The following is a 53860-nucleotide window of genomic DNA, read 5'->3' as shown; positions in this document are numbered from 1 at the left end:
AGTACGTGGGGCCGCCGCTGACTTCATAACAAGCGCTGCACATCTGAGACTGGTCGTCCCAGTCAGTCGCGTTCTCGACGGGATCGTCACACCCTGCACAGACAAGCACTGTCACCGCGCGTCACCCCAGCAATCGGAGGAGGTAAACGGAGAGCAGTAATCGCTGTCGTGTCGCTCGGAGTAGTCGCTCATGTTGGCTGTCGGCTTACCACAGTTCGGACACGTGGGGTGTTCACCCGGACATGTGCGATTGTTATGCCCACCGAGTCCACATACCCTGCATGCCATGACGACAGAGTAGATGAACCTCAGGCGTCGGACCCAAGGCTTCGGCAAAGACTGGATGACGTCCGGTTTGTGATCATGCGAGGCCGAGGAACGCGAGGAGTCGGCAGGTGTTGCGTGCGTTGCGGCGGAGGCCGGCGGCCATGTTCTTGACGCCGCCCAGGCGCATGGCGCCGATGGCGAGATTGCGCCAGGTCGCCATCGCCCGGGGTGCATTGCCTGTCCGCAATTGGGAGGCGTCCTCGGCGAAGGTGGTGTCGCGGACGTGGCGCAGGGCCTCGATCTTCCAGTGGTCCCGGACCAGCTGTGCGAGCCGGGCGGGGGGCGGCCTGCTCGGCGGTCGGGCTGGTCACCGCGTAGACGGTGGTGATGGTGGTCTTGCCGGTCTTGCGGTCGGTGTGGCGGCGCTTGATCTGGACGGCCTGGCAGGCTCCGGGAAAGAGCAGGTTGTTCACGGTGGCGACCTTGATTCGGTGGATCTCCGCGCGGCCATGGTCGCTGCCGCACGTGCGGCTCTGGAGCGGGATGCCCTTCCAGGGAGGGGACTTCAGCTGCTTGCGCAGTTTCTTCTGATTGCCCTTGACGATCGCAATGTAGTGGGCTCGGCGGCCCAGCAGGTAGCCGGCGTGCTCGCGCTGGGGATGCAGTGCGTCGCTGGAGACGACCGTCCCAACTGGGTCGGCGACGGTGTCCAGCAGCGGCTGGGAGCAGGTGGTCTCGCCGGTTTTCTCGCCGACGTCGAGCTGGGCCAGGACCAGGCCGGTGTTGTGCTCCACCGCCGCAAGAAGGTGGATCTTCCGTCCCCTCGCCCTGGCCGCGCCGCGCAGGGACTTGCCGTCCACGGACAGTCAGCGCAGCCCGGAGCCGGCGGCGCACCGTCGTCTCAGCCGGCACCAGCCGCCTGGGCAGCACCGGATCAGGGCGCACACCGAGCCGTTCCAGCACCTGGGGCGGCGCGTCCGCGATCCACTCGCCGACCGCCAGCAGCGAAGTCGCCCCCGCCAGCACCGCGCACGCGGCCAGGGCCAGGACAACGGCGAACGCGTGCCGCACACCGCGAGGGTCCCGTGGGTCCGGCCCCTCGGCCAGCCGTTCCAGCAGGCCCGCCACCTCCCCGGGCCCGACGCCGGGATGTTCGCGGAGCTGGTCAAGGGCAGGCGGAATCGGCAATGATGCGTCGACAGGCACAACCTTCCAGGCAGGTCACGGGGCGTAGAGAACTCCATGATCTTGGAAATCCGTGCCTGCCCTGTCTCCGGGACGCCCACCAGTCAACGAACCGTCACAAACCGGACCAGGGTTGACTACGCCGAAGCCCTGACGCCATGGACGAGTGGCGAGCGTCGGTCGTGAGCTCTGTGGTTGGCCTGGCTGGGCTGATCGTGTGACGCACTGGAGTAAGTGCGGAGCGCCGCTCTACTCGTAGATGGTGGCTGCGTGAAGAGCTCGGGCCATGAAGGTCCAGTCTCCATCGGGTGGAATCTGCTCTCCGGCGTAGTGGTACACACCTGGGGAGTCGTGGACCCATGCGGCAAGCGCTTCGAGGAAGTCGTCCAGGGTGTTGTTCTCCCACTCATGCCCGTGGGAACGGAACTCTTTATGCAGGTCACGTAGGAAAGTGACAAGCTCTTCACAGCTGCGCGGTTCGAGAGGCATGGTGACAACGTATCTAGTGTGATCGAACGGGATCCAGGTCGTCACAAGATCAGTAACAGAGTCGAACTACGAGGTCATCTTCAGGGCGAGTGCACCACGTGAGAGGTGACGTTGCTGCTGCGCATGCCATCGACCGAAGCGGACAGCGCCAGAGCCATTGGCCATTCACTGGCCTTGGCTGCGAACGGTGTGCACCGATGGTGCGCAGCAAGTACAGGTCAGACCGAGGGTGAGCCATAGGATCTGCGTCGGCAGGCTCACGAGAGGTTGGCTACGCACAGACAGTTGCTGAAGCCGTTCGCGATCACAGCTCAGCAGTGGTTTCACCGCAGAACTCTTCCTACCCTTCGCCGAGCGAGTCGGGCAGAGCACGCCACCGTTCGAGCGGGATACCTTCTCGCGTCGGGGTCTTCTCGACGACGGCGATATCAACTCCCGCCCATGCGAGGACGATGGCCTTTCCTTCGCAGCGCCGCCTTGTTCCTATGTCGCTGATGGACACGCCCTGGGCGCAAAGCTGCTGGCGGTACCCTTCCTCCATGGCGGCCCACACATTCGCGATGATCGTCTTCACCTTGAACCGGGCCATGGTCGATCATTCATCCATGCCACCGTAGTTGGCCTCGTCCATGATCTCTCTCCTTCCGTTGAGGGATTCGCCCTGATTCTCAGTAGCCTTTACACCCCTCCCCCTGGGGCACTACGTGCACCCCCAGAGGGAGGGTGCGTCTGGGGTTAACCTGAGGTGCACTGAGGGTGCGTCAGGGGTGCATTGCAGGTCAGATGGGGTGCGTCTCGGGGTGCGCCGTGTGCGGGAACGAAGATGCAGACGAGGGTACGCCGCACCCTCCGGCGCACCCTCGTCTCGATCTTCATTCCGAGGCCTCCTGGTCGGTCCCGGAGGTCTGCTCGGCCTCGGCAAGGGCCCTAGCGCCCAGCTCAGTGATCGCGAAACGACTGGTCGTCCCGATCTTCGCGACGCACCCAAGCCTGCCCAGCCGTACCATCGCTTTCTCGGCAACCGACCTGGCCTTGTCCGTGTCCCTGCCGATGGTCGTCCCCGAGGCGCCGAGCGCTGCGTACTCGGCCAGGGCCCGCAGGTACGTGAGCTGGGCTTCGCTCAGCTTCGGCACCGGCTTTGGACAGCCCTCATCCCTGGGCGATGCCGGGAAGAGGGCCACATGGGGCTGCACCTCGGAGAAGTCGATGACCAGGTCACCGCGCCACTGCGGCCGGTCACCGGGAGCGGCTTCGCGCCGGACGCTCGCGTGCCGGTCCTTCTCCACTCGCAGCCGCAGCACGCCACGCCGGCCCGTGCCGACCGGCTGCACGGGCTCGGCCAGATACGAGACGCCGGTGAGGCCCGCTTTCTTGTGCTGGCTGCCGATGGCGCGGTTCCCGCCGTGCGGCACGTGATCGACGACGACGACGCACTTGCCCGCGTGGGCGAGGTCCTTGGTGACCTTGCCATGCCATGCAGCCACGTCCTTTTCCAGGCGGCCGTCCAGCCCCTCTAGCGTCATCCCCTCGGTCACGCCATCAAAGATCACGGTGTCGGCGCCCTCAGCCGACTTCATGAATATGATCTTTTCCGCTTCGGTCATCGGCCCGTTCGGCCGGTGGTAGCGGAACTGGTTCTGCAGCAGCAAGGTCTCGGACACGCCCAGCAGCCTGAGGCGCCGGTACACCGACCCCTCGTCATCTTCGTAGTCCACGTACGCAACGACATGCCCGGCCACGAGCTCCTGGGCGGTCACATACAGCGTCAGCCAGCTCTTGCCGGACTCGGACTCGCCGTGCACGCCGTTGACGCATCCGGCGTAGAACACGCCGTGGGAGGGCTCCCCCTGGAACCGCCCGGCTTCAGGCTCACGGGGTGTCCTGGCGGCCTCCAGGGCCTCGGCGGGGTCGATCTGGCCCCACGACGGGACGCAGCCCTGGGTATGCCAGCGGCGCCTCGCCTCGTCCAGGATGTCAAGCCGCTCGATCTCGTGCCGAATGGCGCTCTCACGGGAAGCTGCCTGGTCCTCCCTCTCACTCTCGCGCCGCTGGATGACCAGCTTCATGAACGTCTGGTACTGGCTGCCGTCGCGAAACTGGGCCTGGGCCCACTCCTGACGCTTCTCGGTATCAGCCATCCGGGCGCAGTGATCGACACAGGCGAAGTAGACGCCGGGGGTGAGGCCGCCGTAGTCGCCGACACCGGAGCCGGCGCTGTCACCGTGGAAGACGGAAGCTGGCTGGCTGAAGATAGGCGCACGCACCTCACTTCCTGCGGTGGCCATCAGTCCTCCCCGCCCTTCGGGCCGGAGAAAAGAACATTGGCTTCCGCCCTTTCCGCCATCACCGGCCGCAGGGAGTCCGCAGCGCCCGAGACAACCCCAATGAGCACGGAGCAACTCTCCTCATGATTCACATGGAGGTGCGTGACCCTGCCCTCTTCTCGGATGCTATTGACCTGGCCAGCACAGTGTCCGCACTCGTACGCGGTAGCCGTTTCCAGTGCCGCCGTCCACGAGTTCTCTTCGACCATTTCCGTATACTCCTCAGATGTCGTCGCGGATCATGTGCGCCTCTTCCCAGGCGAGCACGTCGTCGAGGCGGTAGAAAACACGCTTACCAAGGCGCATACGCCGAGGTCCGCTCCGCTGGTAGTTCCACGCGTGGATGGTGGCGATACTGACCCCATACCGTTCGGCGAGATCAGCAATACTGAGTCGCTGCCTTTCGTCGTTGTGCATTCCGAGGCGTTCCTCTCGCGTTGCTGCTGTTCGTGGACTAAGGACAGCACAGCGGGTGGTTACTGAAACCCAAACACCACATGCCGTAAGCGGCATACGAGGGGGTAGCAGATTACACGCAAGGGGCACGCACAGGGGTGACGAATTACCGAGAAGCGACTTTGCGCGCCTGATGAAGGGGCAGCAAGAGGTGGGCCGCCACCCTGAGAGGGCAACCATGCAACTCGTTGACAACGTGGAACTTGTCGATGATGAGCACCTGATTCTCGTCGTCGATGTTGATGATGACGACATCGACGACGCAATCGGTGTTGTTCTTGTAGAGGTAGACGTCGCCCGCGATTCCATCCTCGTGCAGGCGGCATTGCGCGACGAGCAGACCTTCAAGAGTGCGCTCGCCAGCCTTGTCGTGGGTGACCAGTCGGTCACGTTGTCGCACTCGGGCATTGTGCGCCGTCGAAGGTGCACGAGACGACGTCGCGCCAGCGCCCGTCGCGGGTGAAGGTGATCTTCGATGTTCACGTTGTGCTCGTCGAGGGTCTTCTTGTTGTCGACCTTGCCCCTGCTCCCGAGCCTGAACTCGTCGACGTTGAAGTTAAGCCACAACACCCGAAATCCGCCCATACATGGGCGCATGTCACACTTGACAGAGCCACACTGTGCCCGCATCGAGGGAGCAGCAGAGTGAGCAGAGCAGTACAGATAGCCGACCGGTGGCACCGCCGGACCCCAGCCGCCGACGGCGACAAGCCATGCAAGTGCGGTACCCGGGACTACCCGTACACGGCGGCCGATCATGGGACCGAGCTCCGCTGGGCGGTCCGCTGGAGGGACCCCCAGGGGAAACAACGGAAGAAGCTGTTCAAGCGGAAACCGGACGCCCAGCGCTACGCAGCAGAGCTCAAGACTTCTATGGATGACGGGAGTTACATCAACCCGGTCACTCGGCAGACGACGTTCCGGGAGGTCGCCGAGAAGTGGCAGGCCGCCAACGGGGTGCAGCACCGGCCGTCGACCGTGGCCAACGTCGACCGGGCCCTGAAGCGTCACATCCTGCCGACGTTCGGAGACCGGGAGATCGGGGCCGTCCGCAAGACAGACGTTCAGGAGTGGGTGACCGAGCGGGCCGGCATTCTCGCCCCCTCCACTCTGGAGGTGGTGTACGGGACGCTCAGGGCCGTGTTCGCGTGGGTTGTCGGCGAATACATCCCGGTGAGCCCGTGCGACTCCAGGGGGCGGGCGGACCGTGTCCGGCTCCCGTCCAAGACGGCGAAGGAAGTCGTCCCGCTGTCGACCGCCCAGGTGTCCGCTCTGCTTGTTGCCGCACCCTCCAGGCACCGGGCCGCGATCCTGCTGACGGCCGCTTCAGGACTCCGGCAGGGCGAGCTGTTCGGCCTGGAGCCCCGGCACATCCGGGACGGGGAGATCGAAGTACGGCAGCAGGTGTCCGTGATCGACGGCAAGGGGGTCCACATTGCCCCCGTGAAGTCCTCCAGTAGCCGCCGGGTGGTGCCGGTGCCGACGGCCGTCACCGACGCTCTGAGCGCCCACCTGGAGGAGTTCCCAGCACGTTCCCAGATCATGACCGACACGACCGACGGCAACCGGCGGGAGCGCAATGTGCGGCTGGTCTTCACGACGGCATCAGGTGAGCCGGTGCAGCGCTCGCCGTGGTCTCGCACGTGGCGGAAGATGGTGATCGACGCAAACAAGATCCTTGCCGACCAGGGTGAGGAACAGATCCCGGCGGGGACCACGCTGCACACGCTCCGCCACACGTACGCCTCCCTGTTGATCAAGCACGGGGAGTCGGTCAAGGTCGTACAGAAGCGGCTCGGCCACTCGTCGGCGGCGATCACTCTCGACACGTACAGCCACCTATGGCCCGACTCGGCCAGTACCACGCGACTGGCCGTCGAGCAGGGGCTGAGCGGACTCCTGAGGGAGAGCACTCAAGATCAAGGCACCATCCAGGGCACAAGCCAAGGAGAATCCACCGGAACGGACAGGAACTGACGAGAGCGAAATTCCCGGTCACTCACAGTAGTAAGGGCAGGTGCATAGCCATGGATCTACCGGTCATGCCCCCTGTCCTGCCCATGCTCGCCAAGCCCGTGAAGCGGATCCCGCCCGGCATGCAGTATGAGGTGAAGTGGGACGGCTTCCGCGCGATCGTGCACCGGGACGGGCCGGAGCTCGTCATCGGCAGCCGTACGGGCAGGCCGCTCACCCGCTACTTCCCCGAGCTGGTCGAGGCGCTCGCGGCCCGGCTGCCGGAGCGCTGCGTCGTCGACGGGGAGATCGTCGTCGAGCACGACGGGCGGCTCGACTTCGACCGGCTCGCCGAGCGGATCCATCCGGCCGACTCCCGGGTGCGGCTGCTCGCCGAGACCACCCCGGCCCGGTTCGTCGCCTTCGACCTGCTCGCCCTCGGGGACGACTCGCTGCTCGACACCCCGCTGAGCGAGCGCCGGGCGGCCCTGGAGCGGGTCCTCGACGGGGTCGACGCGCCCGTCCACCTGGCGTCGGCGACCCGGGACCCCGAGCTCGCGGCGCGCTGGTTCGAGCAGTACGAGGGCGCCGGGCTCGACGGGGTGATAGCCAAGCCGCTCGACCTGCCGTACCGGCCGGACGCCCGCCTCATGTACAAGATCAAGCACGAGCGGACGGCCGATGTCGTCGTGGCCGGATACCGCTTCCACAAGAGCGGCCCCGTGGTCGGCTCGCTGCTGCTCGGCCTGTACGACGACGAGGGCGTCCTCCAGCACGTCGGCGTGTGCGCGGCCTTCACCGCGGCCCGCCGCGCCGAGCTCGTCGAGGAGCTGGAACCGCTCCGGACGGACCCGTCGGACGGGCACCCCTGGGCGGCGTGGGCGGACGAGGCCGCGCACGAGGAGGCCAGGCTGCCGGGCGCGCCGAGCCGCTGGGCGGGCAGGAGGGACCTGTCGTGGGTGGCGCTGCGGCCGGAGCGGGTCTGCGAGGTCGGCTACGACCACATGGAGGGGGACCGCTTCCGCCACACCGCGCAGTTCAAGCGGTGGCGCCCGGACCGGACGCCGGAGTCCTGCGGCTACGGGCAGCTGGACGAGCCCGTCTCGTACGACCTGGCCGAGATCCTCGCGTAAGCACGGGATCCGCCCGGCCGGAAGCCGCCGGACGGCAACGTGATATGCCACACATTCGACGGCCGGGCGGCCCGCCGCCGACCCCGCTTTCCCGGTAGTGCGTTCGACGAACTTTCGAGCGATGCGCATGATCCACGCGCGGGGCGGTGGCGGGCACCCGCCCCGTACCTGCGGGAACGCATCCGGCCACGGTCGGCACCGGCGCGCGGTCCGCTCCCCCGGGGCCCGTGCGCGCCTCCGCCGGTGATCTCCGCCGTTGCCCGTCCGCGACATCACCGTGCCGGAACCCGTACCGCGATCCGGTACGTATGGAGAGGAGACCCTTCCGTACCCTCCCCGGACCGACTAGGACTGACCCGTGATCACCTCGCCCGAGCGCCTCGTTCCCGTCCCGATCCCCGACAGCGTGGCCGCGATGATCGGCGCCTGCCTGCCGCTCCACGTCCTCCAGGCCGAGGTCGACGCGGACTGCGCGGCGCGCGAGGTGTACCGCTTCCGGGGGCCGCTCTGTGCGGAGGACCGGGCGGACCGCGAGCACGCCCTCGCCGCCCTCGCGCGGGCGAACAAGATCCTCGCCAAGCACCACCCCAAGCTGCCCGTCACCCCCTGACGGGGTACGCCCGTCCGGCCGTCCCCCACATGCGCGGGGGCGGCGGCGGTGTGACGCTGCGATCGTGACCACGACCAGCGACGCAGCGCCCGCGCCCTCGGCCGCCGCCACCGAGCCACCCGTGCTCGACAGCCGCCGCCGCAACATCGTCTTCGGCACGATCATGCTGGGCGTCCTCCTCGCCGCCCTCGACCAGACGATCGTCGGCACCGCCCTGCCCACGATCGTCTCGGACCTGGGCGGCGCCGCCCACATGTCGTGGGTGGTCACCTCGTACCTGCTCGCCGAGACGGTCGCGACCGTCCTCGTCGGCAAGTTCGGCGACCTCTTCGGCCGCAAGGTGATCTTCCAGATCTCCGCGATCGTCTTCATCACCGGCTCGTTCCTCTGCGGACTCGCCACCAACATGACGCTGCTCATCGTCTGGCGCGGTCTCCAGGGCATCGGCGCCGGCGGCCTCATGGTCACCTCGATGGCGCTCATCGCCGATGTGATCCCGCTGCGCGAACGCGGCAAGTACCAGGGCGCGATCGGCGCCGTGTTCGGCGTCTCGACCGTCATCGGACCGCTCCTCGGCGGTCTGTTCACCGACCACGCGAGCTGGCGCTGGGCGTTCTACGTGAACGTGCCGATCGCGATCCTGGTCGTGATCGCCGCCGCCCGCTCGATCCCCTCGGTGCGCTCGGCGAGCCGGCCGGTCATCGACTACCTCGGCATCGCGCTGGTCGCGATCGGCTCCAGCGCCCTGATCCTGGCGACCAGTTGGGGCGGCAACGAGTACGCCTGGAGCTCCGGCGTCATCATCGGCCTCTTCGCGGGCGGCCTCGTCGCCCTGGCCCTGTTCTGCTGGGTCGAGACCCGGGCGGCCGAACCCATGCTGCCCATGCGGCTGTTCCGCAACCCGGTCTTCACCGTCTGCTCGGTGCTCAGTTTCGTCGTCGGCTTCGCCATGCTCGGCGCGATGACCTTCCTGCCGACGTATCTGCAGTACGTCGACGGGGAGTCGGCGACCATGTCGGGCATCCGCACGCTGCCCATGGTCATCGGCCTGCTCATCGCGTCCATCTTCAGCGGCAACTACGTCAGCAAGACCGGCCGCTACCGGATCTTCCCGATCGTCGGCTGTTTCGTGATGGGCGTCGGCCTCTTCCTGCTCTCCCTCATGGGGCCGGACACCGGCACCGGTCTCGAGTCGCTCTACATGTTCGTCCTCGGCGTCGGCATCGGCCTGTGCATGCAGGTCCTGACGATCGCCGTGCAGAACACCGTCGACTACGCCGACCTCGGCACCGCCACCTCCGGCGTCACCTTCTTCCGCACCCTCGGCAGCTCCTTCGGCACGGCCGTCTTCGGCACGATCTACACCAACTCCCTCAAGCCCAACCTCACCTCGGGCATCGTCGAGGCCGGGACCATCGCCAGGAGCCTCGGCGTGAACCCGGCCGTGATCCCGCAGGCCGCGCAGAGCCCCGCAGGACTGCACAGGCTCCCGGACCGGATCGCGGAGCCGATCGTCCAGGCGTACGCGGACACCCTGCAGACCGTCTTCCTCTGGACGGTGCCGGTCGCGGCCGTCGGCTTCGTCGTCGCCCTCTTCCTCAAGCAGGTGAAGCTGCGCGACTCGGCCCGCTCCGCCGCCCCCGACATGGGCGAGGGCTTCGGCTCCCCCACCATGTCCGGCGACTCGGAGAAGCTCCTCGAACTGGCCGTCGGCCGGATCCTGAGCCGTACCGACTACGACACGGCCAAGGCGATCGTCGCCGCGTCCGACACCCGGCTCGACACGGCGGGGGCCTGGGCGGTGATGCAGGTCGAACTCTTCACGCGGACCGTCGGGCACGCGAGCCTCGGCCTGATCTCCGCCGGCCGGCGGGTGCCGCCCGAGGTGCTGCTGCCGGTCTTCGACCGGATGGTCGACGAGGGCTATCTCACCCGTGACGGCAACCTGCTCTCGCACACGGCGGCGGGCAAGCGCGAGGCGGAGGTCATCACCCGCGCCTGGGGCGACTGGCTGGCCGACCGGGTCGAGCAGGAGCGCGGCCGGCCCAGCGGGCCCGAGCTGCGGGTGGCGACGGACGCCATCGCCAAGAAGATCGTCGCCGAGGACCTCGCGGCCGGACTCCCGAGGGGACGGGTGCCGGCGGGCGTGGGCACGCGCTGAAACCCTCAGTCGAGGAAGTCGCCGTCCACGTACACCCACGCGCCCTCGTGGCGGGCGAAGCGGCTCCGCTCGTGCAGGGCGCCGGCCTCGCCGCCGTGGACGTAGCGGGCCGTGAAGGTGACGGTGCCGTGCTGGTGGAAGGCGGTGCCCTCGCCGGTCTCCTCGATCTCCAGGCCGGCCCAGCGCATCCCGGGGTCGAAGTCGACCTCGCCCGGTCGCGTCTCCGGCGCCCAGGTCCGCAGCAGGTACGCCTCGTCGCGGACGACGAAGGCGCTGTAGCGGGAGCGCATGAGGAGCTCGGCGGTGGGCGCCGTGCCGCCGGCGCCCGAGTGGAACCGGCCGCAGCACGCGCCGTACGTGGCGTCGAGCCCGCAGGGGCAGGGCGAGGTCGCGGTCACGGCGGGCGCGGGGGCCGCGGCGGCCCGGGAGGTGCGGGGGCGGGTCTTGCGTCGGGACATGACGCCATTGTCCCCCACCCCTCGCGGGAGGCGGACGCCCGGCATGCGGACGCCGGCGTGGACGGCGGCCCGGAATCCCCCTGCTCAGAGGGCGCGTCCGAGTAGCGTACGAGCATGAAACTGACGATTCTCGGAGGCGGCGGGTTCCGGGTGCCGCTGGTGTACGGAGCCCTCCTCGGCGACCGCGCCGGGGGGCGGGTCACCCGCGTCACCCTGTACGACCTCGACGAGGGGCGGCTCTCGGCCATCGCGCGGGTCCTCGCGGACCAGGCGGAGGGGGTGCCGGACGCGCCGGTCGTGACGGCGACGACGGACCTGGACGAGGCGCTGCGCGGGGCGGACTTCGTGTTCTCCGCGATCCGGGTCGGCGGTCTGGAAGGCCGCGCGGCCGACGAGCGGATCGCGCTCGCCGAGGGCGTGCTCGGCCAGGAGACGGTGGGCGCGGGCGGCATCGCGTACGGGCTGCGGACCGTGCCCGTCGCCGTACGCATCGCCCGGAGGATCGCCGAACTCGCCCCCGACGCCTGGGTCATCAACTTCACCAACCCGGCCGGACTGGTCACGGAGGCCATGTCGCGGGTGCTCGGCGACCGGGTCGTCGGCATCTGCGACTCGCCCGTGGGCCTCGGCCGCCGGGTCGCCCGCATCCTCGGCGCGAACCCGGACGAGGCCTGGATCGACTACGTGGGCCTCAACCACCTGGGCTGGCTGCGGGGGCTGCGGGTCGGCGGACAGGACGTGCTGCCGCGGCTGCTCGCCGACGAGGAGAAGCTCGGCTCCTTCGAGGAGGGCCGGCTCTTCGGCCCGGAGTGGCTGCGCTCGCTCGGCGCGATCCCCAACGAGTACCTGCACTACTACTACTTCAACCGGGAGGCGGTCCACGCCTACCGGACGGCCGAGCGGACGCGCGGGGCGTATCTGCGCGACCAGCAGGGCGCCTTCTACGAGGAGATGAGCAAGCCCGACACCCCCGCTCTCGCCGCCTGGCACCGTACGCTCGCCGACCGCGAGGCCACCTACATGGCCGCCAACCGGGAGGCCGCCGGGATCGGGGACCGCGACGAGGAGGACCTGGAGTCGGGCGGCTACGAGAAGGTGGCGCTCGCCCTCATGCGGGCGATCGCCCGGGACGAGCGGACGACCCTGATCCTCAACGTGCGCAACGGTTCGACGCTCTCCGTGCTCGACGCGGACGCGGTGATCGAGGTGCCGTGCCTCGTGGACGCGAACGGCGCGCACCCGGTGTCCGTGGCCCCGCTGCCGTACCACGCCGTCGGTCTGGTGACCGCCGTGAAGGCGGTGGAGCGGGAGGTCCTCGCGGCGGTGGAGAGCGGCTCGCGGGCGACGGCCGTCAAGGCCTTCGCGCTGCATCCGCTGGTGGACTCGGTGGCCGTGGCCCGCCGTCTCGTGGAGGGCTACACGGCCGAGCACCCGGGCCTGGCCTGGCTGCGAAGCTGAGATGTCCGAACGACGAACGGACGGCTGACGAACATCTTTACGGGGCCGGGGGCGCGGCCTAGGCTCGCGCCCCATGACCTCACAGCGCAAGGGAGTTCGGCGTGCCGTGGCCCGGCTCGCCGCGGCCTGTCTGCTGGCCGCCGGCCTGGTGGGAACCACGCAGGCGGCGGCCGGGACACCCACGTCCGGCGAGGGGCCGGCCGTCGTCCCCGTGCAGACCACCGGGCCCGCCGACCGGCGGTTCAACCTGGTGTTCATGGGCGACGGCTACACCGCAGCGGAGATGCCGGCCTTCCGGGCGGACCTCGAACGGCACCTGAACACCCTGTGGAGCATCGAGCCCTTCGCCTCGTACCGCTCGTACATCAACGTGTGGGCGGTGGAGGTCCCCTCGGCCGAGTCCGGCGTGGACTGCGACCCGGGCCTCACCGCGCCCGCCCGTGACACGGCGCTCGACATGGGCTTCTGGGGCGGCTGCAATCCGGCGGGTGTGCAGCGGCTGCTCACCGTCGACAGCCGGAAGGCCGCCGCGCTCGCCGACCTCGTCCCCGGCACGAGCCGCCCCAACCGCCAGATCGTCGCCCTCGCCCACAGCTCCACCTACGGCGGCGCGGGCGGAAGTTACGCCACGGCCTCCGGCGGCAACGCGCTCTCCTCGCTCATCACCCCGCACGAGATAGGGCATTCGCTCGGCGGCCTCCAGGACGAGTACGACTACTACGCGCGCGGGGTGCCGGGCGAGGCCTACGAGGGACCCGAGCCCTCCTCCGTCCACCACACGCTCCTGACGGAACGCCAGATGCGGGAGCAGCAGGCCAAGTGGTGGCGCTGGCTCGGCGAGACCAGCGAGTCCGGCGGGGTCATCGGCCGCCACGAGGGCGGCATGTACAGCACGAAGGGCGTCTGGCGCCCGAGCCGCCACTCCCTGATGAAGACCCTCGGTTACGCCTTCGACCAGGTGGAGCGCGAGGTGATGGTCCGGGCGATCTCGGCCAAGGTGAACCTGGTCCAGGACCACACCCCGGACACCGCGCCGATCGGGGCGGACCGCAGCGTGTGGGTGGACACCCTGCACCCGGTGGGCGGCGCGCTCTCCGTGACCTGGAAGCTGGACGGGCGGACCCTCGACACCGAGGGCGCCCGCACGGTCGACCTGCGGAGACTGCGGGTCTCCCCCGGCACGCACACCCTGACGGCGACGGTCACCGACCCGACGCCCTTCGTCCGCGACCCGGCGGTCCGCGCCTCGGCGGCGCTCACCCGGACCGTCAGCTGGACGGTGGACCCCTCGCTGACCACGGTACGGAGCCCGGAGGCCCCCGGCTTCACCGGGCACACCCCGACCGGGTCCCCCGTCGGCGCCCGCAGCGTCGTCCACGCGGACACCACCCACGCGGTGGACGGCACCCCGGCCGTGCGCTGGCGCCTGGACGGACGGCCCGTCACGACGTACGGCCGCAACGACCGTGACCTGGACCTCCGTACGCTGGAGATCCCGCCGGGAAGCCACACCCTCACGGCCCGACTCGCGGGCACGGACGAGGAGTTGAGCTGGACGGTGGACGCCCGCCCGGCCACGGTCGCGTACGAGCTGTCCGAGCCGCTGCGCACGGTCCGGCGCCCCGGGCGTCCGGTGGAGTACGTCTACGACGGCGCGTTCACGATGAGGCTGACCGCGCGGGACGACCAGGAGGGCGCCGTGGTGAGCCAGTTCCGGGTCGACGGCGACGGCTGGTACACGTACTACGGCTGGCCGACGGACGCCGGCGCGCCGTTCCGCTTCTCGCCGAGCGGCACGGTGATCGACGACCTCGTGTACGGGAAGCTGGGCCGGAGCCGGGCGGTGCCGTGGGACGACGCGACCCCGGACTACGGCACGCACACCGTCGAGTACCGCGCGATCGACGCGGCCGGCAACGTCGGCCGGGCACGGAGCTTCCTGGTGACGCTGGTGGAGCCGTAAAACGGAAGCAGCCTGCCGGCGGGCCGGCAGGCTGCTTCCGTACGGATCGGGTCAGGGCTTGCGGGCCACCGCGGCCCACCCCGGGATGGGGTCGTCGCCCTGGACCGGGACGGGCTCGCCCAGCTCCGGGTGCCATTCGGCGGTGAGCGAGACCCCGGGCTCGACGAACTCGAGGCCGTCGAAGAACGCGGCCAGCTCGTCGCGCGAGCGGGGCCGCAGGGTCAGCCCGCGCGCCTTGTACATGGCAGCCGCCTTCGCCGCGCCCTCGGGGTCGAAGTCCCCGGTGACGTGGGAGAGGACGAGGTAGCTGCCCGGCGCGAGCTTGTCGACGATCTTGGAGACCAGTTCGTACGCGCCGTCCTCGTCCCCCACGAAGTGCAGCAGGGCGAGCATCGACAGCGCGATGGGCTGGTCGAAATCAAGGACCTTTCCGGCCCTTTCGAGGATGATCTCGGGCTCGCGGGCGTCCGCCTGGATGTACTCGGTGGCCCCTTCCGGGGTCGAGCGCAGCAGGGCGGCCGCGTGCGCGAGCACGATCGGGTCGTTGTCGCAGTAGACGATGCGGGACTCCGGCGCGGCCTCCTGCGCGATCTGGTGCAGGTTGGGCTCGGTCGGGATGCCCGTGCCGACGTCCAGGTACTGCCGGACGCCGTGGGCGCTGAGCCAGCGGATGGCGCGGTGCATGAAGGCCCGGTTGACGCGGGCCATGTCCCGGCCACGGGCGTCGACGGTGAGCAGCTGACGTGCCATCGCCTCGTCGACCGGGTAGTTGTCCTTGCCGCCCAGGAACCAGTCGTACATGCGCGCCGGATGAGGCTTGCTGGTGTCGATCCGTACGGATGCGGGGTCCTGGGTCATCGGCTCTCCTGGTCGGGTTGAACGGGTGGCGCTACAACAAGAGTTACGCGATGGTAGGGGTGGGACGGAAGGTTCAGGTGAGCAGGAAATCAGCCTGACCGGATTTGGCGCCCTGGATGAAAGCGGCGATCTCCCCGTGGGTGTAGATGAGCGCTGGTCCTTCAGGGTCTGCGGACTGTCGCACGGCGACTCTGCCGTCGGCCAGCTTCATGGCCTCCACGCAGTTGCCCCCGTTCCCGCCGCTCCAGGGCTTGTGCCAACCCTCGGCACCGAGCTCTGCGGCGGGCATGCCGTTGTATATGCGATCCATTCACAGCTCCTTGCGGAGATTCCGGAGAATCTCCTTCGTGCGTTGTGCAGTCGCGGCCTGCGCCGCCATGCGGTCCATGACCTCCAGGTGGGATGCCACCTCGGGACGCGCGTCGAGATAGACGGCGCCGGTCAGGTACTCGCTGTAGACCATGTCCGGGAGTTCGGGCATGGCGAAGCGGAAGAGGACGAACGGCCCGTAGGTGCCGGGATGGTGGCCGGACGCGAACTCCGCGATCTGCAGGGTGACGTTCGGCAGCTCGGACGCTTCGAGCAGCCGGTCGAGCTGGTCGCGCATCACTTCGGGCCCGTCACCGACCGGTCGGCGGAACACCGTCTCGTCCATGATCACCCAGAACTTCGGGGCGTCTTCCCTGGTCAGCAGGGACTGACGCTCCATCCGCAGGGCTACATGGCGCTCGGCGTCCTCGTCTCTGCCGGCATCGCTGCCGCCACCGACCGCCCCGCTGCGCAGAATGGCGCGGGCGTACTCCTCGGTCTGGAGCAGACCGGGGACGAACTGGGGTTCATAGGCCCGGATGAGGCTGGCCGCCCCCTCCAGGCTGACGTACATGGAGAACCAGCCGGGCAGAACGTCGTGGAACCGCTGCCACCAGCCGGGGAGGTTGGCCTCCTCCGCGAGGGCGACGAAGCCCGCCGCCTCGGAGTCCGTGATCCCGTACTCCTTCAACAGGAGCTGCACGTACGGGATCTTCAGCGCGACCTCGGCGGTCTCCATCCGCCGGACGGTGGCCGGGGCCACCCGCAGGATCTTCGCCGCCTCTTCCCGCTTCATGCCGGCCCGCTCGCGCAGGTCCTGCAGACGCTTTCCGAGGACGACCTGTCCCACCGTGGGGGCGGACCGCGGCTCGCTCACTCTCAGACCTCCCCGACGCGCTGTTTCGACGAGTGTGCCACGAAGCCCGGCCAGAGAGAACACAGCACTCTGCAATTTTCAGAGTGCCACTTGCCAAGTGTCCGACGCAGGAGGACAGTGTTCCGGTGAACCAGTACACGCTGCCGCCGTGCGCCACCGCGCCACGGCGACAGCGCCGTACGGCAGTCCTGCCCACTGTTGTGAGGAACCGGTCGTGGCTTCTGGTAACGCGCAGCCCTCAGGTCTCATGAGCCCTGCAGCCCCTCGGGTCATGGCCCAGCGCCCACCGCACCACACCGATCCGGTCCGCCGCTTCGCCTTCGAGCTCCCGGCCCTCACCGCGTCCGTCGCCCGGGCCCGCAGGCTCGCCGAGGAACGGCTCATCCTCTGGGGCTGCGGCCCCGAGATACGCGAGACCGTCGCCCTCGTCGTCTCCGAACTCGTCACCAACGCCGTCGTGCACACCGCCAGCAGCCGCTTCGTCTGCGAACTCCGCGAAGGCGAGGAGACCCTGCGCATAGCCGTACGGGACGAGGGCGGCCCCGCCGGACCGCGGATACGCGACTGCGGCGCGGAGGAACGCGGCCGCGGACTCCTCATCGTCGACGCGCTCTGCACCGCCTGGGGCGCCGACCGCACCGGCCACGGCACCGCGCAGATCGTCTGGGCGGAACTCGCCCACGGCATGGGGGAACCGTGCTGAGGTCGATCCGCATCATCCCGCGGGCCCTCAGGTCCCCCGAGGCCGCCTCCGTACCGGCCCCGCGCCGCTCCCTGGAATCCCACCGCGTCCAGGCCCACCCGCGCGAGCTCGGCGCCACCCGCCTCGCCGTCCCCGTCGGACTCCACACCGGCCTCGGCTGCGACGCCGTCGGCGTCCCCGCCCGCTTCGGCTTCAAGATCCTCTCCCGCCTCCCCGCCAAGGGCTGCGTCTACGCCGACTCCGACTGGTGGTGGTGGCTCGTCCCCGCCGGCTCCGACCACGACCTCACCTGGCCGCTGCCCGCCTGCTACGCCCCCGGCGCCGAGATCCCGGACCGCCGCCCGCGCCTCATCCACCACCCCGACGGCACCTCCCCCTACACCCCGCCGATCCCCCTCTACCTCCTCGTCTGCCAGCTCACGGGCATCGCGCCGTCCTGGCCGGCGCCCCCGGTGGGCAGCGCGCTCTGACACGCCCGGTCCGTGACCACTCAGGGGTGTCTTCACTCCGAGTGCCTCCCGACCGGGCAGGACACCCCCTAGGCTCGGTGCCATGTTCACCCCGCAGGGTCCCAGCCTCCGCGAGCTGACCGTCCAGGCCCTCTCCTCCGTCGAGCACGGCTACGACCTGCTCGCGAGCAAGTTCGACGCCACCCCCTTCCGCACCTCCGACCGGCTCCTGACCGCGGTCGCCCACACCCTGGAGACCCTCGGCCCCTTCGACTCCGGCCTCGACGTCTGCTGCGGCACCGGCGCCGGACTCGGCGTCCTCCGCTCGGTCTGCGCGGGCCGGATCACGGGCGTCGACTTCAGTACGGGCATGCTGACCCGGGCCCGGAACGCCCACCCGACCGCCGACCTGGTCCGCGCCGACGCCCTGGCCCTCCCCTTCGCCCCGGTCTTCGACCTGGCGGTCAGCTTCGGCGCCTTCGGCCACTTCCTCCCGGCCGACCAGCGCACCCTCTTCGCCCAGGTCCACGCCGCCCTGCGCCCGGGCGGCACCTTCGCCTTCCCGCTCCCCGCCCCACCACCGGTCGGCTCCCGCCTCTACTGGACCCTGTGGGGCTTCGACGCGGCGATGCGCGTCAGGAACGCCGTCTGGCACCCGCCGTTCGTCATGTACTACCGCACCTTCCGCCTCGCGGACGTCCGCGCCCGCCTGGAGGACAGCGGCTTCGAGGTCTCCCTCGCCCCGATCGAACCCCTGGGCCGCCGGGAGGACGGCAGCCCGCGCTGCAGGCTGGTGGTGGCGCGCAAGAGGTGACGCCCCGGCGCAACGAAAAGTGCCGGTCGATACGAGATCGACCGGCACTTCCGTGTGGTGTCCGAGGGGGGACTTGAACCCCCACGCCCGATAAAGGGCACTAGCACCTCAAGCTAGCGCGTCTGCCATTCCGCCACCCGGACCAGGTGATTGTCGTTTCGGGGTTTCCCCCGCGGCGACAGAGATAACTCTACCAGGGGTTCGAGGTGGCTTTCACCAGCGTTTTCCATGGTCAGTGGGGTGGGACGGTCTCCTTGCCCCAGGGAACCCGACGCCCCCCGACGCCGGTTCCGTGAAAGCCACCCTGACGACCCCGACGCGGTCCGGGCCAATCCTTCGGCCGGAGTCCGTCAGGTCGCGGTCAGCGCACCTCGACCAGGCGGGCCGAGACCACCACGTTGCCCGCGTAGCCGCCCTCCTCCGTGAAGGTGCCGCCGCAGGTGATCAGGCGCAGTTCGGGGACGCCGGCGTCGCCGTAGACCCGCTCGGCGGGGAAGCCCTCCTTGGGGACGACCTCGACCCCGTACACGGCGAAGACGGCCGTCCTGCCGTCGCGGCGGGCGATCTCGACGCGGTGTCCCTTGCCGACGGCGCCGAGGTCGTAGAAGACGGCCCGGCCGCCCGGGGTGTCGACGTGGCCGACGACGACGGCGGTGCCGCGTTCGCCGGGGGTGACCGCGCCGGTGAACCAGCCCGCGAGCCGGTCGTCCTCGGGCGGCGGGGCCTCGATCCAGCCGTCGGGGTCCAGTCCGACCGCGGTGACGGGTGCGTCGATGCGGACGGCGGGGACGCGGACCCGGACCGGGGGCGAGGCGGGCAGCGGAGGGGGTACGGGCACGGGGGCGAGGGCGGCGACACCGGCCCGCGTCCCGTCGGGTGCGGCGGCGGCGAGGGGCTGCGGCGGGCCGGCGCCCTGGAGGTCCCCCGTACCGCCGCGTACGAGGTGCACGCCGATGAGCAGGACGACGGCGATGACGCCCCAGGCGCCACGCCGTCCGGTGCGGTCCGGCTGCGTCGTACCGTCCGGGCCGCCCGTGCCGTCCGGGCCGCCCGTGCCGTCGGAAAGCCCCACGTCCGCCCTCCTCCTCGTGCCCTGCGGTACGCGAGGCCCGTCGCGCACGCGGCCGTCCCCGCGTGCGGTGCGTACTGGCGCCCCTCCGCCCCGGACCTCGTCACACCGGGGCGGAGGGGCCGTTCTCAGGCGCGGCCGTCGGCGCGGCGGCGGGTGAGCACGACGGCGGCGCCGAGCGCTCCGGCGATCAGCAGGACGCCCGTGACCACTTCGGTGGTGCCGAGCCCCTCTGTGTCCGCGCCGGAGGCGGCGGCGGTTCCGTAGCCGGCCTTCACGCCCTTGTGGGCGCCGGTGTGCGTGCCCGTGCCGGTGTCGTGTCCGGTGGTCCCGCCGGTGTCGCCGCCGGCGATGGTGAGTTGGGTGGTGCCCCGCTCGCCCTTGCAGTCGAAGGTGATCTCGACCTGGCTGCCGGCCTTGGCGTCGACGTCCACGGTCGCCGTGGCCGGGCGGCCCTCGTTGAGGGTCACGGTCTCGAACACGGTGGAGGTGACGGTCACGGAGGGCACTTCGCAGCCGTCCGAGGTGAGGGTGACGGTGCCGCCGGGGGCGATCGTCGCGGGGGTGACGGAGAAGCCGAACGACGTGATGTTGCCGTCGCCGTCGCCGGCCGCGGCCAGGGGCGCGATCGCGACGACGGCGACGGCGCCGAGCAGGGCGGCGGAAGCGGCACGTATCACGCGCATGGCGGTCCTCCAGATCACGGGAGGGCTCGGACGCGGAGCGATTCCGCGTCCGGAAGGGAACGACCCTCACCGCGATCGAAGCTAGGTCCGCCCCCGGCCCCCCGCCACCGGCACTCCGCCGAACGGGTCACGAGGACCCCGGGCCCTACGGGACGCGGACGACCTGTCCCGCGTACGAGAGGTTGCCGCCGAAGCCGAAGAGCAGGACCGGGGCGCCGGAGGGCAGCTCGCCGCGTTCGACCAGCTTGGACAGGGCCAGCGGGATGGAGGCGGCCGAGGTGTTGCCGGAGTCGACGACGTCCCGGGCGACGACGGCGTTGACGGCGCCGATCTTCGCGGCGAGCGGCTCGATGATCCGCAGGTTGGCCTGGTGCAGGACGACGCCCGCGAGGTCCTCGGGGGCGATGCCGGAGCGCTCGCAGGTCTGCCGGGCGAGGGCCGGCAGCTGCTGGGTGGCCCAGCGGTAGACGGACTGCCCCTCCTGGGCGAAGCGCGGCGGGGTGCCCTCGATGCGGACGGCGTGGCCCATCTCCGGGACGGAGCCCCACAGGACCGGGCCGATGGCGCCGGTGTCGGTCTCGGTGGCCTCGACGATCGCGGCGCCGGCCCCGTCACCGGTGAGGACGCAGGTGGTGCGGTCGGTCCAGTCGGTGATCTCGGTCATCTTGTCGGCGCCGATGACGAGGGCGCGGCGGGCGGCCCCGGCGCGGACGGCGTGGTCGGCGGTGGCCAGGGCGTGGGTGAAGCCGGCGCAGACCACGTTGAGGTCCATGGTGGCGGGCGAGCCCATGCCGAGGCGGGCGGCGACGCGGGCGGCCGTGTTCGGCGAGCGGTCGATCGCGGTGGAGGTGGCGACGAGGACGAGGTCGATGTCGCCCGCGGTGAGGCCGGCGGCGGCGAGCGCCTTGCCGGCCGCGTGGGCGGCGAGCTCGTCGACCGGCTCGTCGGGCCCGGCGACGTGCCGGGTGCGGATGCCGACCCGGCTGAGGATCCACTCGTCGCTCGTGTCGACCAGCTCGGCGAGGTCGTGGTTGGTCAGCACCTTGGCGGGCTGGTAGTGCCCGAGCGCGGCAATGCGAGTGCCCGTCATTCTCGGGACCCCCTAGGTGGTTCGTTCGTCCGGCAGGATTCCCCAGTCTTGCCAGCGACTGATCAGTAACAGGTGACGTAAACCACCAACATTCCCCCGAATCGCTTGGCCGACCGTGACAACGGGCCCGGGACGGACGGGTGCGCGGATGCGCGTGCGGGGGTGGGGCGTGGCGGAGAATGGGGCGGACAGGGCCTTCCGGCCTTCCCTGCGGAGAGAATCGAGTGCGGTCACGATGGGACGGGTCACCGAGCGACGGCGTGTCCTGCGGATCCGGGGCGAGGCGGTCAACACGCGGCCCGACACCCTGGTGGCGGAGGAGCCGCTGGAGATCCGGCTGAACGGCCGGCCGATCGCGATCACCATGCGCACGCCGGGCGACGACTTCGCGCTCGCGGCCGGTTTCCTGGTGAGCGAGGGGGTCCTCGGGGCGGCGTCGGACGTGCGGAACATCGTGTACTGCGCGGGCGCCACGGACGACGGCCGCAACACGTACAACGTGGTGGACGTGCAGCTGGCCCCCGGTGTGACGGTCCCCGACATCACCCTTGAGCGGAACGTCTACACGACGTCCTCGTGCGGGCTGTGCGGCAAGGCCAGCCTGGACGCGGTCCGCACCACGGCCCGCTTCCCGATCGCCGACACTCCCCCGGTACGGGTCAGCCCCGAGCTGCTTTCGATGCTCCCTGAGCGGCTGCGGGCCGCGCAGCGGGTCTTCGACTCGACCGGCGGGCTGCACGCCGCGGCGCTGTTCGCGGAGGACGGCGAACTGCTCGACGTACGGGAGGACGTGGGCCGGCACAACGCCGTGGACAAGCTCGTGGGGCGGGCGTTGCGGGAGGGCCTGCTGCCGCTGGAGCGTGCGGTGCTGCTCGTGTCGGGGCGGGCCTCGTTCGAGCTGGCGCAGAAGGCCGTGATGGCGGGGATCCCGGTGCTCGCCGCGGTGTCCGCGCCGTCCTCGCTCGCCGTCGACCTGGCCGCCGAGACGGGCCTGACGCTGGTCGGCTTCCTGCGCGGGCCGGACATGAACGTGTACGCGGGCGAGCACCGGATCGACGTGAAGGCGCCCTAGTGTCTGTCCGGCCCTGATCCGCCGGACAGGCCCTAGTAGTGCTTCGTTACGTCGAGTGATCTCGCCTGGTGGTGGGCATCTCCCGGTCATGAGGCTTGGGGAGGTGGAACGGCTCCGGGATGAGTTGTCGGAGTTCGTTGCCGATGTGTTCGCCTCGTTGCCGCGGCGGGATCAGCGCCGGTGGGGCGGGTGTTATCTGCGGGGTCTGATGCTGGACGGCCGGCGGAAGTCGATCCAGCCGATGGCCGAGCGGCTGCCGGACGGGAACATGCAGGCCCTGCAGCAGTTCGTGAACCAGTCGCCGTGGGATCCGCTACCGGTGCGGCGGCGGATCGCCGAGCGGTTGAGCGAGGCGATCCGGCCTGAGGTGTGGGTGATCGACGATGTGTCGTTCCCCAAGTGCGGCACCGCTTCGGTGGGGGTGGCCCGGCAGTACTGCGGAGCGTTGGGCAAGCGGGCGAACTGCCAGGTCGCCGTCAGCGTGCACGCGGCCACCGACACCGCATCGTGCCCGCTCGACTGGGAACTGTTTCTGCCCGAGGACTGGGCGGCCGATCACGTACGACGTCAGCGTGCCGGGATTCCCGACGAGGTCGGGCACGTCTCGAAGCCCTACTTGGCTCTGGGACTGTTGGACCGGATGGCCGAGCAGGGTCTCGCGGTGCCGGTGATCGTGGCCGATGCCGGTTACGGCCGAAGCGTGGGTTTCCGCCTCGCTTTGGAGGAACGCGGCTGGTCCTATGTCATAGCGGTGGATCCGAAGGAAGTCGCCCGCCCGGCCGCGGCCGACCCGTTCCAGCCCGCCTACGGCGGTCTGGGGCCGCCCACGCTGCCCCGCTACCGAGAGCCGGCCCGGCCCCTGACCTCGTTCGTCACCCCGGACACCTCGTTCCAACAAGTCGCCTGGCGGCAGGGCAGCAAGGGCCTGATGACCTCCCGCTTCGCCGTGATCGAAGTCCGGCCGTCGGGCAAGGAAGCCTGCCGCACCGCCCAGGAACAGGCCGGTGGACGCAACCGCTGGGACGGTGTTCTCCCGCTGAAGACCCTGCTGGTCGAACAGCCGGCGGATGCCGCCGGGCCGACCGGTTTCTGGATGACCGACCTGCCCGCCACCACACCCGTCACCGACCTGGTCCGCTGGGCGAAGATGCGCTGGCGCATCGAACACGACTACCGCGAGCTCAAGCACGGCCTGGGCCTGGACCACTTCGAGGGCCGGACCTGGCGCGGCTGGCACCATCACGTCACCCTCGTCACCGCCGCCCAGGCCTTCCTCACCCTGCGGCGCCTCGACCCAAAAGCACGCACGCCGGCCTGACCCTCTACCAGGTCCTCGACGCCCTTCAGGACCTGCTGCAGTGCTGGACCGGCACCTGCACCACCTGCGGCCGACGCCTGCCCCGCAACACAACCAGACTCAGAACCTAACGAAGCACTACTAGTTCTTCGGCGGGTCGATCATCTGGAGTTCGAGGGTCGCCGGGGGCGGCACGACGCCGGGGCCGCCTGCCGCCGTCCAGGCGAGGACCTCGTCGAGGCAGTCCTCGTCGGCGCTCCAGCCGATCCAGGCGGCCCTGCCTCCCCTGCGCCGCCCCTCGGTGGACGGCTGGACCACGAGGACGTTCGCCTGGGCGCAGGGGCCGAGGCAGTCGCTGGTACGGACGAGCAGTCGGCCGCCGGAGGCCGCGGCGGCCTCGCGGAGGCGGGCGAGCTGACCGGCGTGGTCCATGCCGGGGTTCTTGCGGGGGTCTCCGCAGCAGCAGCCCCGGCAGACGACGAGGGAGCAGGGGCGGGCCCCGTACCGTATCGGCACGCGGGTCACTCGGGGCCGTCCAGGGTGATCGCGGAGACGGGGGCGACGGTGCCGAGGCGCGGGAAGTCGAGGTCGACGGAGGCGCGGTGCTCGTCGGCGGTGAGCGCGGACATGGCGTCCTCGGCGAAGACGAGGTCGTAGCCCAGGTCGCAGGCGGCGCGGGCGGTGGACTCGACGCCGAGGTTGGTGGCGATGCCGCCGAGGACGAGGGTGGTGGCGCCGAGTCCGGAGAGCAGCTCGTGGAGTCCGGTGTCCTGGAAGCCGCCGATGGTGCGCTTGACGACGACGGGGTCGCCGTCGCGGACGAGGTCGGGGACGAGCTCGCTGCCGGGCGGCTGGGCGTCGACGTTCGGCCGCTCGACGCGGATGTGGACGACGGGCGCGCCGACGGCCCGGAAGGTGTCGGCGAGCCGGGCGGAGGCGGCGAGGACCTCGGTGCCGGGGCGGGGGGCGAGGGGCAGCGCGACGATGCGTTCCATCAGGTCGACGAGGACGAGCGCGGTGCGGCCGGGATCGAGTGCGGGCATGGGAGCACCGTAGCGGCCCGGATGATCATCAGGTGCCGGCCGTCGGCACCTCGGGGGCCCGTACGGGTTCGGGAGCGGCCGCCGCGGGCCCGGCCACGGCTCCGGTTCCGGTTTCCTCGGCCGCTTCCGGGTCCCTCGAACGGCGCTTCGCGATGACCGCGCAGACCATCAGCTGCATCTGGTGGAAGAGCATCAGCGGGAGCACGGCGAGGGAGGCCTGCGGGCCGAAGAGGACGCTCGCCATCGGCAGCCCGGCCGCCAGGCTCTTCTTGGAGCCGGCGAACTGGATCGCGATCCGGTCGGCCCGGTCGAAGCCGAGGCGCCCGGCCCCGTACCAGGTCAGGGCCAGCATCACCGCGAGGAGCACGGCCTCGACGGCGAGCAGCGCGCCGAGCCGGGCGGGGGTCACCAGGTGCCAGATGCCGGCGACCATGCCCTGGCTGAAGGCGGTGTAGACGACGAGGAGGATCGAGCCGCGGTCGACGTATCCGAGGACCTTCTTGTGCCGGACGAGGAAGCCGCCGACCCAGCGGCGCAGGAACTGCCCGGCCAGGAACGGCACGAGGAGCTGGAGCACGATCTTCAGGAGCGCGTCGGCGGAGAGGCCGCCCCCGCTGTTGCCGAGGAGCAGGGCCGCGAGCAGCGGGGTGAGGACGATGCCGGCGAGCGAGGAGAACGAGCCGGCGCAGATCGCGGCGGGCACGTTGCCCCGGGCGATCGAGGTGAACGCGATGGAGGACTGGATGGTGGACGGCACCAGGCAGAGGAAGAGGAAGCCGCTGTAGAGCTGGGGGGTGAGGACGCCGGGCACGAGGCCTCGGGCGGCGAGGCCGAGGAGCGGGAAGAGCAGGAAGGTGCAGCCGAGGACGGTGAGGTGGAGCCGCCAGTGCTTGAGGCCGTCAAGGGCCTCGCGGGTGGAGAGCCGGGCCCCGTAGAGGAAGAAGAGCAGGGCGACGGCCCCGGTCGACGCGCCTTCCGTGACCGTCGCGGCGGCCCCGGAGGCGGGGAGGAGCGCGGCGAGGGCGACCGTGCCGAGCAGCGCGAGCACGTACCCGTCGACGGGCAGCCAGGACGGCAGGCGGAGGGGGCGGCGGGCGGTACGGCCGGGCGTACGGGGGGTCATGGGCTCCAGTGCTCCTACGGGGATCGCGCGTGTCCATCCTGCGCCACGGCCCGGTGATCGGGAATCCCGTACAGCACTCTGACTGTCATCATGATTCGCGATAACGTCGTGGGGTGTACGAGCCCACCCAGCTGCGCACCTTCCTCGCCGTGGCCCAGACGCTGAGCTTCACGCGCGCGGCGGACCGGCTCGGCCTTCGCCAGTCGACCGTCAGCCAGCACGTGCGGCGCCTGGAGGAGGCGACGGGCCGGCCGCTGTTCGCCCGCGACACGCATCGCGTGGAGCTCACGGAGGACGGCGAGGCGATGCTCGGTTTCGCGCGCACGATCCTCCAGGCGCACGAGCGGGCGGCGGCCTTCTTCGGCGGGACGCGGCTGCGCGGGCGGCTGCGGTTCGGCGCGTCGGAGGACTTCGTGACGACCCGGCTGCCGGAGATCCTGGAGTCCTTCCGGCGCGAGCACCCCGAGGTCGACCTGGAGCTGACGGTCGAACTGTCCGGGACGCTCCAGGCGCGGCTCGCGGCCGGCCGTCTCGATCTGATCCTGGCCAAGCGGCGCGGGGCGGAGAGCGAGGGCCGGCTCGTGTGGGAGGACACGCTCATCTGGATCGGGGCGCCGGGGCTGCGGCTCGACCCGGACCGTCCGGTGCCGCTGATCCTGTACCCGCCGCCGGGGATCACCCGGGCGCGGGCCCTGGAGGCGCTGGAGGCGCAGGGCAGGGCGTGGCGGATCGCGTGCACGAGTTCCAGCCTGAGCGCGAACGTGGCGGCGGCCCGCGCGGGGCTCGGGGTGATGGCGCACACGCGGGGCCTGGTGCCGCCGGGGCTCGTCCCGGTGCCGGCCCGCGCGGGGCTTCCGGAGCTCGGGGACGTGGGCTTCGTCCTGCGCAAGGGGCGCCGGGGCGGGGAGAGCCAGGAGGCGGCGGACGCCCTCGCGGAGGCGATCCTGGCGGGCGGCGACCGGCTGCACAGGCCTCGCTGAACCGGCGGCGACCGGGCTTGTACCGGCTTCCGCCGAACCGGTCGGCGACCGGGCTGTACGGGCTTCGCCGAACCGGTCGGCGACCGACTGCGCAGGCTTCGCCGAACCGGCGGCGCCGACCTCGCCGAACCGTAGGTAACCGCTTGCGGCGCCCCGGGGGAGCATGGGGCGAGAAGGCGCCACTGCGGTGCTTCCGGGTCGGGGGCGTGAGCGGCCCGTACAGATTCCGTGGAGATTCGGCCCCGGAGTACTTACCGTCGGGTCAGTATTGCGGGCGAGACGCCCCCGACTCGGCTGCCTCACCGGCCCTGACCTGTGCGAACGCGGAATGTCCCGGCTTGGTGAAGGCCCTCCCACCGGCCGGTCGCGTGGGGTACCGTCACCGGCGCCGTACGGAGTGCGACAACGGGCTTTTCCAGCCACGAGCCGTCGAGGAGCAGGTCAGTGCGCGAGTTCACCGTGCCGCCCGTCGAGGCGGCGCCTCAGGTCGGCGGTCTGGCGGACGCCGTGTTCGACCACGCCCTCGCCGAGCCGGGCCGGATCGCCTTCGGCCGCAAGGGCCCGGACGGGGAGTGGCACGACGTGACCGCCGCCCGGTTCCGGGACGAGGTCGTGGGTCTCGCGAAGGGGCTGATCGCGCAGGGCGTGCGGTTCGGCGACCGGGTCGCGATCATGGCCAGGACCCGGTACGAGTGGACGCTCTTCGACTTCGCGCTGTGGACGCTGGGCGCGCAGCCCGTGCCGGTCTATCCGACGTCCTCCGCCGAGCAGGTCTTCTGGATGCTGCACGACGCCGAGGTCACGGCCTGCGTGGTGGAGCACGAGGACCACGCGATGACGATCGGCTCGGTGATCGACCGGCTGCCCCGGCTCCAGCGGCTGTGGCAGCTGGACGCGGACGCGGTGGGCGAGCTGACGGCGGCGGGCCGGGAGATCGACGAGGAGGTCGTGCACCGGCACCGGCGGGCGGTGACCCCGGAGACGGTGGCGACGGTCATCTACACCTCGGGGACGACGGGCCGCCCCAAGGGCTGTGTGATCACCCACGCGAACCTGATGTTCGAGACGGACATGGTGATGGGCCGCTGGGAGCCGGTGTTCCGCTCCCGGCCCGACGAGCAGGCCTCGACGCTGCTGTTCCTGCCCCTCGCGCACGTCTTCGGGCGGATGGTGGAGGTCGCGGCGGTCCGGGGCGGGGTGAAGCTGGGGCACCAGCCGGTGATGGCGGCGGCCGAGCTGCTGCCCGACCTGGTGGCGTTCCGGCCGACGTTCGTGCTCGCCGTGCCGTACGTCTTCGAGAAGGTCTTCCACGCGGCCCGCCGCAAGGCGGAGGGCGAGGGGAAGGCGGGCCCCTTCGACAAGGCCGTGGAGGTGGCGGTCGCGTACGCGGAGGCGCTCGAGCAGAAGGCCTTCGGGACCGGTCCCGGCCCTTCGGCGGCGCTGCGCGTGCAGCACCAGTTCTTCGAGAAGACGGTGTACGTGAAGGTGCGGGCGGCCCTGGGCGGGCGGGTGCGGCACGCGATGTCGGGCGGTTCGGCGATGGACCGCAGGCAGGGTCTTTTCTTCGCGGGCGCGGGGATCACCGTCTTCGAGGGGTACGGGCTGACCGAGTCCTCGGCCGCCGCCACGGCGAACCCGCCCGGGCGCACCAAGTACGGCACGGTGGGCCAGCCGGTCCCGGGGACGACGGTGCACATCGCGGAGGACGGCGAGGTGTGGCTGCACGGCGGCCAGGTCTTCTCCGGCTATCTGAACGCTCCGGAGGCGACGGCCGCCGTCCTCAACGACGGCTGGCTGGCCACCGGGGACATCGGTGCCCTCGACGCGGACGGCTATCTGACGATCACCGGGCGGAAGAAGGAGATCCTGGTGACCTCCGGCGGCAAGAGCGTCTCCCCCACCGCCCTGGAGGAGCGGGTGCGGGCGCATCCGCTGATCGCCCAGTGCATCGTGGTCGGCAACGACCGGCCGTACATCGCCGCGCTCGTGACGATCGACCAGGAGGCGGTGGAGCACTGGCTCGCGATGCAGGGGCGGGCGCCGCTCTCCCCGGCCCAGCTGGTGCGCGACCCGGCCCTGGAGACGGAGATCCGGCGGGGGGTGGTGGCGGCGAACACGCTGGTCTCGCAGGCGGAGTCGATCCGCACGTTCCGGATCCTGGCGCATCCCTTCAGCGAGGAGCACGGGCTGCTCACCCCCTCGCTGAAGTTGAAGCGGAAGGCGATCGAGCGGGCGTACGCGGCGGAGGTCGCGGCGCTGTACGGCTGACCGGCCGGCTGGAATGCGGAGCGGCCCGTGATCGTTGACGCTGGGAGTACCTCCGTAGAGCCAGTGACGACGTAAGGATCCATCCCACGTGAGCACGGACAGCAACGTTCCCTCGATCACCCTGAACAACGGCGTGGAGATGCCGCAGCTGGGCTTCGGCGTCTGGCAGGTGCCGGACGCCGAGGCGGCGGCGGCCGTGACGACGGCCCTGGAGGCCGGGTACCGCTCGATCGACACGGCGGCGATCTACGAGAACGAGCGGGGCACCGGCGAGGCCGTGGCCGCCTCCGGGATCCCCCGCGAGGAGCTGTTCGTCACCACGAAGCTGTGGAACAGCGAGCAGGGCTACGACTCGACGCTGCGCGCCTTCGACGCCTCCCTCGACAAGCTGGGGCTCGACCACGTCGACCTGTACCTGATCCACTGGCCGGTGCCGGCGAAGGACGCGTACGTCGACACGTACCGGGCGTTCGAGAAGATCCTCGCGGACGGGCGCGCCCGGGCGATCGGCGTCTCGAACTTCCTCCCGGAGCACCTGGAGCGGCTGATCGGCGAGACCTCGGTCGTGCCCGCCGTCAACCAGATCGAGCTGCACCCGCAGCTCGCCCAGGCGGAGTCGCGCGAGGCGCACGCCAAGCACGGCATCGCGACCGAGGCGTGGTCGCCGCTCGGCCAGGGCAGGGGGCTCCTGGACGTCCCCGCGATCGTCGCGATCGGCCGCAAGCACGGACGGACGCCGGCCCAGGTGGTGCTGCGCTGGCACCTCCAGCTGGGGAACGTGGTGATCCCGAAGTCGGTCACCCCCTCGCGCATCCGCGAGAACATCGACGTCTTCGGCTTCGAGCTGGACGCCGAGGACCTGGCGGCGATCGCCGCCCTCGACGAGGGCCGCCGTCTGGGCCCGAACCCGGCGGAGTTCAACGTCGGCGCCTGAGCGCGCGAAGGCGCGGCGGCCGCACCCGCGGGTGCGGCCGCGGCCTTCTCAGTAGCCGTCCACGCCGAGTTCGGTGATCGAGGCGAAGAGGTGCTCCCAGACCTCGGCGCCGGGTGCGCCCTCGGCGAGGGCCTCGGCGTCGACGGCCTCCATCGCGCGGAGGAAGTCCTTCACGCCCTCCTCCCCCGAGTACGGGTCCCAGCAGGCGCCCATGTGACGGCGGACGCCCTCCAGGAACCGGACGAAGGCCTCCAGGTCGCGGACGAGCGGGAAGACGGCGTCTCCGCCCGGGCCGTGGCTGCCGTCCGGCTGGCGCATTCCGACGGCGCCGGTCGCCGGGTGGACGAAGACCTCCCCGGCGTCGCAGTACCCGAGGTCGAACGCGCCGACGCGCAGCAGGCCTTCGGGACCTGGGCTCAGCAGCTCGTCGGCGACCGCGAAGGACGTGACTCCCGCCGCCCAGTGGCGGGGCAGTCCGGCCTCGGCGAGCAGCGCCCGGGTCGGTGCGTGCGTCAGGGCCGCGGGCAGGTCGGCCGCCGGGACGCGGAGGACCCCGGAGGGGCCGAAGACCGCGTCGAGCCGGGCCGCGGTGAGCGGTCCTTCCGCGTGTCTCGTGCCGGGCCGGAACCACGGCCCGCCGTCCGCCGGGGCCGGGCGGGAGGAATCGGCCCCGCCCCTCGGCCAGTCGGCGAGTGCCTCGTCGTTCTGCTCCACCACGGCCACGCCGCGCGCGTCGAGGAAGACGTAGCGGCCGCCGTCCAGCGGGATCGGCTCCTCCCAGGAGTCGGGGTGGCGCAGCGCCCAGGACTCGTCGTCGCCGTCGAACAGCCAGGGCCCGTCCGGCTCGGTCTCCTCGTACGGTTCGGCCGTGCCCTCGGCGGGGGCGGGCCTGCGCCGGCCGGTGGCCAGGTCGAACCAGGTGTCCTCGCACCACAGGGCCCAGACCTTCAGGAGCGGGGTGCCCTCGGCCTCGTACACCTCGGCGGAGCGGTCGCCGCTGAGGTTCGGGGCGGCCTCGTGGGCGCCGACCGGCCGCCACCAGACCCACACCGTCCGCCAGGGCAGCCCCGGTTCGGCGGCCGCCACGCGCTCGGCGTACTCCCGGTGGCCGAGGACGGTCGCGGCGAAGTGCAGCCAGGAGGCGAACTCGGCGGACGTCACCGGGGCGCTCCCGAAGACCGCCTCGGCCTGGGTGAACACCTCGCGGCCGACGCCACCGTGCTCCTCCGGCAGGGCGTCGAGGCGGGCGCGGAGCTCGGCGCGGTCGTGGCGCAGGACCTGGGCGGGGTCGTCGAGCAGGGTACGGAGATCGAGATCGGTCACCGGCCCATCGTGCCAGGTGGGGCTGTTGTCGTACCCGGGACGTAGAGTCGGAGACACCCCCTGGGGGTGCGCGCGACAGTGTCGGTCGCGCTGCCCAACTGCCCTGCGAAGAGAAGGAGTCGGTACGGTGAGCGGTGCCCCGGAGCCCGTGAAGGAGGGCCTCTACCGGCTGCGGAACGTGGCCAGCGGACTGCTCCTGGAGGTGTACCAGGGGTCGGGCCGCAGCGGGGCCAAGGTCCAGCAGGGCACCGGGAACGGAACTCCCGGCCAGCACTGGCACATCACGTCCGTGCCGAACGGCGGCGGGCTCTACCACCTGGTCAACGCGGCCAGCGGCAAACGGCTCGACGTCGCGAACGCGTCCACGGAGAACGGCGCGCACATCCAGCAGTGGAGGGCCAACAACTTCGGCGCTCAGGAGTGGGTCATCGAGCAGGACCTCCAGTCACCGGGGACGGTGGCCCTGGTGAGCTTCATCAGCGGTCTGCTCCTGGAGGTCGCCGACGAGTCGAAGGAGGACGGGGGGAACGTCCAGCAGTGGGAGGACACCGACTCACCGTTCCAGTGGTGGCGTCTTGAGCCGGTGTCCTGAGCCGGTGTCCTGACCCGGGCCCCGTCCGGGCTCAGCCCTTGCGGGCGGTGTGCACGGTGTGGGCGGTGAGGTGGAACAGGTCCGTGCGGTGGTGCAGGGACAGTGCGTCGGCCGGGTCGAGCAGCCGGTCGAGCGTCTCCTTGTCGTCGGCGTCGAGCCGGGCGGCCAGGCCGTCCCGGAGGCGCTCGTAGTGGGCGACGGCCAGCTCCCGGACGGCCGGGGAGACGGGCGCGGGGACGTCCACGAGGAAAGTGCGGGTGCCGGCCGGGGTGAGGCCGGCGCCGGCGAGCAGCGCCCGCCAGTCGTCCGGCTCGTCCTTGGAGTCCGGGAGCTCGGCGCGCATCTCGCCGAACCAGTCGGCGTGGGCGGCGTCGAGCCGGGCCTCCAGGCCGGGCCTGCCGATCCCGATGTTCTGGGGCAGGTGCCGGCGGGGCAGCCCGCCCTCGACGAGGACGATCAGGCCGCCAGGGTTCAGGATGCCGGCGAACTCCGCGAGCGCGGCGCTCTGGTCGCCCATGTGGTGCAGGGAGTTGCCCGCCCAGACGAGGTCGGCCTGCCCCAGGGTGCCGATCCCTTCGGGGAGTTCGGCGTGGAGGGTGGAGACCCGGGCGCCGAGGCCACGGGCGTCCGCGCGGGCCCGGGCCCGGGCGAGGAGTTCGGGGCTGCCGTCGACGGCGACCGCCTCGGCGGCCGGGAACGCCTCGGCGAGCAGGCCGGTCACGACCCCGGGGCCGCTGCCGACGTCGAGGATCCGGCGGACGCCCTGCACCGGCGCGAGGGTGCCCAGCCAGGCCGCGGCCTCCGCGTAGGCGGGGCTCGCGACCTCGGCCTGCCGCTCCAGGAGCGGCGCCATCTCGCTCCAGTCGAGGTGGGTGTGGTCGTGGGGACCGTGACCGTGACCGGTGCCGTGCTGGTGGCCGTGGTGGGACGCGTGATGCTGGCTCATGGCACCAGGGTGCGGCGGGACGGCCGAGAGCGCCAGAAATGTTGCCGGTCCGGCAACATGACCCGGGCCCGTCAGCCGCGCCCCCGGTGTTCCTGCGGGCTGATGCCCCGTACGCGCTTGAAGGCGGCGCTCAGGGCGAACGCGCCGCTGTAGCCGACCTGCCGGGCCACGGACTCGACGGTGGCGTCCGTCTCGCGGAGCAGGTCGGCGGCGAGCGCGAGCCGCCAGCCGGTGAGGTACGCCATCGGGGGCTCCCCGACGAGCTCGGTGAAGCGGCGGGCGAGCGCGGCCCGGGACACGCCCGACTTCGCGGCGAGCGAGGCGACGGTCCAGGGGTGGGCGGGGTCGCTCTGGAGCAGCCGGAGCGCCCGGCCGACCACCGGGTCGCCCATCGCGCGGTACCAGGCGGGGGCCTCGGCCCCCGGCCGGGAGAACCAGGCGCGGACGGCGGCGATGAGCAGCAGGTCGAGGACCCGGTCGAGGACGACGCTCTGGCCGGGTTCGTCGCGGGAGATCTCCTCGTCGAGGAAGGGCATGAGGGGGCAGTTCCACACGTCGGCGGGCAGGTGCACGAGGCCCGGCAGGGCGTCGAGGAGCCTGCGGCCGACCTCGCCGTCCATCAGGTAGGTGCCGACGAGGACCGTGGTGCCGCCGTCGGGGGCGTTGCCCCAGGTGCGGACGCCGAGGCGCATGGACTGGGCGAGCGGCTCCCCGGAGAGGGTGGTGCAGCGGCCGTCGGGGCCGATCCTGGCGCGGGGCGGGGCGTCGGGGGCGTGGGCGACGGTGTACGGCTCGGGGCCGCGGGCGATGGCGATGTCCCCGGGGCGCAGCAGGACGGGTTCGCCGGTGTCGGGGACGATCCAGGCCTCGCCCTCGGTGACGCACATGAGGCAGATCGGGGCCTCGTCCTCGATGCGCACGGACCACGGCGGTTCCATGATCATGCGGAGCAGGAAGGCGCCTTTGGCGCGTGGCCCGTCGAGGAGTCCGGCGAGTGCGTCCATGGAGCGCAAGGGTAGGGCGTCGGCGGGGCAGGCGGGCTGAGACGGATGCGTAGGCGGGTGAGACGGCACAGCATGGGCGGGCGGGGCCGCGGGCGGGAGTCTTGGGCCATGACGACGCAGACGAACAACACGCAGCAGACGCAGAACACGACGGTCCTGGTGACCAGCGCCACCGGCAAGACCGGGCGGCGCGTGGCCGAGCGGCTGACCGCCCGCGGTACGACGGTCCGGGCCGGGTCCCGGACCGGGGCGACCGTCTTCGACTGGGAGGCCCCGGAGACCTGGGCGCCCGCCCTGCGGGGCGCGGACGCCGCGTACGTGGCGTACTACCCGGACCTGGCCGCCCCCGGTGCGGTGGAGGCGATGGAGACCTTCGGCCGGCTGGCCGTGGAGAACGGCGTACGGCGGCTCACGCTCCTCTCCGGGCGCGGGGAGCCGGCGGCGGTCCTGGCGGAGGAGGCCCTGCGGGCGGCGGCGTCCGGGGCCGAACTGACCTTCGTACGGGCCTCGTTCTTCGCGCAGAACTTCTCCGAGGGGCTGCTCGCGGAGGGCGTCGCCGAGGGCGCGGTGGTCTTCCCGGCGGGTGACACGGCCGAGCCGTTCGTCGACGCGGACGATCTGGCGGACGTCGTCGTCGAGACCCTGACGGCGGACGGGCACGCGGGGCGGGTGCACGAGGTGACGGGCCCCCGGCCGGTGGGCTTCGCGGAGGTGGCGGCGGAGGTCTCCCGCGCCTCGGGCCGCCCGGTGGTCTACCAGGCGGTGTCCGAGGCGGAGTACGCGCAACTGCTCGCCGGGTTCGGGCTCGCGGTCGACGAGGCGGAGTGGCTTGCGGCCCTGTTCGGCACGCTCCTCGACGGGCACAACGCCTCGGCGACGGACGGCGTGAAGCGGATCCTGGGCCGGGAGCCGCGCTCCTTCGCCGAGTTCGCGACGGAGGCGTGGGGCGCGGCGGAGGCGTGGGGCGCACCGGAGGCGTGACCGGTTCAGGCGTACCGTTCCGCCAGCGTCCGTACCGTCGCGGCGATGCTCTCCCGGAGGCCCTCGGGGGCGAGGACCTCCACCTCCGCGCCGAGGCCGAGGAAGGTGTCGTGGGCGTGCTGCGGCGATTCGACGGGGAGGGTGGCGCGCGTCCAGCCGTCCGGTTCGGGGGTGCCGGTGGCGGCGAGGGCCCGGGCGGTGGCGCCGGTGAGCCGGGTGGCGCCGCGCGGGGAGATCCGTACGAGCGCCTCTCCCCGGTACAGCCGGGCGTGGAAGTCCTCCTGGGAGGCCCGCCAGTGGGCGACGAGGTCGAAGTCGTCCGGGATCTCGGCCTCCTCGTCGGTGACGGTGACGGCGAGGATCTGGTCGACGCGGTAGGTGCGCGGCCCGGGTCCGGCGACCAGGTACCAGCGGCCGGCCTTGAGGACGAGACCGTACGGCTCCAGGCGCCGGTCGACGTCGGTCGGTTCCTTCCAGCGGCGGTAGCGGACCTCCAGGACGCGTCCGGTGCGGACCGCGTCGGCGACCTCGTGCAGGAACGGGGCCTCGGTGGACTCCGCGTACCAGCCGGGGGCGTCGATGTGGAAGCGGGCCCGCAGCCGGTCGACGTGCTCCCGCAACGGCGCGGGCAGCGCGGCCCGCAGCTTCAGCTGGGCGTCCGCGAAGTGCGGGCCGAGCCCGAGTTCGTCGGCGGCGACGGGCAGCCCGGCGAGGACGAGGGCCTCGGCCTCGCGGGCGTACAGCTCGGCGAGGCGGTGCCGGTATCCGGCGAGCAGCCGGTAGCCGCCGCGGTGCCCGGCGTCCCCGTACAGCGGCACTCCGGCGGCCTGCAGCGCCTCCACGTCGCGGTAGACGGTGCGGACGGAGACCTCCAGTTCCCCGGCGAGGCGGGCGGCCGTGAGCGGACCGCGGGTCTGGAGCAGGAGGAGGAGCGAGACGAGCCGGCTGGACTTCACTGACACACGGTGTCAGTGAAGGCTCCTTACGGTCCAGTCATGGCTTTCTCAGAGAAGAGACTCCTGGTCCTGCCGCCGGTCGAGATCGCCGGGCGGCACCTGAAGCGCTATCACGTCACCTCCGACCCGGAGGGCATCGAACCGGAGGTGGAGGAGGCGGCGTACGCGCTGCTTCCGGAGCTGCTGCCGGCTCCGGACGGCACCCCGGCGGCGGGCTTCGTGGTGCTGCACCGGGGTGGTGACAGCGGCGCTTACCTCAACGCGTACAGCTGGGTGTGGGACAACGTGCTCCACTTCGGCGGCGGGGCCGCCGGGCAGCCCGCCCTGGACTGCCCCGACACCGATCCGGCGCACTTCGTGCGGGTCGACCGGTCGTGGATCGGCTGCGTATGGGAGCTGGCGCCGCTCGGGCACGAACGGGAGGCCTGGGTACGGCACGTGCTGACGCCCGAAACGCCGGATCTGGCCGGCTACCTCGCGGACGCGCTGCCGTCCGGGACGACGGGGACGGGGGCGGGCGCGTGACCGACGACGGTTTCTCCTTCCTCGACGGGCGCTGGCGGGTCCACAACCGCCGTCTCGCGGACTTCCTCGACCCGGAGAGCGGGTGGAAGGAGTTCGAGGGGCACACCACCGGCTGCCTCTTCTGGGACGGCCGGGCCCACGTCGACGAGATCGTCTTCCCCTCGGAGGGGTTCAGCGGTCTTACGCTGCGGCTGTACGAGCCGGAGACCGGCGAGTGGACGCTGAACTGGTCCAACAGCCGTACGGGCAGGCTGGATCCGCCCGTACGGGGCCGGTTCTCGGCCGACGGTACGGGCGAGTTCCACGGCGCGGACAGCTACGCCGGACGGCCGGTACGGGTGCGGTTCCGGTGGTCCGGGATCGGGCCGGACTCGGCCCGTTGGGAGCAGGCGTTCGCGGCCGAAGGCACCGACGCGTGGGTGACGAACTGGGTGATGGAGTTCAGCCGCGCCTGACGAAGCTCGCGAGCCGGTAACGGGGGTCGGCTCGGGGGCGGTCCTGGTCCGGCAGGTCGGACAGGGCGGCGGCGAGGGTCTCGGTGGTCGCCGGGTCGCCGTCGAACCAGGAGGCGAAGTAGCCGGCGCGGAGTTTGCGGACGGTGTCGCGCGGGGTGGCGCCCTGGCCGTGGCCGGTGAAGCGGGTGCCGGGGGCGGGGTCGAGGCCGTGGGCGGCCGCGTATCCGGTGATCAGGTCGGTGCGGTCGGAGGCCGCCCCGGCCGAGCGGTACGGGCGGAGGACCGCGTCGATGTCGCTGTCGACGTCGTGGGCGGCGTCCTTGTCGACGGTGGCGACGAGGACGCCGCCGGGGCGCAGCACCCGGGCCGCCTCGGCGACGATGTCCGCCGCGAAGGGGACCAGGTGCAGCAGCCAGACGGCCGTGACGGCGTCCAGGGAGGCGTCGGGCAGCGGCAGCCGCCGGGCGTCGGCCCGTACGACGCGGCCGGGGGCCCGGTCGGCGGCGACCCGCGCCATGGCGTGGGCGGCGTCGGCGCCGTACACCCGCAGGCCGGTCCGTACGAGCCGCTCGGTGACGAGGCCGGTGCCGCAGGCGAGGTCGAGGAGGGTGCGGGCGCCGGGCGGGACGAGCCGCAGGACGGCCCCCGCGGCCGCCTCGGCCCTGGGCACCCCGCCGCGGGTCTCGTCGTAGTGCGCCGCCTCGGCCTCGTAGTCGAGCGTGGTCTCCCCCATGACCACGATCCTAACGACAGGTCGGTTCCCGCCGTGGCGGGGGCGATCCTGACGACGGGTCGGTTCCCGCCGTAGCGGGGGCGATCCTGACGACGGGTCAACTGGCTCCGTGGCCGGGGGCGATCCCCTCGACGCGGTCGGCGAGCTCGAAGTCCTTCTCGGTGATGCCGCCGACGGAGTGGGTGCTCACGGCGAGGGCGACCGTGTCGTAGCCGAGGGTGAGGTCGGAGTGGTGGTTCAGCTCCTGCTGGATCTGGGCCACGTGGATGACGAACGCGGTCGCCGCGAAGTGGTCCTCGAACCGGTAGTTCCGGGCGAGCCGGTCCTCGTGGACGGACCAGCCGGGAAGCTCCCTCAGGCGGTCCTCGATCTCCTTCTGCGACAGCGGCTGCGTGGGCACGGCGGTGCTCCCTCCGGTCGGGTGGTGCGGGGTGACGGGGTGACGGACAGGGGCCCCGGGGGGAAAGCTACCCGGCGTCCCCCTCTGGGATACCGTCTGGCCATGACAACTGTCGTGAGCGACACGGGGGTAGGGCCGCTGCTGCGCGGATGGCGTGAGCAGCGGCGGCTGAGCCAGCTGGAGCTGGCGCTGCGCGCGGACTCCTCGGCGCGGCACATCTCGTTCGTGGAGACGGGCCGCGCCCGGCCGAGCGAGGACATGGTCCTGAAGCTCGCCGAGCACCTGGACGTGCCGGTGCGGGAGCGGAACGCGCTGCTGCTCGCGGCGGGATACGCGCCCCGGTACGCGGAGTCGCCGCTCGACGCGCCGCGCCTCGAGACGCTGCGCTGGGGCATCCAGCAGCTGCTCGACGGGTACGAGCCGTATCCGGCGCTGGTGGTCGACGGCACGTACACGGTGGTGGCGGCCAACCGGGGGATCGAGCTGCTGCTCGGCGGGCTTCCGGAGCACCTCCTGACCCCGCCGATGAACGCGATGCGGCTCACGCTGCACCCGGAGGGCCTGGCGCCCCGGATCCGGAACCTACGAGAGTGGCGGGGCCACCTCCTGGCCCAGATGGACCGTCAGATCGCGCTGGCCCGTTCGGAGCAGCTGCGGGAGCTGTACGAGGAGGTGGCGGGCTATCCGCTGCCGGAGCGGATCGACCCGGAGGACCGGCCGGACGCGGAGCCGTACCCGTACTTCGCGCTGCCGCTGCGGATCGAGCACGACGGGCGGGTGCTGTCGTTCGTGTCGTCGATCTCGACGTTCAACACGCCGATGGACGTGACCGTCGCCGAGCTGGCCATCGAGACGTTCCTCCCGGCCGACCCGGAGACGGTCGCGTACCTGCGGTCCCTCAACGCGTAGCGGACGCGACGGCCCTGAGGGCGGCCCACTGGAGTGCGGCGAAACCGGCGACGGTGACCGCCTGCATCGGGGTCCACACCAGGCCGGCGGTGGTCGGCTCCAGCCAGGCGACGAGGGCGACGATGCTGAGGACGGCCCAGAGCACGTTGGCGTCGACGACGAGCTTCACGGCGAGCGCCGGGGGCTGCGGGCGGCTCGCGAGCCAGGCGACGCCCGCGGCGAACGCGGTGAGGAAGAGGCCGAGTTCGAGGAGGAGTCCGGCGTCGACGCCGAGGAGTTCGCCGAGGGGGCCGGAGGCGGCGGCGTAGGCGATCCCGTTGGCCCCGGTGACGACGGCGTCGAGGGCGAGGAAGCGGCGCACCGCGGACTGGGGGCGGGTGGTGCGGGCGAGGCCGGCGAGCAGGGCCTGGGACATGGCGGATCACCCTCCAAAAGGGGGACGTTCGTGCTGGTGGTGGGCCCGGAGCCCGAGCGGAGTGCGCCGCCCGGGTTCCGGTGTTCATGAGCATGCCGGGCGGCGCGGAGGGGGTCGATTACCTGCCGGGTAATGCGGGTCTCCGGACAGCCGTCTCACCACTCCCCCCGGGGTGAGTAGTCTTCGCGCCGGGGTGGCCGGAACCGGTGCCCGAAGGGGGAGAACGCAGATGGCGAGAAACAGGAAGCGGGCCCGCATGGTGGCCGCCGGGGGCGATCACAAGGTGACGCCCGCGGAACTCTTCTTCGACCTGGTGTTCGTGTACGCGATCACGCAGGTCACCGCCCTGATGGCGGCCGCGCCCTCACCGGCGCGGATGGTGGGCGCGATGGTCGTCCTCGCGCTGCTCTGGTGGTGCTGGTGCGCCTTCGCCTGGCTGGGCAATGTCGTACGGGCCGATTCCGGCGCCCTGTTCGGCGTCCTCGTCACCGTCATGGCCGTCGTCCTGATCGTGTCCCTCGCCGTGCCGAAGGTCTTCGCGGACGCGCCGGAAGGGCTCTCCCCGCCGCTGGTGTTCGTGCTCTGCTACGGCGCGGTGCGCATCCTGCACCTGGTCTCGTACTGGGTCTCCAGCCCGGGGGACGCCGCGCTGCGGGCCACCCTGCGGCGTACGGCCATGGCGTCCGTGCTGCCGCCGCTGGTGCTGCTGCTCATCGGCTGCGCGTACGACGGCCGGGCCCAGCTCCTGTGGTGGCTGGGGGCGGTGGCCGTCGACTACGGCGGCATCTACATCACCGGTTCCTCCGGCTGGCGGGTCAACTCCCCCGGGCACTTCGCCGAGCGGCACGGCCTGATCGTGATCATCGCCCTGGGCGAGTCCATCGTGGCGATGGGCGTCGGCGTCGGCAGCTTCCCGCTCTCGTACGCGGTGCTCGGCGGCGCGGCGGCCGGACTGCTGCTCTCGGCCGGGTTGTGGTGGCTGTACTTCCGGCAGCTCGGCGAGGCCGCGGAGCACCGTCTCTCCGAGCTCGACGGCGACGACCGCACCCGCTTCGCCCGGGACGTCTACACCTTCCTGCACCTGCCGCTGGTCGCCGGGATCGTGCTCTGCGCGCTCGGGATGAAGAAGGTCCTCCAGCAGGTCGCCGACACCGGGCACTACGACCTGGCCGAGCCGCTGCACGGCGCCGTGGCCTGGTCGCTGACCGGGGGCGTCGGCGTCTATCTGCTCGGCGCCGCCGCGATCGTGCTGCGCACCTCGGGCCGGCGGCCGACCGCGCTGGCCGTGGGCGGGGTGTGCTGCCTGGCGGCGGGCCCCCTGGTCGGCCTGGTCCCGGCCCTGGTGGCCCTCGCGGTCCTCGCCGCGGCGGCGGCGGTCCTCGTGGGACTGCACACCAGGCGGGGCGCGCGGCCGGTCACGGAGGGGGAGGCGTCCTGAGACGGGGGCGGCCGCTCCGAGGGGCCGGTCAGTCGGAGGCCTGAGGCAGGGGGCGATCGCACCGAGAGGCCGGTCCGCCCAGGGCCTGAGGCAGGGGGCGATCGCACCGAGAGGCCGGTCCGCCCAGGGCCTGAGGCCGGGGGGCGATCGCACCGAGAGGCCGGTCCGCCCAGGGCCTGAGGCCGGGGGGCGATCGCACCGAGAGGCCGGTCCGCCCAGGACCTGAGGCCGGGGGGCGATCCCTCGGAGGTCGGCGCGCCTAGAACCTTCACGGGCCCCGTGCGTCCCATGCCCGAGGCGGCGGCCCGGTGGCCGTGGCGGCGGCTTGGAGGAACGTGGCGCTTCGTCGCGCGCGGCCGGGACGTTCGTACGAGATCCAAAAGATGGGCCCGCCGCCCCATCCGCGTCATCGCCACACTGGCCCCATGGCTCCCACCGGCCCCACCCTCATAGGTTCCGTCCGTCGAGCGCTGGCTCTTCTCGAACTCGTCGCCGAGCACCACGAGCTCACCGCCAAGCGCCTCTCACGGATGACCGGGGTGCCCCTGGCCACCACGTACCACCTGCTGCGCACCCTCGTCCACGACGGTCATCTGCGCCACGAGCGCGGGACGTTCCGGCTCGGGCCCGCCGCGCCCCGGCTCGCCGGGCCGGGGCACGGGCACGGCACGCGGCTGCCCGAGTGGCTGCGGGTGCTCGGTGAGGAGCTCGACGCGCCCGTCTCCTACGCGGTCATGGACGGGGACGAGGTCGAGCTCGTGATCCGCGTGGACGCCCCGGGGCGGCCGGCCGCCGAGGAGTGGGCGGAGTTCCGCGCCACCGCGCACGCCCACGCGCTCGGGCAGTGCCTCCTCGCCCAGCTGGACCCGGAGGCCCGCCGGGCGTATCTGGCGCGGCGGCCGGTGCGCCGGCTGACGCCGCGGACGGTCCCGGACGAGGAGGCGCTGATGCGCAGGCTGGCCGGGATCCGGCGGGGCGCGCCGGTGGTCGAGCGGGAGGAGTACATGCTCGGCACGGTGTGCGGGGCCGTGCCGATCACGGTCGGCGGGGTCCACTCGGCGGTGGGTTTCTCGCTGCCGGTGGACGAGGAGGACCGCCTGGAGGAGACGGCGCTGCGGCTGCGGAAGCGGCTCGAACGGGCGTTGACGGCCCACGCCTTCACCGTCCTGACTTGAGGCCGGAACGGACGGCGGCCCCCCGGAGGTGTGCTCCGGGAGGCCGGTCCCGGGGTCAGCCCAGGGGGCCTTCCCGGCGGAGGCGGTCCTCCCGGTGGGCGGGCGGCTCGGGGGTCGGCGCGGGGGCGGACACGGGCACCGGGGCTCCCGGCTCGGGGGCGGTGCGTTCGGTGCGCCGGGCGCGGGAGGCCTCGGCGCGCAGCAGGGCCTGGAGGACGGCGTACGGGTCGACGGGCATGGCGAAGCTCCTTGTGGTGCGGGGGTGATGTGGGGGGGAACTGCGGGGAGGCGGGGCCTCTCAGCAGCGCATCACCACGCACCGGAGCGCGTCGCCGCGCGGGGCGGGTACGGGGGCGGGGGCCGGGATCCGGAGGTGGAATCGGGGGCCGTGGGGCCGGGCCCCGTGCCCGAAGGGGCGGAGGCGCGTGCCGTACCGGCGGGCCCGGCCGGGGAGTCCGGCCGGGGTGGCGACCTGGTCGTGGGTCTCGCCGCCCGGGTCGGAGGCCGGGGCGGCAGCGGCCGCGGCGCGCGTCTCGGCGACGGGGAGCGCGGTGGCGACCCCGGCGCCGAACAGGGCGGCGAGGACGAGGAGGAGCGCGATCCACCGGTGCCGGCCCCGGTCCGGGCGCGTCCGGCGCCCCGCCGGGGTGGCGGGCGCGGCGGGCGTCTGGCGCGCGGGGCTCACGGAGATCCGTACTGCCCCGCCGTACGCCCGGCACGCGCCCCCGGCCGGAGATCCGCCCGGGCGGCCTACGCGCGGCCCCCGGATTCACCGCCCCGGCCGTCAGCCCCGGGTCGCGGCGCGCTGCTTGCGGGCCGCCATCCACGCGTACACGAGCACGCCGGCGAAGAGGAACAGGACGCCCTGGTAGACGGCGGCGTAGCCGGATCCGGCGACCAGCCAGAGGGAGAAGCCGAAGGCGGCGAGGGCGAGGACGCCGTCGCGGGCGAGCCGGGCCCCGGACACCTTCTCGGACTGTCCGGAGAGCAGGAAGTAGATCTGGGCGGCGGTGGACAGCAGGTAGGGCACGGTGGCGGTGAAGGTGGTGACGAGGACGAGGATCTCGAAGACGCCCTTCGTGCCGGCCGTGTAGTTGTAGACGGTCAGGAGCGAGGCGAGGACGACGGTGACGAGGACGCCGACCGTCGGGACGCCGCGCCGCTTGACCGTGAAGACCTTCGGGAAGAGGCCGTCGCGGGCGGCCGCGTAGGGGGCCTGGGCGCTGAGCAGGGTCCAGCCGTTGAGCGCGCCGAGGATGCTCACCATGGCCATGCAGGCGACGAGGGTGCCGCCCCAGGAGCCGCCGAACATGGCGTTCGTGGCGTCGGAGAAGGGCGCGGTGGAGGTGACGAGCCTGTCGTGGGGGACGGTGCCGAAGACGGAGAGGGTGCCGAGCAGGTAGACCGCGGCGGCGCCGAGGGTGCCGAGGACGGTGGCGCGGCCGACGTTGCGGCGGGGGTCGCGGACCTCGCCGGCGCTGACGGCGGCGGACTCGACGCCGAGGTAGCTGAAGAGCAGGATCGCGGCGGAGGCGGAGACCGCGCCGAGCGTGCCGCCCCCGCCCGCCTGGAACGGTCCGAGGTTGGCGCTGTCGAAGAAGAACAGGCCGCCGACGGCGACCAGGATCAGCGGGACGAACTTGAGCACGGTCGCGACGATCTGCACGACGCCGACGTAGCGGGTGCCGGCCAGGTTGGCGAGTGCGGGCAGCCACTGGAAGGCCAGGGCGGCGGCGATCGTGGCGAGCTTGGACTCGTGGACGGGGACGATCACGTCGAGGTAGCCGACGGCGGCGACGGCGAGGGCCGCGTTGGAGACCCAGGCGGTGATCCAGTACGACCAGGCGGCGAGGAAGCCGGCGAAGTCGCCGAAGGCGGCGCGGGCGTAGACGTAGGGTCCGCCGGTCTGCGGCAGGCGGTGGGCGAGGCGGCCGAAGACGAGGGCGAGGGCGATCGCGCCGAGGGTGAGGACGCCGAAGGCGACGAGGCTGACGGTGCCGTAGGGGGCGACGGAGGCGGGCAGCAGGAAGATTCCGCCGCCGATGATGTTGCCCATGACCAGGGCGGTCGCGATGGGGAGTCCGAAGCGGCGGGCGTGCTTGGTGCCCTCCTGCTGTGCCGCGTCCCGCTGTGGAGTTGTGGTGGCCGTGCTCATGGGGTGGTGCGCCTTCCGTCGTACAAATCCGAACCATCGTCCGGTAACGGCGAACAGGCGCCCAAATCAGTGGTTTTTGTCCTGCGCGACCGGGTCTTCAACCGGAAGAAGTGATTCCGAAGCGCTTGTGGACGGGGAAATCTCCATCTGACCCAGCTGGCCCGGCTGCCCCACTTGCCCTACCTGCCCCACCTGCCCCACCTGCCCCAGCGGCACCTGCGGCCCCGAGGACTCGCGCAGCCAGCGCCGCAGCACCCGGTGCACCCGCTCCGCCCCCACCAGCTCCTCGCCCTCCCCCACCGGCGGCGACAGGTCCGGCGGCGAGAGCAGGAAGGCGTGCGACTGCTCGCCGCCCAGGCCGCCGTGCGAGCCGATCTGCTCCTCGAAGGCGTGCACGGTGCCCGTCGCCGGGTCGTACATGGAGTTGACCATGATGTCCGCGACGTGCGGGAAGCCGTCCGTGCGCCGCACCGCCCGCGCCGCGCCCCGCCCGAAGACCGCGAGCGGCCCGTCGTCCGTGAGCTCGGCGACCGGCACCTCCACCCCGTCGCGGGCGAGCACCACCGAGCCGTGCTCGGCGCTCGCCACGAGCACGAAACCGATCCCCGGATGGTGCGCGAGGGTGCGGAGCAGCGCCGGATGGCGGCGGTCGATCTCCTCCCGGGTCATCCGGTGCGGCACGTCGGGGAAGGAGACGAGGCCCAGGTTCCCCGAGGCGAGGACCACCGGCTCGGAGGGCCGGGCGGGCAGCTCCCGCGCCGTCTCGCCGCTCTCGTCCACCGGCCGGTGCAGCGCGCTGCGCAGCGCGTCCCTCGCCGCGTCCCGCGCCTCCGATCCTCCCCCAGACTCCGTCCGGGGGTGCCCCCTGCGGGTCCGCCGCACCCGGCGCGGCACCGGGAGCCCGCACCCGGCCCGTACGAGCTCCTTGAGCGTCAGACCGTACGCCGACTCGAAGGTCTCGCCGGGGCTCTGCCCGTGGTCGGAGAGCAGCACGATCCGGTACGGACGCGGGGCGTGCTCGGCGACGGTCGCGATGAGCGCGATCGCCCGGTCGAGGCGCGCCAGGACCTGGTCGGTGTCGCGGCCGTGCGGTCCCGAGTGGTGCGCCACCTCGTCGTACGCGACGAGGTCGGCGTAGACCGCGGTCCGCCCGGCCAGCATGTCGCCCATCACCGCGGAGACCACGACGTCCCGCTCGACGACCGTCGCGAAGGCCCGGACGAAGGGGTACGTGCCGCCGCGCGAGACCCTCGGGGTCTCCCGGCGCAGCCGTGCCCGCGTCGACTGGTACACCTCCCGGACGCACTCGGCGACGAGCGATCCGGCGGTGCGGACGGCGTTGGCCGGGTCGGAGAAGTACGCGAAGTAGCCTGCCCGGGAGCGGTTGCGGCGGCCGCGCCGGGCGGCCATCGACAGGACGAGGGCGAGCTGGTCGGCGCCGCCGCTGAAGAGGTTGCCCCGGGAGGCCCCGTCGACGGTGAGGAGACCACCGTCCCCGGTGCGGCGCACGGCCCGGCGCTGGAGCTCGACGGCGCTCGCCGGGCGGTTCGACACCATGATCCGGCCGGTGTCCTTCTCGTACCAGCGGAAGGCGGGCACGTCGTGGTTGGAGCCGTGCAGGATGCCGAGCTGGCTGGCGCCGGTCTGGCTGGACCAGTCGGTGCGCCAGGGGGTGAGCCGGTGGCCGGCGTCCAGCCAGCGCGCGACGGTCGGCATGAGGCCGTCGGCGACGGCGCCGCGCAGCACGTGGTGGCCGACGCCGTCGAGCTGGAGGAAGACCGTGCCCGGCACGACCTCCGCCGTGTCGCCGGGGTCGCGGGGGCGGGTGCGGCCGGTGAGCCGGTAGAGCCGGCGCCGGTAGGCGTCGTCGTCGCGGACGGCGAGGGCCGTGGAAGTGGCGGAGGCGACCGCGGACATGACGGCGGCGACCACGACGGCCGTCTCGGGGGCGGCGGCGCCGCGCCCGTCGGGGATCAGCCAGAGCGCGACGAGCAGCAGGGAGCCGTTGAGGAAGAAGACGAGCAGGCCGAGGAGGAGAGCCGGGACGAGCAGCAGGGCCCGCACGATCAGCGGCCAGACGAGCGCGACGAGCAGACCGAAGGCGCCCGCGGCCGTGGCGGCGGTGAGGGCGGTCCTGGTGAAACTGTCGCCGTCGGCGGACTGGAGCTGGAAGTCGGGAAGGAGGCCGGCGAGGAGGAGCATCGTGAGCGTGGACACCGCCCAGACGACGATCACCCGCGTCACCGTCCTGCCCGCGGACCGCCAGCGGTCGGCGCCACCCCATCGCCCGTCACCCACGCCCGCTTCACCTTTCGCCCGTTTCCTGCCTCAAGCGTGGCACAACGGGCCCGATCGGGCGGGACATGTGTCAGGAGTCAGGGGTTCAGGAGCCGTCGTACCCGGCGGTGGGCATCGAGAGCCGCCGGTGCACCCCCGCCTTGGCGGCCGTGTCGTACGGGGGTTCGTCAAGTCCGACGGTCTCCACCCGCACGCCGCGCCGCTCGCACTCGGCGCGGAAGCCGGACACGGAGGTCAACGCGCGGGCGAGGACCCGTTCGTTGGCGGCCACGAAGAGGTCCACCGTCCCGGCCTCCACGTCGGCCCAGAGCTCCGCGTGGTCGGGGCGGATTCCGTAGCAGAACAGCTGACGGGCCAGCACGTACCCCTTGTCGTCGGCCCAGCGGGCACACACCGCGTGCTGGCCGCGCGTGTCGACAAGGAAGGGGTCGCTGTCCAGCTCTTCGAGCGGGGTGAGGCTGGCGATCGCCGCCACCCGAACGTCGTCCATGGGCCGACCCTACTGCCGGAAGGTGACGCCCGAACATCCTCCGGAGCATGCTCCGGACATTTACTCTCGTTACGGAACGAGCACGGACGACCGAGAGCAGAAGGGCGGCATGCCGGTGGAGGTCACCTGGTGGGGGCACGCGACCTGCACGGTCGAGGACTCCGGGGTCCGTTTCCTCACCGATCCGCTGTTCACGCGGCGGCTCGCCCATCTGCGCCGGCGGCGCGGCGCCCTGCCGCCGCCCGAGGCGGCCCGCGCCGAGGTCGTCCTCGTCTCGCACCTGCACGCCGACCACCTCCACCTCCCCTCGCTCGGCCTGCTCCCGCCGGGGACGCGGATCCTCGTGCCGCGCGGCGCGCCCGCCGCCGTACCCGGGCTCCGCAGGCTCGACAGGGCCGGGCTGCGGCTGACCGAGGTGGAGCCGGGCGACACGGTGACGGTGGAGGGCGTGACGGTACGGGCCGTCCCGGCGCTCCACGACGGGCGGCGGCTGCCGGTGGGGCCGCACCGCTCCCCCGCGCTCGGGTACGTCGTCGAGGGCGAGGCGCGCACGTACTTCGCCGGGGACACCGGCCTGTTCGACGGCATGGCGGACGCGGTGGGCCCGGTGGACGTGGCCCTGCTGCCGGTCGGCGGCTGGGGCCCGTACCTCGGGCACGGCCACCTCGACGCGGGGCGGGCGGCCCAGGCGCTCGCCGCGCTGTCGCCGGCGGCGGCGGTGCCGGTGCACTTCGGCACGTACTGGCCGATCGGGCTCGACGGGGTCCGGCCGCACGAGTTCCACTCACCGGGCGACGAGTTCGTCCGCCACGCGGCCCGGCTCGCGCCGAAGGTGGCGGTCCACCTCCTCGGTCACGGCGACCGGGTGCGGCCGGAGGTCGCGCGGTGACGGGAGGGCTCGTGGAGGCTCTCGTGGAGGCCGGAGGTCGCGCGGTGACGGGCGGTCGTGCCGTGTCCGGCGGACCCGTACGGCCGGAGGTCGCGCGGTGATCGGTGGGCTCACCGGCATGGTCACGGCGGTGCGCGAGCTGCCGCCGGAGTCGACGCAGCAGGCGGTCGGCTATCCCTCGCTGTTCCTGCTCGTGGCGCTCGGCGCGCTCGTGCCGGTCGTGCCGACGGGCGCGATCGTCAGTTCGGCGGCGGTCGTAGCCTTCCACCAGTCCTCGCCGTTCTCGCTGCTCTTCGTCTTCCTGGTGGCGGCGTTCGCCGCCTGCCTCGGCGACACGGCGCTGTACTGGCTCGGGCAGCGCGGGGTCCGTTCCCGCAACGGCTCCAGGTGGCTGGCCGCGCTGCGCTCCCGGGTGACGGCGGACCGGCTCGCGCACGCGCAGGAGCGGCTCGACACGCACCAGGTGTCGGTGCTCGTGCTGTCCCGGCTCGTGCCGGCGGGGCGGATCCCGGTGATGCTGGCGTGCCTGCTCGCGGAGATGCCGCTGCGCCGCTTCGTCCGGGCGGACGTGGCGGCCTGCCTGGCGTGGGCGGCGACGTACCAGCTGATCGGGATCCTGGGCGGTTCGCTCTTCCCCGAGCCCTGGCAGGGAGTCGTCGCGGCGGTGGGTCTGACGGTGCTGATCAGCGCGGTCCCGGCGCTGTGGCGGCGGCTTCGGGGCACTCCCCGGGAGGCGCCGTCAGGGCACGAGCACCCGTGAGCCGCCGATCGGCAGGTCCCACAGGTCCTCGCGGGGCAGACCGGTCTTCTCCCAGGCGGCCCTGACCCGGGTGAGGGGTTCGAGGACCGGCTCGGAGGAGAGCACGAAGGTGGCCCAGTGCATGGGCGCCATCCGCCGCGCGCCGAGGTCCTGGTGGGCGCGGACCGCCTCCTCCGGGTCGGTGTGGACGTCGCTGAGCCACCAGCGCGGGTCGTACGCGCCGATCGGGAGCAGCGCCAGGTCGATGCCGGGGTGGCGGCGGCCGATCTCGGCGAACCAGTGGCCGTACCCGGTGTCCCCGGCGAAGTGGATCCGGCGCCCGGCCCGGTCGGTGAGCACCCAGCCGCCCCACAGGGAGCGGCAGGTGTCCAGGAGGGTGCGCTTGGACCAGTGGTGCGCGGGGACGAAGTCGAAGCGGACGCCGTCGAGTTCGGCGGCCTCCCACCAGTCGAGCTCGGTGACGCGGCTGAACCGGCGGCGGGTGAACCAGCGGCCGAGTCCGGCCGGGACGAAGACCGGGGTGTGCCGGGGCAGCCGCTTGAGGGTGGGGCCGTCGAGGTGGTCGAAGTGGTTGTGGCTGATGACGACGGCGTCGACGGGCGGCAGGTCCTCCCAGCGGACCCCGACGGGGGTGAGCCGGGCCGGGGTGCCGAAGATGCGGCGGGACCAGACCGGGTCGGTGAGGACGGTGAGTCCGCCGATGCGCAGGACCCAGCTGGCGTGGCCGACCCAGGTGACGGCGAGGGTGTCGGGCCCGGCGGGCGGCAGCGGGCCGGGCTCGAAGGGCAGCAGGGGGATGTCGCTGAGACCCTCGGGGCGGGGGCGTACGGCTCCTTCGCGGGCGAAGCGGGCCAGGGCCCGGACGCCGGGGAGGGGCGCGGTGAGCCGGTCGGCGAAGGTGCGGGGCCAGTCCTGCCGGAGCCGGCCGAGGGGCTGGAGGACGGGGGCGGGGGGCGTGACCCGGCCGGGGTGGTACGGGGCCTGTCCGGCCCGGGCGGGGGGTGCCGTCCGTTCGGTCATCTGCGGGCTCCGTTCCGCTCGTGCTCGGCGCGTCGTGGAGGGCTGGTGGGACAGCTGCGCACGGCCGCGGTCGCCGTCATCGGAGTTCCTCCAGGGCCCCTCCGAAGTCTTCCAACGCCCGTGCCACGTACGGCAGTTCCACGGGATCGGCGACCCTGAAGGTCTCGGCGCGCTCCTCCTCGGTGGCGCCGAGGAACATGCCGGTGCCGAACCGGACGCGCAGCGCGCCGAGTTCGTCGCCGAAGCGGTGGCCGCCGGTCGCCGGGGCGCCGAGCCGCGCGGTGAGGTGGCTCTCCAGTTCCAGGGAGTCGGTGACGCCGCGGGCGGCGAGCCCGGCGCGCAGCGGGCCGAGGTCGGCGTAGAGGTGGCGGCCGGCCTGCGGGGGCCTGGCGAGGGCTCCGGCGGCGAGGACGGTGCGGTGCGCGGCCGCCGCGAGGAGCCCGTGGGTGGTGGCGGCGCGCCGGGCCCGTACGGTGACGTCCTCCGGCTCGTCGAGGGCGTGGGCCATGGCGGGGGCCACGGGCCCTGGGACGAGGGCGCCGAGGGCGGTGAGCACGTCGAGGACGCGGGCCCTGCGGTCGGTCCAGCGGTCGGCGCGCGACGGGTCGGTGGGCGGGAAGCGGACGGCGGCGCAGGGCCAGGCGGCGGGGGTGAGGGCGCCGCCGAGGTCGGTGAGGATCGTGACGTCGTCGGGACACATCTCGGCGGGGCTGAGCAGCACGGTGTCGTGCGGGTGGTGGAGGGTGTCGCGCCAGGTCTCGTCGCTGATGACGTGGAGGCCCTCGGCGACGGCGGCCTCGCAGGCCTCGCGGACGAGCTCGGGCGGGGCGACGGTGGCGGTGGGGTCGTCGGCGACGGAGAGCAGCAGGACCCGGGGGTCGCCGCCCTCGGCGCGGATCCGCCGGACGGTCTCCAGGAGGGCGTACGGATCGGGGACGCCGCCCGCCTCGACGGACGTGGGCACGTGGTAGGCGGGGCGGCCGAGGAGCCGGGCCTGCGGGGTCCACCAGGCGGGGCAGGGTCGGGGCAGCAGGAGGTCGCCGCCGTGGGCGGCGATCAGGGCGAGGAGGAGGGCGGGGGCGCCGGGGGCGGCGACCACGTCCTCGGGGTGGGTGCGCAGGCCGCGGCGCCACCAGTAGCCGGCAGCGGCCTCGCGCAGGACGGGCCCGCCGCCGGGCGGCTCGGGGGCGGTCCGCCCGGCGGCCGCGGCGAGGATCCCGGCGAGTCCGGGCAGGACGGGGAGGCCGGTGCCGAGGCCGGTGTCGGGTGCGGGGGGTCCGTAGCGCACCGGGCCGCGGCCTTCCGGAGCCGTCTGCCGCATGTCCCGTACCTCCTGAACGCACGGGGGCGCCGGGCAGGCACCCCCCGTGCCCTTTATACGAAGGTTCGGGCGGTTCCGCCCGTTCAGACGACGGCGACCGGGTGACGGACGACCGCGTTGAAGAGGTACCCCTGGGTGTTGTGGACGGCCCGCTCGGGCTGGGTGTTGCCGGCCTCGTCGGTGGTACGGGAGAGCAGCGTGACCGGTCCGGTGGCGCGGGGGTGCCAGGGGGCGTCCCAGCGGACCCAGCCGCCGGCGCGCGGGCGGTCGACGAGCCGGGCGGGGCGCCAGTGGGCGCCGCCGTCGCTGGAGACCTCCACGGAGCGGACGGGGGCGAGGGCGGACCAGGCACGGCCGGTGAGCCGGTGGACGCGGTCCGCCTCCAGGGTGGCGCCGAAAGGGAGCTCGTAGGCCGATTTGAGGGTCTGGAAGTCGACCGGAGCACCCTCGGCCGGGTAGGCGGAGCCGAAGAGGCGGTACCAGGTGGTGGACCAGGGCGAGGTCAGCGGCTTGGTGGAGACCTCAATGTCGCCGAGCCACTTGATGGAGGCGATGCCGATCCAGTTCGGCACGATCAGACGGACGGGGAAGCCGTGGTCGTACGGAAGCGGCTCGCCGTTCATCTCGTACGCGAGGATCACGTCGTCCAGGGCCTTGGCGACCGGCAGCGGGCGGCGGACCCGGCCGTGATCGACGCCGCCGGAGACGTACGGGTCGTCCAGGCCGCGCGGCTGGAGGTCGACGGCGTCGTGGGCGATCCCGGCGCTGCGGAGCACGTCGGCGAGGCGGACGCCGCGCCAGCGGGCGGCTCCGACGGCACCGAGGGTCCAGGGGGTGCCGGTGACGGGCTCGCCCTGCTGGGTGGTGTAGAGGCTGCGGCCGTTCCCGGCGCACTCGACGAGGGCCGTCCGGGTGACGGAGGGCAGGTCGCGCAGCTGCCCGTAGGTGAAGTGGACGGGGGTGCGGCCGTGGAGTCCGTCGCCCCAGAGGGTCAGCTTCCAGTCGGCGGCGTCGAGGACGGGGGTGGAGGTGTGGTTGCGGACGAAGAAGCGGTCGGCGGGCGTGAGGCGTCCGGTATCCGCGAAGGTCTCGTAGCGGGCCTCGGCGTTGGTCCCGCGGACCGTGAAGTACTCCGGCGGGAGGGCTTTGACGATGCCGGGCGCGGCACCCGCCAAGACGTCCACGGGACCAGCGTACGCGGGGGCGGCGGTGGCGAGCCCGCCGAGGGCGGAGGCCACCGGGCCCGCTGCGAGCAGCTTCAGGAGGGAGCGGCGGGCGGGCGCGGACGAGTACGGCACGGGGCTCCTCGGTAGGGGGGAGGGACGGGCCACCGGGCGGCGGCGGGCCCACCCTAGGGGCGCGGAGGCGCTCGGGACGGTCCGTTCACGGTGCTGTCACACGAGGGTCCGTCAGGTCGGGACCGCTCGGGAATCCGCAGCCGTCCGGGCGCCCCCCGGGCCACAATGCCGCATGCCGATACGTGAAGCGCTTCCCGAGGACGCGGCGGCCCTCGCCGCCGTGCACGTCCTGTCCTGGCGGGCCGCCTACCGCGACCTGCTCCCCGGCCCGTACCTCGACGCCCTGTCCACAGAAGAGCGCGCCGGTACCTGGCGCACCCGCCTGACGGCCCCGGACCGGCCCACGGTGCTCGTGGCGACGGGGGACGAGGGGCGACTGGTCGCGTTCTCCTGCTTCCGCCCCTGGCCGGACGACGGAGAGTTCGCGCCCGGGAGCACGGCGGAGCTCGCCGCGCTGTACGCCCTGCCGGAGGTCTGGGGCACGGGCGTCGGCCGGGCGCTCACGGAGGCGTCCACGGAGGCGATGGGCGCGGCCGGGTTCCGCGCGGCGGCGCTGTGGGTGTTCGCGGGCAACACGCGCGGGCGGAGGTTCTACGAGGCCGGGGGCTGGCGGCCGGACGGGACGGCGGTGCGGGAGGAGACGGGCGGCCGGGTCCTGGAGGAACTCCGGTACCGGCGCGAGCTGTTGCCCTGACCGACTGTCCACATCTCAAGACGCGGGTCTCATTATTCGGCGGCGGTGCGTACGGTGGAGGCACGCACCCACACCGAGGGAGTCGCTTCCATGACGCACGCCTCCGCGCAGCCCGCGGCCCATGAGACCGCCGTCTACACGCACGGCCACCACGAGTCGGTCCTGCGCTCGCACGCCTGGCGGACCGCCGCCAACTCCGCCGCCTATCTGCTGCCCGAACTGCGCGCGGGCCTGGACGTCCTGGACGTGGGCTGCGGGCCCGGCACGATCACCGCCGACCTGGCCGCACTGGTCGCGCCGGGCCGGGTGACGGCGGTCGACGCGGCCGATGACGTACTGGAGAAGGCCCGCGCGGTGGCCGCCGAACGCGGCCTGGAGAACGTCGAGTTCGCGGTCGCCGATGTCCACGCCCTGGACTTCCCCGACGACTCCTTCGACGTCGTCCACGCCCACCAGGTGCTGCAACACGTAGGCGACCCGGTCCAGGCGCTGCGCGAGATGCGGCGCGTGTGCCGGCCCGGCGGGGTCGTCGCGGCCCGCGACAGCGACTACGGGGCCTTCACCTGGTTCCCCGAGCGGCCCGGCCTGGACGCGTGGCAGGACCTGTACCACCGGGTCGCCCGTGCCAACGGCGGCGAACCGGACGCGGGACGGCGGCTGTTCTCCTGGGCCCGGCAGGCCGGCTTCACCGAGGTCACGACGACGGCCGGCACCTGGTGTTTCGCCACCCAGGAGGAGCGGGACTGGTGGAGCGGCCTGTGGGCGGACCGTACGACGGCCTCCGTCTACGCCGAACTGGCCGTCGACGGCGGGCACGCGACCACCGCCGAACTGGCGTCGATCGCGGAGGCCTGGCGGGAGTGGGGCAAGCAGGAGGACGCCTGGTTCATGGTCCCGCACGGCGAGATCCTGTGCCGGGTGTCCTGAGCCGGCGCAGCCGTGGGCCCGCCCGGGACACCGGGCGGGCCCACGGCGCACATCAGCTCGGGCGCATCCTGAACTCGTAGGCGTCCGGCAGGGGTTCGTCGGTGAGCTCCGCCCAGACCTCGCCGAG

General features: G+C 72.5%; 55 protein-coding genes, 1 tRNA gene and 3 pseudogenes (1 of these 59 only partly in view). 25 read left to right on the top strand and 34 right to left on the bottom strand.

The window, feature by feature from the left end:
• Positions 1-674: 674 nt before the first annotated feature.
• The 7 genes and pseudogenes from SVTN_RS46665 to SVTN_RS43345 form a co-directional block, all read right to left on the bottom strand.
• Positions 675-1127 (bottom strand): annotated as a pseudogene (locus tag SVTN_RS46665) (ISAs1 family transposase); the annotation flags it as partial.
• Between the two features lie 76 nt (positions 1128-1203).
• A pseudogene (locus SVTN_RS45750) lies at positions 1204-1338 on the bottom strand (ISAs1 family transposase); the annotation flags it as partial.
• Positions 1339-1701: 363 nt separating this feature from the next.
• The gene (locus SVTN_RS31195; protein ID WP_041134420.1) at positions 1702-1941 is read right to left on the bottom strand and encodes a DUF7660 family protein; all 240 of its coding nucleotides are present in this window, start codon (positions 1939-1941) and stop codon (positions 1702-1704) included.
• Positions 1942-2281: 340 nt separating this feature from the next.
• Entirely contained in the window at positions 2282-2530 is a 249-nt protein-coding gene (locus SVTN_RS31190; RefSeq protein WP_041132094.1) for a hypothetical protein, read from the bottom strand.
• Positions 2531-2813: 283 nt separating this feature from the next.
• The gene (locus SVTN_RS31185; protein ID WP_041132093.1) at positions 2814-4226 is read right to left on the bottom strand and encodes an AAA family ATPase; all 1413 of its coding nucleotides are present in this window, start codon (positions 4224-4226) and stop codon (positions 2814-2816) included.
• Positions 4227-4487: 261 nt separating this feature from the next.
• Positions 4488-4682: a helix-turn-helix transcriptional regulator gene (locus SVTN_RS31175; protein WP_041132091.1), complete on the bottom strand. Its 195-nt coding sequence runs from the start codon at positions 4680-4682 to the stop codon at positions 4488-4490.
• A 304-nt stretch (positions 4683-4986) separates the two neighbouring features.
• Positions 4987-5126, bottom strand: a pseudogene (locus tag SVTN_RS43345) (proteasome accessory factor PafA2 family protein); the annotation flags it as partial.
• An 18-nt stretch (positions 5127-5144) separates the two neighbouring features.
• Here SVTN_RS43345 and SVTN_RS31165 point away from each other — a divergent pair.
• From SVTN_RS31165 to SVTN_RS31150, 4 genes are all read left to right on the top strand, one after another.
• Positions 5145-6698: a tyrosine-type recombinase/integrase gene (locus SVTN_RS31165; protein ID WP_245727690.1), complete on the top strand. Its 1554-nt coding sequence runs from the start codon at positions 5145-5147 to the stop codon at positions 6696-6698.
• Positions 6699-6748: 50 nt separating this feature from the next.
• A complete protein-coding gene (locus SVTN_RS31160; protein ID WP_041132089.1) occupies positions 6749-7807 on the top strand; it encodes an ATP-dependent DNA ligase in 1059 nt (352 codons plus the stop codon).
• 415 nt (positions 7808-8222) lie between these two features.
• Positions 8223-8417, top strand: a complete 195-nt coding sequence (locus tag SVTN_RS31155; RefSeq protein ID WP_052499750.1) for a hypothetical protein — start codon at positions 8223-8225, stop codon at positions 8415-8417.
• Positions 8418-8481: 64 nt separating this feature from the next.
• The gene (locus SVTN_RS31150) at positions 8482-10578 is read left to right on the top strand and encodes an MDR family MFS transporter (protein WP_041132087.1); all 2097 of its coding nucleotides are present in this window, start codon (positions 8482-8484) and stop codon (positions 10576-10578) included.
• Between the two features lie 5 nt (positions 10579-10583).
• Here the strand turns inward: SVTN_RS31150 and SVTN_RS31145 are convergent, their stop codons facing one another.
• Complete coding sequence (locus SVTN_RS31145) at positions 10584-11036, bottom strand: YchJ family protein (protein ID WP_041132086.1); 453 nt, start codon at positions 11034-11036, stop codon at positions 10584-10586.
• A 114-nt stretch (positions 11037-11150) separates the two neighbouring features.
• Here SVTN_RS31145 and SVTN_RS31140 point away from each other — a divergent pair, with 114 nt between their 5' ends.
• Together SVTN_RS31140 and SVTN_RS31135 are read left to right on the top strand one after the other, a co-directional pair.
• Complete coding sequence (locus SVTN_RS31140) at positions 11151-12494, top strand: 6-phospho-beta-glucosidase (protein ID WP_041132085.1); 1344 nt, start codon at positions 11151-11153, stop codon at positions 12492-12494.
• Positions 12495-12567: 73 nt separating this feature from the next.
• Positions 12568-14457: a M64 family metallopeptidase gene (locus tag SVTN_RS31135; protein ID WP_052499391.1), complete on the top strand. Its 1890-nt coding sequence runs from the start codon at positions 12568-12570 to the stop codon at positions 14455-14457.
• Positions 14458-14508: 51 nt separating this feature from the next.
• On the opposite strand, the gene SVTN_RS31130 is transcribed toward SVTN_RS31135, so the two are convergent.
• From SVTN_RS31130 to SVTN_RS31120, 3 genes are all read right to left on the bottom strand, one after another.
• Positions 14509-15315 (bottom strand): SAM-dependent methyltransferase, encoded by an 807-nt coding sequence (locus SVTN_RS31130; RefSeq protein ID WP_041132083.1) that lies wholly within the window; start codon positions 15313-15315, stop codon positions 14509-14511.
• Positions 15316-15388: 73 nt separating this feature from the next.
• Complete coding sequence (locus tag SVTN_RS31125; protein WP_015037566.1) at positions 15389-15625, bottom strand: DUF397 domain-containing protein; 237 nt, start codon at positions 15623-15625, stop codon at positions 15389-15391.
• Entirely contained in the window at positions 15626-16501 is an 876-nt protein-coding gene (locus tag SVTN_RS31120; protein WP_041132082.1) for a helix-turn-helix domain-containing protein, read from the bottom strand.
• A 271-nt stretch (positions 16502-16772) separates the two neighbouring features.
• Here SVTN_RS31120 and SVTN_RS31115 point away from each other — a divergent pair, with 271 nt between their 5' ends.
• The 3 genes from SVTN_RS31115 to SVTN_RS31105 all read left to right on the top strand — a co-directional run bounded on the left by SVTN_RS31115 (position 16773) and on the right by SVTN_RS31105 (position 18467).
• Positions 16773-17204, top strand: a complete 432-nt coding sequence (locus SVTN_RS31115) for an ATP-binding protein (RefSeq protein WP_041132081.1) — start codon at positions 16773-16775, stop codon at positions 17202-17204.
• A 71-nt stretch (positions 17205-17275) separates the two neighbouring features.
• Positions 17276-17674 carry a hypothetical protein gene (locus tag SVTN_RS31110; RefSeq protein WP_041134418.1) on the top strand — a complete coding sequence of 133 codons (399 nt, stop codon included), beginning with the start codon at positions 17276-17278 and terminating at the stop codon, positions 17672-17674.
• An 82-nt stretch (positions 17675-17756) separates the two neighbouring features.
• On the top strand, positions 17757-18467 hold the full coding sequence (locus SVTN_RS31105; protein ID WP_041132080.1) for a class I SAM-dependent methyltransferase: 711 nt from the start codon (positions 17757-17759) through the stop codon (positions 18465-18467).
• A 55-nt stretch (positions 18468-18522) separates the two neighbouring features.
• On the opposite strand, the gene SVTN_RS31100 is transcribed toward SVTN_RS31105, so the two are convergent.
• From SVTN_RS31100 to SVTN_RS31085, 4 genes are all read right to left on the bottom strand, one after another.
• Positions 18523-18610 (bottom strand) — tRNA-Leu (locus SVTN_RS31100).
• Positions 18611-18828: 218 nt separating this feature from the next.
• Complete coding sequence (locus tag SVTN_RS31095; RefSeq protein ID WP_041132079.1) at positions 18829-19539, bottom strand: class F sortase; 711 nt, start codon at positions 19537-19539, stop codon at positions 18829-18831.
• A gap of 125 nt (positions 19540-19664) precedes the next feature.
• Positions 19665-20222 (bottom strand): hypothetical protein, encoded by a 558-nt coding sequence (locus SVTN_RS31090; protein WP_041132078.1) that lies wholly within the window; start codon positions 20220-20222, stop codon positions 19665-19667.
• A gap of 145 nt (positions 20223-20367) precedes the next feature.
• On the bottom strand, positions 20368-21312 hold the full coding sequence (locus SVTN_RS31085; RefSeq protein WP_041132077.1) for a beta-ketoacyl-ACP synthase III: 945 nt from the start codon (positions 21310-21312) through the stop codon (positions 20368-20370).
• 235 nt (positions 21313-21547) lie between these two features.
• Here SVTN_RS31085 and fdhD point away from each other — a divergent pair, with 235 nt between their 5' ends.
• Together fdhD and SVTN_RS31075 are read left to right on the top strand one after the other, a co-directional pair.
• Positions 21548-22384 (top strand): formate dehydrogenase accessory sulfurtransferase FdhD, encoded by an 837-nt coding sequence (fdhD, locus tag SVTN_RS31080; RefSeq protein WP_041132076.1) that lies wholly within the window; start codon positions 21548-21550, stop codon positions 22382-22384.
• A gap of 88 nt (positions 22385-22472) precedes the next feature.
• Positions 22473-23702, top strand: coding sequence for an IS701 family transposase (locus SVTN_RS31075; protein ID WP_078908110.1), 1230 nt, complete (start codon positions 22473-22475; stop codon positions 23700-23702).
• A 120-nt stretch (positions 23703-23822) separates the two neighbouring features.
• Here SVTN_RS31075 and SVTN_RS31070 read toward each other — a convergent pair whose 3' ends face one another.
• The 3 genes from SVTN_RS31070 to SVTN_RS31060 are packed head-to-tail and all read right to left on the bottom strand — an operon-like array spanning position 23823 to position 25847.
• Complete coding sequence (locus tag SVTN_RS31070; RefSeq protein WP_041132075.1) at positions 23823-24206, bottom strand: hypothetical protein; 384 nt, start codon at positions 24204-24206, stop codon at positions 23823-23825.
• The gene (locus tag SVTN_RS31065; RefSeq protein WP_041132074.1) at positions 24203-24724 is read right to left on the bottom strand and encodes an isochorismatase family protein; all 522 of its coding nucleotides are present in this window, start codon (positions 24722-24724) and stop codon (positions 24203-24205) included. The genes SVTN_RS31070 and SVTN_RS31065 overlap by 4 nt, the downstream gene beginning before the upstream one ends.
• Before the next feature lie 28 nt (positions 24725-24752).
• Entirely contained in the window at positions 24753-25847 is a 1095-nt protein-coding gene (locus SVTN_RS31060; protein WP_041132073.1) for a bile acid:sodium symporter family protein, read from the bottom strand.
• A gap of 113 nt (positions 25848-25960) precedes the next feature.
• On the opposite strand from SVTN_RS31060, the gene SVTN_RS31055 reads away from it, so the two are divergent.
• From SVTN_RS31055 to SVTN_RS31045, 3 genes are all read left to right on the top strand, one after another.
• A complete protein-coding gene (locus SVTN_RS31055; protein WP_041132072.1) occupies positions 25961-26827 on the top strand; it encodes a LysR substrate-binding domain-containing protein in 867 nt (288 codons plus the stop codon).
• Positions 26828-27271: 444 nt separating this feature from the next.
• Entirely contained in the window at positions 27272-29095 is a 1824-nt protein-coding gene (locus SVTN_RS31050; RefSeq protein ID WP_052499390.1) for an AMP-dependent synthetase/ligase, read from the top strand.
• A gap of 139 nt (positions 29096-29234) precedes the next feature.
• Positions 29235-30029 carry an aldo/keto reductase gene (locus SVTN_RS31045; protein ID WP_052499749.1) on the top strand — a complete coding sequence of 265 codons (795 nt, stop codon included), beginning with the start codon at positions 29235-29237 and terminating at the stop codon, positions 30027-30029.
• A 48-nt stretch (positions 30030-30077) separates the two neighbouring features.
• Here SVTN_RS31045 and SVTN_RS31040 read toward each other — a convergent pair whose 3' ends face one another.
• Positions 30078-31352, bottom strand: a complete 1275-nt coding sequence (locus tag SVTN_RS31040; protein ID WP_052499389.1) for an SUKH-4 family immunity protein — start codon at positions 31350-31352, stop codon at positions 30078-30080.
• Positions 31353-31479: 127 nt separating this feature from the next.
• Between SVTN_RS31040 and SVTN_RS31035 the strand changes: the two genes are divergently transcribed.
• A complete protein-coding gene (locus SVTN_RS31035; RefSeq protein ID WP_041132070.1) occupies positions 31480-31944 on the top strand; it encodes an RICIN domain-containing protein in 465 nt (154 codons plus the stop codon).
• 31 nt (positions 31945-31975) lie between these two features.
• Here the strand turns inward: SVTN_RS31035 and SVTN_RS31030 are convergent, their stop codons facing one another.
• On the bottom strand, positions 31976-32890 hold the full coding sequence (locus SVTN_RS31030) for a class I SAM-dependent methyltransferase (RefSeq protein ID WP_041132069.1): 915 nt from the start codon (positions 32888-32890) through the stop codon (positions 31976-31978).
• A gap of 71 nt (positions 32891-32961) precedes the next feature.
• On the bottom strand, positions 32962-33894 hold the full coding sequence (locus tag SVTN_RS31025) for an AraC family transcriptional regulator (protein WP_041132068.1): 933 nt from the start codon (positions 33892-33894) through the stop codon (positions 32962-32964).
• A 108-nt stretch (positions 33895-34002) separates the two neighbouring features.
• Here SVTN_RS31025 and SVTN_RS31020 point away from each other — a divergent pair, with 108 nt between their 5' ends.
• The gene (locus tag SVTN_RS31020; protein WP_041132067.1) at positions 34003-34875 is read left to right on the top strand and encodes a Rossmann-fold NAD(P)-binding domain-containing protein; all 873 of its coding nucleotides are present in this window, start codon (positions 34003-34005) and stop codon (positions 34873-34875) included.
• Positions 34876-34880: 5 nt separating this feature from the next.
• Here SVTN_RS31020 and SVTN_RS31015 read toward each other — a convergent pair whose 3' ends face one another.
• Complete coding sequence (locus SVTN_RS31015) at positions 34881-35831, bottom strand: helix-turn-helix transcriptional regulator (RefSeq protein WP_041132066.1); 951 nt, start codon at positions 35829-35831, stop codon at positions 34881-34883.
• Positions 35832-35870: 39 nt separating this feature from the next.
• Here SVTN_RS31015 and SVTN_RS31010 point away from each other — a divergent pair, with 39 nt between their 5' ends.
• Complete coding sequence (locus SVTN_RS31010) at positions 35871-36356, top strand: hypothetical protein (RefSeq protein ID WP_041132065.1); 486 nt, start codon at positions 35871-35873, stop codon at positions 36354-36356.
• Complete coding sequence (locus tag SVTN_RS31005) at positions 36353-36811, top strand: hypothetical protein (RefSeq protein WP_041132064.1); 459 nt, start codon at positions 36353-36355, stop codon at positions 36809-36811. Before SVTN_RS31010 ends, SVTN_RS31005 begins: the two co-directional genes overlap by 4 nt.
• Here SVTN_RS31005 and SVTN_RS31000 read toward each other — a convergent pair.
• Positions 36798-37544: a class I SAM-dependent methyltransferase gene (locus SVTN_RS31000; protein WP_041132063.1), complete on the bottom strand. Its 747-nt coding sequence runs from the start codon at positions 37542-37544 to the stop codon at positions 36798-36800. The genes SVTN_RS31005 and SVTN_RS31000 overlap by 14 nt on opposite strands.
• Positions 37545-37641: 97 nt before the next feature.
• Entirely contained in the window at positions 37642-37944 is a 303-nt protein-coding gene (locus SVTN_RS30995; RefSeq protein WP_041132062.1) for a 4a-hydroxytetrahydrobiopterin dehydratase, read from the bottom strand.
• Positions 37945-38046: 102 nt separating this feature from the next.
• Here SVTN_RS30995 and SVTN_RS30990 point away from each other — a divergent pair, with 102 nt between their 5' ends.
• Positions 38047-38853 (top strand): helix-turn-helix domain-containing protein, encoded by an 807-nt coding sequence (locus SVTN_RS30990; RefSeq protein WP_041132061.1) that lies wholly within the window; start codon positions 38047-38049, stop codon positions 38851-38853.
• Here the strand turns inward: SVTN_RS30990 and SVTN_RS30985 are convergent.
• Complete coding sequence (locus SVTN_RS30985; protein ID WP_041132060.1) at positions 38843-39268, bottom strand: hypothetical protein; 426 nt, start codon at positions 39266-39268, stop codon at positions 38843-38845. The genes SVTN_RS30990 and SVTN_RS30985 overlap by 11 nt on opposite strands.
• Positions 39269-39497: 229 nt before the next feature.
• Here SVTN_RS30985 and SVTN_RS30980 point away from each other — a divergent pair, with 229 nt between their 5' ends.
• Complete coding sequence (locus SVTN_RS30980) at positions 39498-40706, top strand: low temperature requirement protein A (protein WP_041132059.1); 1209 nt, start codon at positions 39498-39500, stop codon at positions 40704-40706.
• Positions 40707-41131: 425 nt separating this feature from the next.
• Complete coding sequence (locus SVTN_RS30975; protein WP_041132058.1) at positions 41132-41881, top strand: IclR family transcriptional regulator; 750 nt, start codon at positions 41132-41134, stop codon at positions 41879-41881.
• Between the two features lie 55 nt (positions 41882-41936).
• Here the strand turns inward: SVTN_RS30975 and SVTN_RS30970 are convergent, their stop codons facing one another.
• From SVTN_RS30970 to SVTN_RS30950, 5 genes are all read right to left on the bottom strand, one after another.
• Entirely contained in the window at positions 41937-42119 is a 183-nt protein-coding gene (locus SVTN_RS30970; protein ID WP_041132057.1) for a hypothetical protein, read from the bottom strand.
• Between the two features lie 60 nt (positions 42120-42179).
• Complete coding sequence (locus SVTN_RS30965) at positions 42180-42566, bottom strand: hypothetical protein (protein ID WP_041132056.1); 387 nt, start codon at positions 42564-42566, stop codon at positions 42180-42182.
• 99 nt (positions 42567-42665) lie between these two features.
• Entirely contained in the window at positions 42666-44036 is a 1371-nt protein-coding gene (locus SVTN_RS30960; protein WP_041132055.1) for an amino acid permease, read from the bottom strand.
• A gap of 66 nt (positions 44037-44102) precedes the next feature.
• Entirely contained in the window at positions 44103-46334 is a 2232-nt protein-coding gene (locus tag SVTN_RS30955; protein WP_041132054.1) for an alkaline phosphatase family protein, read from the bottom strand.
• Positions 46335-46419: 85 nt separating this feature from the next.
• Positions 46420-46824: a recombinase family protein gene (locus SVTN_RS30950; RefSeq protein WP_041132053.1), complete on the bottom strand. Its 405-nt coding sequence runs from the start codon at positions 46822-46824 to the stop codon at positions 46420-46422.
• A 109-nt stretch (positions 46825-46933) separates the two neighbouring features.
• Here SVTN_RS30950 and SVTN_RS30945 point away from each other — a divergent pair, with 109 nt between their 5' ends.
• A complete protein-coding gene (locus SVTN_RS30945; protein WP_041132052.1) occupies positions 46934-47713 on the top strand; it encodes an MBL fold metallo-hydrolase in 780 nt (259 codons plus the stop codon).
• A gap of 118 nt (positions 47714-47831) precedes the next feature.
• Positions 47832-48473, top strand: coding sequence for a DedA family protein (locus tag SVTN_RS30940; RefSeq protein WP_041134415.1), 642 nt, complete (start codon positions 47832-47834; stop codon positions 48471-48473).
• Here SVTN_RS30940 and SVTN_RS30935 read toward each other — a convergent pair.
• The 3 genes from SVTN_RS30935 to SVTN_RS30925 form a co-directional block, all read right to left on the bottom strand.
• The gene (locus SVTN_RS30935; protein WP_041132051.1) at positions 48453-49493 is read right to left on the bottom strand and encodes an MBL fold metallo-hydrolase; all 1041 of its coding nucleotides are present in this window, start codon (positions 49491-49493) and stop codon (positions 48453-48455) included. The two genes, SVTN_RS30940 and SVTN_RS30935, sit on opposite strands and share 21 nt — an antisense overlap.
• Before the next feature lie 76 nt (positions 49494-49569).
• Positions 49570-50814 (bottom strand): aminotransferase class I/II-fold pyridoxal phosphate-dependent enzyme, encoded by a 1245-nt coding sequence (locus SVTN_RS30930; RefSeq protein ID WP_041132050.1) that lies wholly within the window; start codon positions 50812-50814, stop codon positions 49570-49572.
• An 83-nt stretch (positions 50815-50897) separates the two neighbouring features.
• Positions 50898-52112: a sulfite oxidase gene (locus SVTN_RS30925; RefSeq protein WP_041132049.1), complete on the bottom strand. Its 1215-nt coding sequence runs from the start codon at positions 52110-52112 to the stop codon at positions 50898-50900.
• Between the two features lie 172 nt (positions 52113-52284).
• On the opposite strand from SVTN_RS30925, the gene SVTN_RS30920 reads away from it, so the two are divergent.
• Both SVTN_RS30920 and SVTN_RS30915 read left to right on the top strand, forming a co-directional pair.
• Entirely contained in the window at positions 52285-52806 is a 522-nt protein-coding gene (locus SVTN_RS30920; RefSeq protein WP_041132048.1) for a GNAT family N-acetyltransferase, read from the top strand.
• A 90-nt stretch (positions 52807-52896) separates the two neighbouring features.
• Positions 52897-53733 carry a class I SAM-dependent methyltransferase gene (locus SVTN_RS30915; RefSeq protein ID WP_041132047.1) on the top strand — a complete coding sequence of 279 codons (837 nt, stop codon included), beginning with the start codon at positions 52897-52899 and terminating at the stop codon, positions 53731-53733.
• 52 nt (positions 53734-53785) lie between these two features.
• On the opposite strand, the gene SVTN_RS30910 is transcribed toward SVTN_RS30915, so the two are convergent.
• Positions 53786-53860, bottom strand: the end of a protein-coding gene (locus tag SVTN_RS30910) for a DUF5107 domain-containing protein (RefSeq protein WP_041132046.1). It continues 1881 nt past the right edge of the window; only the last 75 of its 1956 coding nucleotides appear in the window; its start codon lies beyond the right edge, outside the window; its stop codon occupies positions 53786-53788.

It is taken from the genome of Streptomyces vietnamensis, assembly GCF_000830005.1.
GTDB lineage: Bacteria > Actinomycetota > Actinomycetes > Streptomycetales > Streptomycetaceae > Streptomyces > Streptomyces vietnamensis.
This window is presented reverse-complemented; position numbering and strand designations above follow the sequence as displayed.

What these genes read in the sequence shown, in the direction of transcription:
- SVTN_RS30940 (WP_041134415.1), top strand. Translation starts at nt 47,832, where the DNA reads ATGGTCACGGCGGTGCGCGAGCTGCCGCCGGAGTCGACGCAGCAGGCG.
- SVTN_RS30950 (WP_041132053.1), bottom strand. Translation starts at nt 46,824, where the DNA reads ATGGACGACGTTCGGGTGGCGGCGATCGCCAGCCTCACCCCGCTCGAA.
- SVTN_RS31030 (WP_041132069.1), bottom strand. Translation starts at nt 32,890, where the DNA reads ATGAGCCAGCATCACGCGTCCCACCACGGCCACCAGCACGGCACCGGT.
- SVTN_RS31140 (WP_041132085.1), top strand. Translation starts at nt 11,151, where the DNA reads ATGAAACTGACGATTCTCGGAGGCGGCGGGTTCCGGGTGCCGCTGGTG.
- SVTN_RS31125 (WP_015037566.1), bottom strand. Translation starts at nt 15,625, where the DNA reads ATGGATCGCATATACAACGGCATGCCCGCCGCAGAGCTCGGTGCCGAG.
- SVTN_RS31020 (WP_041132067.1), top strand. Translation starts at nt 34,003, where the DNA reads ATGACGACGCAGACGAACAACACGCAGCAGACGCAGAACACGACGGTC.
- SVTN_RS30975 (WP_041132058.1), top strand. Translation starts at nt 41,132, where the DNA reads ATGGCTCCCACCGGCCCCACCCTCATAGGTTCCGTCCGTCGAGCGCTG.
- SVTN_RS31160 (WP_041132089.1), top strand. Translation starts at nt 6,749, where the DNA reads ATGGATCTACCGGTCATGCCCCCTGTCCTGCCCATGCTCGCCAAGCCC.
- SVTN_RS31185 (WP_041132093.1), bottom strand. Translation starts at nt 4,226, where the DNA reads ATGGCCACCGCAGGAAGTGAGGTGCGTGCGCCTATCTTCAGCCAGCCA.
- SVTN_RS31025 (WP_041132068.1), bottom strand. Translation starts at nt 33,894, where the DNA reads ATGGACGCACTCGCCGGACTCCTCGACGGGCCACGCGCCAAAGGCGCC.
- SVTN_RS31090 (WP_041132078.1), bottom strand. Translation starts at nt 20,222, where the DNA reads ATGCGCGTGATACGTGCCGCTTCCGCCGCCCTGCTCGGCGCCGTCGCC.
- SVTN_RS31105 (WP_041132080.1), top strand. Translation starts at nt 17,757, where the DNA reads ATGTTCACCCCGCAGGGTCCCAGCCTCCGCGAGCTGACCGTCCAGGCC.
- fdhD (WP_041132076.1), top strand. Translation starts at nt 21,548, where the DNA reads ATGGGACGGGTCACCGAGCGACGGCGTGTCCTGCGGATCCGGGGCGAG.
- SVTN_RS31130 (WP_041132083.1), bottom strand. Translation starts at nt 15,315, where the DNA reads ATGACCCAGGACCCCGCATCCGTACGGATCGACACCAGCAAGCCTCAT.
- SVTN_RS31065 (WP_041132074.1), bottom strand. Translation starts at nt 24,724, where the DNA reads ATGCCCGCACTCGATCCCGGCCGCACCGCGCTCGTCCTCGTCGACCTG.
- SVTN_RS31190 (WP_041132094.1), bottom strand. Translation starts at nt 2,530, where the DNA reads ATGGCCCGGTTCAAGGTGAAGACGATCATCGCGAATGTGTGGGCCGCC.
- SVTN_RS31155 (WP_052499750.1), top strand. Translation starts at nt 8,223, where the DNA reads ATGATCGGCGCCTGCCTGCCGCTCCACGTCCTCCAGGCCGAGGTCGAC.
- SVTN_RS31175 (WP_041132091.1), bottom strand. Translation starts at nt 4,682, where the DNA reads ATGCACAACGACGAAAGGCAGCGACTCAGTATTGCTGATCTCGCCGAA.
- SVTN_RS31045 (WP_052499749.1), top strand. Translation starts at nt 29,235, where the DNA reads ATGCCGCAGCTGGGCTTCGGCGTCTGGCAGGTGCCGGACGCCGAGGCG.
- SVTN_RS31060 (WP_041132073.1), bottom strand. Translation starts at nt 25,847, where the DNA reads ATGACCCCCCGTACGCCCGGCCGTACCGCCCGCCGCCCCCTCCGCCTG.
- SVTN_RS30935 (WP_041132051.1), bottom strand. Translation starts at nt 49,493, where the DNA reads ATGACCGAACGGACGGCACCCCCCGCCCGGGCCGGACAGGCCCCGTAC.
- SVTN_RS31135 (WP_052499391.1), top strand. Translation starts at nt 12,568, where the DNA reads ATGACCTCACAGCGCAAGGGAGTTCGGCGTGCCGTGGCCCGGCTCGCC.
- SVTN_RS30915 (WP_041132047.1), top strand. Translation starts at nt 52,897, where the DNA reads ATGACGCACGCCTCCGCGCAGCCCGCGGCCCATGAGACCGCCGTCTAC.
- SVTN_RS31075 (WP_078908110.1), top strand. Translation starts at nt 22,473, where the DNA reads ATGAGGCTTGGGGAGGTGGAACGGCTCCGGGATGAGTTGTCGGAGTTC.
- SVTN_RS30985 (WP_041132060.1), bottom strand. Translation starts at nt 39,268, where the DNA reads ATGTCCCAGGCCCTGCTCGCCGGCCTCGCCCGCACCACCCGCCCCCAG.
- SVTN_RS30980 (WP_041132059.1), top strand. Translation starts at nt 39,498, where the DNA reads ATGGCGAGAAACAGGAAGCGGGCCCGCATGGTGGCCGCCGGGGGCGAT.
- SVTN_RS30960 (WP_041132055.1), bottom strand. Translation starts at nt 44,036, where the DNA reads ATGAGCACGGCCACCACAACTCCACAGCGGGACGCGGCACAGCAGGAG.
- SVTN_RS30945 (WP_041132052.1), top strand. Translation starts at nt 46,934, where the DNA reads ATGCCGGTGGAGGTCACCTGGTGGGGGCACGCGACCTGCACGGTCGAG.
- SVTN_RS31000 (WP_041132063.1), bottom strand. Translation starts at nt 37,544, where the DNA reads ATGGGGGAGACCACGCTCGACTACGAGGCCGAGGCGGCGCACTACGAC.
- SVTN_RS30920 (WP_041132048.1), top strand. Translation starts at nt 52,285, where the DNA reads ATGCCGATACGTGAAGCGCTTCCCGAGGACGCGGCGGCCCTCGCCGCC.
- SVTN_RS31145 (WP_041132086.1), bottom strand. Translation starts at nt 11,036, where the DNA reads ATGTCCCGACGCAAGACCCGCCCCCGCACCTCCCGGGCCGCCGCGGCC.
- SVTN_RS31010 (WP_041132065.1), top strand. Translation starts at nt 35,871, where the DNA reads ATGGCTTTCTCAGAGAAGAGACTCCTGGTCCTGCCGCCGGTCGAGATC.
- SVTN_RS31115 (WP_041132081.1), top strand. Translation starts at nt 16,773, where the DNA reads ATGGCCCAGCGCCCACCGCACCACACCGATCCGGTCCGCCGCTTCGCC.
- SVTN_RS30970 (WP_041132057.1), bottom strand. Translation starts at nt 42,119, where the DNA reads ATGCCCGTCGACCCGTACGCCGTCCTCCAGGCCCTGCTGCGCGCCGAG.
- SVTN_RS31195 (WP_041134420.1), bottom strand. Translation starts at nt 1,941, where the DNA reads ATGCCTCTCGAACCGCGCAGCTGTGAAGAGCTTGTCACTTTCCTACGT.
- SVTN_RS30930 (WP_041132050.1), bottom strand. Translation starts at nt 50,814, where the DNA reads ATGCGGCAGACGGCTCCGGAAGGCCGCGGCCCGGTGCGCTACGGACCC.
- SVTN_RS31085 (WP_041132077.1), bottom strand. Translation starts at nt 21,312, where the DNA reads ATGACGGGCACTCGCATTGCCGCGCTCGGGCACTACCAGCCCGCCAAG.
- SVTN_RS30990 (WP_041132061.1), top strand. Translation starts at nt 38,047, where the DNA reads ATGACAACTGTCGTGAGCGACACGGGGGTAGGGCCGCTGCTGCGCGGA.